Here is a 56,667-nt window from a genome sequence, read left to right on the forward strand (position 1 = left end):
CCTTCGACGGGGGCGCAACCTTCCCCTTCAGGGGCAAGGGGTACCGGATACCACTCCTCGCGGAGGTGCTGGACGCGTTCCCCGGCGTCAGGTTTTCCATCGACATCAAGGACCGCGACCTCGGCGCGGCGGAGCGGGTGGCGTCCATGATCGCGGATAAGGGGGCGGCGAAGCGCGTCATCGTCGGCTCCTTTCACGACCGGACCATGGCCTTCGTGAGAAAGAATTTTCCCGGCCTCATCACCAGCTTTTCGAGGAATGACACGCTGAGATTCATTGCCCTGAGGAAATTGCCGGGCGGTGGGCCGACGCCGCAGGGGGAGGCCATGCTCATTCCCGAGTTCATCGGGGGAGGGCAATACGAGTACCAGGGCAAAGGCGCCACCAGGGGCGTAAGGATCATCACCCGGGGCCTCATCGAAGACGCGCACCGGCGCGGCATACCGGTTCTGGCGTGGACCATCAACAGGCCCGAAAACATGGAGCGCCTCATCCGGTGGGGCATTGACGGCATCGTCACCGACCGCATTGATATATTGAAAGATGTCCTGGCCGGCCACGTCCCGGGCCGGTGATTGCGTATCCGCAGAAAAAAGCGAGGTGATAATGATGGGAAGGAGCATGTCGATAGCAAGGCGCACCATATATCTTCTCCTCATGGCCGCCCTGGTCCCATTGAAGGCCCCGGCCATGACCGAGCAGGAGAAGATTCGGGCCCTCCTCGACAGGGTGGAAGCATCGGGCCTGGTCTTCATACGAAACGGCACCGAGTACTCTTCCCGGGAGGCGCGGAAGCACCTGGAGTTGAAGCTCTCCAAGGCCGGGAGCGCCATCAGGACGGCGGAGCAGTTCATAACCCACATTGCCTCCGGATCGACCTGGTCCGGCGCCCCCTATTACATCAAGCTCCGCGACGGCTCCGTCGTGAAATCCGCCGACTGGCTCAGGAAAAACCTCGCCGGCCTGGAGAGGAAGAGGCGTTGAAATATTTCATTGACAGATTCTGAAAATCCGAGGAGCATTGTTGTCAGTTGATACTTTGAAGCTTCGAGGTGCCCCATGTTCTGGAAAAAAGAGTTGGAAACCATTGACCGGAAATCGCTTGAGGAGCTTCAGTATAAAAAGCTGTCCGCCGCGCTGAGGAGCGCCGCTTCAACACCCTTCTATAAAAAGGTGTTCACCGAGAACAACGTCGATATCGACAGGATAACGTCCCTCGATCATCTCAAGGACCTTCCCTTCACCACCAAGGCCGATCTTCGCCTGAGCTATCCCGACGGCATGGTGGCGGTGCCCCGGAGCGACATTGTCCGTCTTCACGCCTCGTCCGGCACCACGGGTAAGTCGACGGTCATCTTCTACACGGCCAGGGACATCGCGGACTGGGCCGACCTGATCGCGCGCTCCATGATGGCCACGGGAACCACCCGTGACGACGTGTTCCAGAACATGATGGGATACGGCCTCTTCACCGGCGGCCTGGGGCTGCACTACGGGGCCGAGCGCCTCGGGTGCATGGTAATCCCGGCGTCGTCCGGGAACAGCCTGAAGCAGATCCAGCTCATGCAGGATTTCCGCACCACGGTGATCCATATCACCCCGAGCTACGCCCTCCACCTGGGCGACGTGGTGGCGGAGCAGGGGGTGCGCACGCCGGACCTGGGCGTGCGGCGGGCGTACCTGGGAGCCGAGCCCTATTCCGAGGAAACGCGGAACAAGATACAGGAACAGTGGGGGCTGGCGGCGTACAACTCCTACGGCCTGTCGGAGATGAACGGCCCCGGCGTCGCCTTCGAGTGCGAGCACCGTGACGGCATGCACCTGTGGGAGGACTTCTACATCATGGAGATCATCGATCCAGATAGCGGCGAGAGGCTGCCGGACGGCGATGCCGGCGAGCTGGTCATCACCCACATCAACCGGGAGGCGATGCCCATCATCCGCTACCGGACGCGGGACCTCACCCGGATCATACCCGAGCAGTGCCGCTGCGGGAGAACGCACCGCCGCATCGAGCGCATCAAGGGCCGCACCGACGACATGCTCATCGTGGGCGGCGTGAACGTTTTTCCGTCGCAGATCGAGTCGGTCCTGATGAAGATACCGGAGGTGGGGAACAACTACCAGATCGTCCTGGACCGCCACGAGAACCTCGACCGGCTCCACATCCGGGTCGAGCTCTATTCGAAAATGTTCCAGGGCGACCTGGGCGGCCTGAACAGGCTCAAGAAAAAGCTCGTGGAGGAGCTGAAGGCGCTCATTACCGTGAATCCGCGCATCGAGCTCCTGGAGCCCGGCTCGCTGCCGCCCAGCACCGGCAAGGCGGTGCGGGTCATCGACAACAGGAAGATATAGCCCCGATAACATCGGGACGGGCGATACAAGGAAGTATCGCCATTTTTCGAGGCTGAAAGCCGAGAAGAATGTAAGGCTTTGCGAATTCAGTTCGCAAAGCCGACCCTGAAAAACTCCAGGACGGGGTTTTACAGGAATAACTGAGGAGGATGCCATGCCGCAACAGATTTCAATCTTCGCAGAAAACAAGCCGGGGAAGATCGAGCGCATCTCCGGCATCCTGGGAAAGAACAACATCAACATGCGGGCCATCACCATTGCCGATTCCGGCGACTACGGCATCATCAAGATTCTCGCTGACCGTCCCGTGGACGGCTGCAAGGCGTTGAAAGACGAGGGGATCGCTGCGACCCTGAAGGACATCGTGGCGGTCCGGATCGACGACAGCCCCGGCGGCCTTCACAAGGCGTCGGCCGTGCTCGCCAGGAACGACATCAACGTGGAGGATGCCTACGGCTTCACGATACGCGGAAGCAACGAGGCCGTGTTCGTGTTCCAGGTGAAGGATATCAAAAAGACCGAGAAGGTACTGGAGGAGGCGGGCTTTTCCCTTCTCCGGGAAAACGAGCTCTATTTTCTCTGACAGGTTAATGACAGGGGGTTACCTGGTCCGCGAATCGCCGCCGCTTTCACGCTCCTCCCGGAGCGGTTTTATCACCTTTATCATGGCGCGCGGTATATCAACAATGCCGTCGCCGGTTTTCACACGGTACCGGGCCCCGCGGGATATGATCGTCCCTTCGATGATCCTCCCGTTGTACAGGGTGATCTCATCGAGGCACATCCCTTTCCCGCCGCTCTTTTCCCCCTGGCCGGGTTTCACCCCGGTAAGAAGATCCTCGGCGCCACGCGTCGTCAGCGCGTAATATCCGCCATAGGTGACGGCGGCGAGCGTTACGGCCGTTATGAGGAATTTCGCGATGGGAATGCCGATGCCCAGTTTTTTGATCCAGAAATAGACGGAGAGGAAAACTCCCTGGAGGGCGCTGAAGGCCCCGACGGTTTTCAGGACGCGCACCAGGTTTTTCTTTTTTGAAGCGAGGATCTCATCCTGGATGTCCTCCGGAACCGGCCGGGCGAACTTGTATTTATCCAGAAGCCGTTCCAGTAACAGTGTATCCTGATCGCGCTTGTTCATAGCAGGTCCTCTATTCGTGAAATGCCGCGTTCTTTCAGGTGATCCAGGATCCGCCGGGTTACCTGGCCGTACTTGTACACGGCCTGCCGCGTGGTCAATCCCAGGTGCCGGGCCGCCTGTTCATAGGTGTAACGGTTTATCGCAATAAGATCGAAGAGAATACGCTCCTTTTCGTCCCTGTAGTTCCCGCTGTCCTCAATGGCGTCATGGATGATGATGCGGATGTCCCTGAAGCCGTTTTCGAAGGCGAGATGGACATCATCTTCCATGTCTTGAATATCAACACCCTCCGCATCGGCGCCGCTTCGCTTCCGGTAATAGTTCGAGATGCAGAATTTCATGGCGCCGATGAGCCATTTTTTCGGCTCCTTCACCTCGTCAAACTTGCGGTAAAAGCTCACGAATATCTCGTGACAGATGTCCTCGGCGTCCTCCCTGTTGCCGACGCGATAGTACAGGGCATTCAGGATCATCGGATAATAATCGCTGTAGGATTTCCTGAATTCCCTTTCTTTTTTTGAGAGCAGCATTCCCCCTGATGCCCCTATACAGAGTATTGGATTACGAGCGAATTTTACAAAAAAAATGTAAAAGGCTGAATTTTTTCTTAAAAACCGAGAATGGACATGAAATACAGGCTGAATGTCGTGTTGTCTACAATAAATTTAATCCTGGCACTTGACGAAAAGAGAATATTTTATTATTTTAGATATTATTAAAATTCTTGGTTATAGGGATCCTGGCCTGGAAAAACGCAAATCAATGAACGCTGCCGGGATCGATCAGAAATCTGGAATTAATAATTTACGTACCTGGGCAAAAGTCTTGATTTGCATACGGTATTATTTAACAAAACGAGCGAGGTTAATCAATGGAACAGCTGACAAAAGAGACGTTCAAGGAAAAGATATTCGATTACGAGAAGAACACTGACTGGAATTACAAAGGGACCCTTCCGGCGATCATTGATTTTTACGCGGACTGGTGCGGCCCCTGCAAGATGGTGGCCCCGGTTCTCAGCGAGCTGTCCGGTGAATATGAGGGAAGGATCAACATCTACAAGGTCAATACCGACCAGGAGCCTGAGCTGTCCGGCGCTTTCGGCATCCAGAGCATCCCGAGCATCCTGTTCATCCCGATGGGAGAAAGCCCGCGCATGGCGGCGGGAGCTCTTCCGAAACAGGCGTTCCAGGAGATCATCAAGGATGTGCTGAAGGTCAATTGACCCGCATGGGACGGCCGGTTTCAGGTCATTTTCATTACCAAGGAACAAAAAAGGGGCTCGTGAGACAGCCCCTTTTATTATAGTGCATTATTTAGCAATCTGAAGCAAGGATGAAGAACGGGCCGCCGAAGGCGGCATCGGCCTGTTTATGCGCCGAACTCTTCGTCAAATCTGCTCTTGGTCATGATGGTGAAGAACTTGTTCAGGGTCATGAGCTCGAAGGTGTGGTAGATATTGGGGCTCAGGTCAAAGAATATCAGCTTGATGTTCATCTCCTTCGTTTTTCTCAGTATTTTGACCAGCGATGCGATGGCGGTCGAGTCCACGCCGTTAAGGTTCTTGCAATTTATGGCAATCATTCCCGGCTTTTTCGCCAGGATTTCGGTGAAGACGACCTCCATCTCTTTAATATTGCCCAGGTTCCATTCACCGCTGGCATGGACGATAATATTATTTTTCTTTGCCTCAAAGCTGATATTATCCATGGTCTAACATTATGCATATAATCGCAAAATGTCAAACAATTATTTCCCAAATTGTCTGCCGGTTGTCGGTAGAATGATGCAAGGCAATGTTGTTATCCGATTATATTATTCTACAATGACCGGGTGAGCCGCCAATAGGGTCATGTTATGTCCTCGTGTTGCAGTTTCACTATTAATGCGCCGGAAAAAAGAGCCGAAAGGCCGAGGACTGTCTGAGTCGTCATTTTGTTGTCCGAGTTCCGCAGGCCTGGAGGCTTTTTTCCGGCACATAATAACAGTGGCCAACAACGTGATGCGGGATAGCCCGACCCTCTCCAATATTAATATATTATTTCACTTGATCTCGATAACCGAGCAGACCTCGCCCGTGTCATCGGAGGCGGATCGCGAGTTGTACATATCGGGCAGCCATTCGCCGTCGACGATGAACTTGTACCGGTACACGCCCCGGAACAGCTTTTTCCTCAGGCGCCAGATGCCATTGCTTCCCCTGCTGAGAAGATCATCCTCGGGGTTCCAGTTGTTGAAATCGCCGACCAGTGAAACAAAGCCCGCTTCCGGGCGGTAGAGCCTGAATTCCACGGTGTTATTTCCGATCTTCCGCCAGGTGACATGCTTTCCCTCGGTTTTCACCGCGGGATCGGCCACGGAGAGATACGAACCCATGCGGTCATCCACCCTGTCGGGATTCAGGGGGTCCCGTATCAGGATGCCGTCGACAATGTACTTGTAGGTTATTCCCCTGCCGCTTTCGTCCGCAGGGAGAAAATAATACCAGATGCCGCTGTCGCTCCGGGTCATCGGTACCGGCTTCCATCGGCTGAAGCTGCCCGTTATCTGGACCCCACGGGCCCCCCTGTTCTTGTAGGTGAACAGTGTCCCGAAGGAGTCGAGGGTGCTCTGTCCCGGCCGCTTTCCCGAATAAATCAAATTCACCTTCTGCGGGCCGTCGGCATGGCTCAGGAATTTCAGCGAGTTATAATATATGGACCTTCCGGCTCCCTCATCGTTGTTAAAGGCAAGCAGGAGGATCGATGCCAGGACCGCGATGGCTTTATAATTCATAGAATGAAACCTCTGAAATCGTGTCGAGATGTTATCGGGCAACGCGTCTATAGTGGAAATCGACGCATTATCGCCAATACATTAAAATTATTTCCAATTTGTGGAAACCGGCCCCTGAAGGGAGGCTTGTTTTAATAATAACTGGTTTATTCTTCCGTTAAATTTGTCGATAATCTAATAGATACTGTTTATATTGGAATTGCCGCAAAACTTGATAACCAATGAAATGCGCCCCGCCGCCGAAGGCGGCGGGGGCGCACCATATAAATTTTAATCGGTTATGCGGCACGTCTATTATTCATTATTGATTGATGACGGGATCAACAGCTGTTTTAAAGACGTCACGGGAGCCGCAGCGGGTAAAAATTGATTGATTTTTATCAAGCGGAACATAGTATCTGATTATGTCTCTACATGGGCCATGTTCATGGTCGCGGTAAAGGAATGGCTGAAGCGGAAGAAATAACATACACCCCTGAAGAGCTCGCAGAGATCGAGCGCATCGTTACCCTCATCGAACGGAGCGGCCACGGGATTCGCGGCGAGAAGGAAGCGGAAGCGCCGGCCGCGGCCGAGAAGGAAGAGGCTCCCGCCGTCGAAGAGGAATATCACCCCGCTCCCGATCAATTCGAGGAGCCGGCCGATCTTTCCCTCCCCTCCGTCGATCTGGATAGCCTCACCGGCGAACCGAAGCGGCCGGAGAAGCCGCGCGTCGAAGAGGAAGCCGCGCCTATCGAGGACATTACCGGCTTGATCCATGAGGTCGAGGAAGAGGCGCCTCCGGTCGCCGCGGAGGAATATGCCGCACCCCCGGAAGAGAAGGCGAAGCCCGGGGGCCTGAGCCCCGTCGATGAGCTGGATTTTCTCACGGCCGAAGAACCGGAGTCGCTGGATCGCCACGAGCGGGCCCCGGCCGATGCCTTTGTCGAGGAGACGCCCGCGCCGAAGAAAGCCGAATCGCCTGTCTTCGAGGACATTGACCTTGCCGACCTCGGCGCCCCGAAGGACACGGAAGTGAAGGACCTGGGCTTCCTGGAGGAAACGGGCGAGGCCCCTGCCGGGAAGCCTTCGCCGGGCGTCACCCTTGAAAAAGAACAACCCGGGGAAATCCCCGATCTTTCAGATATATCCTTCGATGAAGGAAAGGTGGAAATGGCGGAAGCCCGGGAAGCGGACATCCCGGAACTGGATATTCCCGAAGCCGGCTCCGCGAAGGAGGCCCCGTCAGAGGCCGAGTTTGCCGAGCCCGAACCGACCATGGAAGAGCTTACGGACGATGACCTGGCTTCCATCAAGAGCGTTGAGGAATTGGGCGATGTTCCCCAGGTCAAGTCCTCGAAGGACATCATAAGCCAGGTTCAGCAAAAGAAAGAAGTACGGGAAGCAATGCCGGACCTGGAAGCGGATATTCCCGAATTGCCCGCCGTCGGGGAAGACCAATTCGAAGTTGAGATGCTGGAAGAAGAGCCGAAGCCCGCGAAAAAGGAGAAACCCTCCAGGCCCGCAGCGGAATCTCCCGCCGCGGAAAAGGGCGAAAAGGGCATCGATCTGTCCGATCACGATATCATGCGGCTCAAAAAGGCCATCCTCCTTTTCAACCCGGCCATACGCGAGGCGGTGAAGGATGTCGTGATCAACGACCTCCTGCCGACGAAGGACACCCGCCAGCTCATCAACATGATCCTGGGCGGAAGACCCGAAGGCTCCATACAGAAGTACCTCGAGGAAAAGCTCGATAAGACCATCCCCCTCGTCGAGGAAAAGATCGGTCCGGCCCGCAGGGTCATTACCGCCCGGCCGGAGTACGCGGCCGGGGGGCGTGAGCGGCAGAAGAAGCTCCTTGCCATCACGGGGATCGCCGGGGCCGCCGCCATAGTCACCTGCGCGCTGGTGGTCCTCGGATACCAGTTCTTATACAAGCCGATGGCGGCCAAGCGCATGATCAAGCAGGGCGCGGCCTACATCCGCGAGAGCGGCGATTATCTCAAGAAGCCGAAGGATTATGCCAGGGCGGAGAAGCTCTTTCGCGAGGTTGACGAGGACTATGTCAGGGACTACTCGTTCGGATACACGGAGTATGCCCAGGCATATTTCGATAAAAGGGAATACGCCTTTTCCATTGAAAAGCTGAACAAGCTCTATGATATACAGAGGAAGAAAGGCCAGGCCAATGACATCGACCTGCTGAACAAGCTGGGCTATTTCTATTCGAAGGTGCCGAAGGAATACTACAATACCATGCGGCTCAATATCAACCGCTGGTATTATCCCGAAAGCGACAAGAAGCGCGAGGAATGGTCCCAGCTTGACGTGGCCATTGAAATGTACCGGCGCGTCCTCGTCAGGGACAGGAAGAACATCACGGCCCTCTTCGGCATCGGCAACGCCTATTTTTACCAGGGCCAGTACTTCAAGGCCAAGAAATATTACGAGGATATCGTCGATCTGGAGCCCGATTCCGAGATCGGGTACTCCGGCCTGCTGAACCTCTACATCGATCGGGACGTGTTCGAGAGGGTCATCGATATGCATGCCGTGCTGTCCGAGAAGAAAATGATGTCCAATGTCCAGTCGTCCCTCCTGGCGAAGCTGGCGGCGTACTACCTGGACAAGCAGAAGTCGAAGACGTCTAACGTGAGGATCGATTACGGGGTCCAGTCGCCCCGCTTCAAGGACAGTGATGACAATATATTCCCGGCGGTCATCGGCGTGCTGAGCGCCCTGAACAAGCGTGACAGCGATTATCCGCCCCTGCACCTGCAATACGCGAGGCTCAACAAGGCCCAGGACAATTTGAAGCTTATGAAGATCCACCTTGAAAAAGCGATCGACCTCTCACGGAAGAATTACGACGCGGACTATTTCGGCGCGCTCCATCTTCTGGGAGAATACTATTACCTGAGCAAGGAGCCGGTGAAGGCCTATGAGACCCTGAACCGGGCCATCAAGGCAGCGGAGGCCCCCCCTGAATTCACCCGGGAGGACTTCTACAAGGAGACGGAGAGCACGGGCAAGTCCTACGCGCTCCTCGGAAACATCTTCTACTATTATTTCGACAAGGTCCGGATGCGCTACGGAGACCTCGAAGACGAGTCGATCGACCAGGACGATGAGCGGATGGGGAACTACCAGATAGCGCGCGAAAAGTATGAAAAGGCCATCGATGAGGGATACGAGTCGTCCGAGGTGCATTACAACCTGGGCAGGATCTACTACCTGAACAGGCTCTACCAGAAGGCCCTTGACCAGTGGCTGAACCTCTACGAAGACTTTGCCGAGAACCCGGAGATCATGTTCGCCCTGGGCAACGCCTTCTACCACATGGGCAGCTATGACGCGGCCAAGGGCGAATATCTGAAGCTCATATCGGCCTACGAATACGAGCTTGATAAAATGAAGATAGCCCGGCGCGACCTTCCCGGCCACGTGAAGCTCGTCCAGTTTCTGTCATCGACCTATAATAACCTGGGCGCCGTGTACCAGGGGAAGAACAACGAGTCGAAGAGCGAGATCAGCTTCTGGAAATCGATCGATTACGCCCAGCTCATCAATTCCGACAACGAGTTCGCCCGCGTGAACCTGGCGCGCTCCTTCAGGAAAGAGGGCGGCGCAGGCGAGCCTATCCTGGACGAATCGATCCCCTACAGCATGGAATACTACCGGCCGGAAATGCGTAAATAGCGAACGTCTACTTCTTCCTCTTCGTGGCGTTTTTCAGCAGGGCGTACTCGAATCCGTCAATCAGCACATTGAATGAAGCGGCATTGATGTTTTCCGACAGCGAGTGGACCTTCCACAGGTCCGTGCCGTCCGTGAAAATGATCGTCACCTGGACATCGGTGCTGGTGCCGCGCTTGGCGTCGAGGATGTCGGCGTGGAAATCTATGAGCTTGACCCGGGAGATGTCGGGGAATAGCGGCGTGAGCCCCTTCTTGAGCACGTTGGCCAGGGCGTCCACGGGGCCGGCGCCGTTTGACGCCTCGTGGATGACCTTGCCCCGCGCCTCGATCTGGACGGTCGCTTCCGGATCGATGCCGTTGTCGATCAGGCGGTATCCGCCCAGTATCCTGAAGGGAGGTTTGTATTTTTTCAGGGACCTGATGATGGCCAGCGCTTTTGACGCGTCTTCAATGTCGTAATTCAGCATGGCGGCGCTCCTGGTTAATGTATGACGGTCCCGGTGCGGGCGGACAGCGTCTCCCGCTTCCCCGATTCGTATGCCAGGGTGATCCGGTCCCCGGTAAAGCTGTATTCGCACAGGTCCTTTTCCACCCGGCGGTGCCAGATCTTGCTCCCCTTCCGGCAATCGACCCTGATCAGGTAATAATCGTTCTTCTCATCGGTGAATATGATGAACAGGCCGCTGTCATAGACAATGTGGAAATAGGCCTTCCCGGGAATGAACCACTCGGTCGCCCCGGTTTCCTTGTCGATGGCCAGATAGCGGCCCTTGATGTCGTCGGTTTCACAGGCAATATAATACCGTGATGTATCCTCAATCACGGTATCAATGTGGTCTATATCTGATATTTTTTTTATCCAGAGGTTCCCGCCGCTCTGTGAGTCCCTGCATAGCAGCGTGGACCTGCCGCAATCGTAATGGAGGACGCGGGCTCCTAACTCAAAGTTTTGAGAATAGGACTGTTCCATTTAATCGGTTCAATGGGAACTTTTTAGCTTCATCCCTTCGATTATGAGCCTCGCGATGTTCTTTTCGTCGGCGTCCGCGAGATTGATGACCAGGTCATAGTTGTGGGGATCGGTCACGTTGAATTTCACGTATTCCTTGATGTAGTTCTCGCGGCGCTCGGTGTTTTCGATCACCAGTTTCTCCGCCTCTTTTTTCGTGACATTTTTGAATTTCATCACGTTCGCGATCTTGTAATCCATGGGGGCGACCATCATGACGTGGTAGCCGCCCGCCATTCCCCGGGTGATCACGTTCGAGGCACGGCCGACGAGGATCACGTTGCCGTGGCTGGCGAGGATCCTGACGGTCTGGGCCAGCTTCTGGTACACGGCGACCTGGGGCGGAAGGTCGCTGAATATGCTTTTCAGGATATCGGTGAGGTCCCTCATGGCGTCGTCGGTAAGGGTTTTCACCAGGTTCGATGAGAGCTCCATTTCTTCCATGACCCGGTCCAGGACCTGGCGCTCATAGGCGGCCCAGAGCGGTTCCGGGGTCGTGCCGGAATTGTTCAGCAACATGACCGCTTCCTGCGCTATGCTGTAGCCCGAGCATCCGTATTCACGGTTTATGGTGATGAACTGCCGGAGGTTCTTTTTCTCCGGATGCGAAGTCAGCGAATTCTTCTGCTGCTGCCAGTACTTTACCTGGGCGGTTATATATTTATCGAGGGCCGGTGTTTTCATGTAGCAATCTCCTTGTCGCGGTGAAAATGAATTGGTTACTGTTGTTTATAGAATATCTCTGCAAGCATCTTCAGTGATACACTCCTGGACATATCATCCGTCGTCGTATGGCAGGTTGCTTTTTTTCAGCAAAGTGCCAATTAAAATATATCGTTTTTTAAATACTGATTCAAGTTATGGGCTTGTTTGATCCTATTAAAATTTATACACTGGCTCTATGTATGAAATTTATATGGGGGGGTAAAATATCAAGAACTTTTCGCTGATTTTTAGACAAATAAGAATGGTTTTTTCAGAAATGGAGAGTCCCTATCCTGTTGCCCATTCTTATCCTGTCGCCGGCCTTGAAATCATCGAAGGTGATGGCGCTTTTTTGAAAAAGAAGAATGATCGTCGATCCCAGGTGGAATGCGCCCAGCTCGTCGCCCGCTCGTACCGGGACCTGATCCGCCGGAGCGAAGAACACTTCCTCTCGTTTGCGAAACGTCCGGTTGGTCTGTGTTTTGCAATAGGACAGGGTTATGCGGCCCACGTTCATGGCGCCGATTTTGCATACTCCCACGGTGCCGGCCGCCGATTGAACGTATGAGATGATGCGCTCGTTTTTCACGAAAAGATCCGGAAGGCGGTTCACCATCCACTCCTGCACGGTGAAGAGGGTTCCGGGGAGGTTGTAATAGCCGATGACCGTGCCGTCGACCGGCGCGTGTATCCGGTGGTAGTCGCCCGGCGACAGGTAGAGGGTCATGAACGATCCCCAGAGAAATTTACGGTAGGTGTCGGAAGGGACCAGATTCTGGAGGGAGTACCCGATGCCCTTTGCCTGGATCACGGTGGTGTCCCTGATGTCGCCGAACTGGTCGATGCGCGCGTCAACGGGGGACACGGCCCAGTTGCCGGCCTGGTCGATGGGATGAGACCCCTCCTTCATTTTACGGGTGAAGAAATGATCCATGGTCCTGAACCCATTTTTAGGGACAATGTATTCATCCTTTACGCCGAATTTCGCGCTGTACCACCTGATAAAGGCGTTCATTAGCGACGGGGTGAGGGGTATCCGGGCGATGTATCCGAAGATGCGGGATAGAAGGCTTTTGGGTAGTATCCTGAAAAAGAACAGGGCCAGGGTTGTGGTGATGGTCATGACTGCTCCTTGTGGATGCGTCCGGTTTTCGGGTAGACTTGATTGTGGGTAACCGGCCTGTAGCGCCGTGTCAAGTATTAAAAGGGAGACGGATATTCTCCCGGAGGGCCGTCCGAAGAGTTTCCCGGTTATATATAACTTGACATTCATCGGGGAGTGCCTCAGGGTTTGATGGATACCGGGGGAGGCCCAGAGTACACGGAAAACTATTCCATGGGAACCATCTGCATAATCATGGCAATGTGCCTGCTGGCGGCACCGCCCGTCATTGCGAAAGATTCCTTCGCCCCCTGGGACGCGGACGTGGCAGTGGGGGATGAGGCCGTGGAGGGCCCGCCCGTCGCCGGCCATGGCCGGTGCGGCGCCGCCGCCGGGCCGGCCGCGGAGCGGGGCGTCTATGACGCCTATACCGGTGGCGCCGTGCTCCTGATCAGGGCGTTCCAGATCTGGATCTCGCCCCTGGACGGCCCCAGCTGCAGGTTCAGGCCCGTGTGCAGCGCCTACGGCAGGGAGGCGGTGCGGAGATACGGCGCCTTCCTCGGCGGCATACTGGCCGGGGACAGGATACTGCGCTGCAATATTTTCTCAACACCCGGCGATGACCCTGTCCCTGACCTGATGCCGGTGAAATAGGGATGCCGGTGTTAAACAATGGGCGGCGTCGTCCGGCTATGGTGCATATCGGGATGAAATACCACCTTCTTGCGATTCTTCTATTCGTCATATTCCCGGCGCCACGGGGCGCCTCCGCCGCTGAAAGCGACCTTGTCACAAGGCAAAAAATCTTCATCAGGGACCTTTTCGCCCAGAAGAGATATTTCGATGTTATAACCGAAACGAGAAGGCTCATGGTCTTCGATCGGGGTGACGGGAATCGCCGGGATTACAACTTTTTCATTAATATTAATTATTTCCTCGGCGGACAGTACCGCTCCGTGGTGGCTGCCATGGCCTCCCGGTCCGGACCCCGCGACAGCCGGGAGAGCATCCTGTTGTCGCAGGCATACCTGAAGCTGGGCCTGTGCGGCCCGGCCCTGGAAACGGCGGCGCCGGTCTCCTACGGAGCGGTGGAGGCGCCGCGGCGATACCCCCTGCTGGCGCGGAAGGCCGAAGCCTATATCCAGTGCGGCCTCTACCGGGAGCTGGTAGAGGAAGTGCGTGCCGCGGAGCGGCATGTGCCTGACGGGGACCGGCTCCGCCTCCTCAGCGAAGAGGCCGAGGGGTACAGGCGAATACCATTCAAATCGGTCCCTCTGGCCGTGGCCCTTTCTGTGTTTATCCCCGGCGCGGGGCAGATGTACGCGGGCAAGTGGCTCCAGGGAGCGGTGAGCTTCGTGGGGGTGGCGGCCCTGGCCGGAGGGGCTTTCCTGCTCCACCGCCAGGGGCATAGGAATCTCGCGTACACCTTTATCGCCTTTTCATCGGTCTTTTATCTCGGCACCATTTACGGCGCCTTTAACGCGGCGCGCTCGGTAAACGAGGACCTTGAGGGCGCCTATAGGGAAAAAGTGAAAAAGCGGTGCGAGCCGGCCTATGACCCGGTTGAAGAGGTCAGGGACAACAGGGTATTCCGATGACGGCGTCACCGGGTTCAACGGGGAGGTCACGTTGAGAAAGATTCTTGTCGCGGCATTCCTGGTCCTGGCCGCGTGGCGCGGCGCCCTGGCCGGGGGAGAGGATGTCATGGCGATGGCCCTCCGCTTCTACTCAGCCGGCGATTATTACGCCGCCATTACCGAGGCCATGCGCTACCAGTGCCTCTATCCCGGGGGCCCCCTGTCGGGGAAAAGCATGCTCCTCCTGGGAAAGGCCTATTATAAAGGGGGGAACTATCGGGCCGCCCTGAACGTCTTCACCTCCATCCACCGTTCCCATGACGGGAAGGATGACGGGGATGAGGCGCTCTACCTGGCGGGGTTCGTCCATCTCATGAAGGGCTTGCCCGCGGAGGCGGACAGGCTCCGGGACCTGTACCGGGCGGCATACCGGAAGGGCCGTTTCATGGAGGAAACTGACCGCGACGCCTGCTTTGCGGCGGTCCTTGAATCGAACGTTCCAGGGTCCCTGCGGGTCATCGCCTCGTACCGGGAGCGGTACCCGCGGGGCAAGTACGGGGGGGACCTGGACCGGCTGGAAAAAACCATTGCAGAAGAATCGGGAAGGCCGCGGCGGCACCTGTGGCTCGGGGTCCTGGGGTCGGCTTTTTTCCCGGGGTTCGGTCAATTCTACACCGGGAACTATGCGGTGGGGTTCCTCACCCTGTTCACGAATGCCCTGTGCGCCTTCATGATGTACGACGGGCACCGGCGCCATGACACCTGCCAGATGGTCTTTTTCGGCATAGCCGGCGGCATCGTGTACGGATACAACCTCTTTGGCGCCGTGCGTACGGTGAATGAATTCAACGAGAAGCGGGACAGGGAGCTGTTCCGGCGGGTGCGGCTCGGAATTACCGCGTCATTCTAGCCGAATAAATTTTTATTGCCTTACCGGGCAGGCCGCGGTATAATTCCCATGGAGGGATGGTATGGATGATTTCCTGGGCGGCGGCAGGGTCGAGGACCTGTACAAGAGCCAGATCTTTAATTTCGACGATTTTTTAAAAAACGACAATCTCGCGGAAGTGGCGGAGCGCATGACCGAGGGCGCCCTGGACATGGCGGATTTCATGCGCAAGGATATCATCGACCGGTTCCTTGATTTCGTTTTCTTCAAGGTGCAGACCGGCAATGTCGACCTGCCCAGCCTGGCCTATCCGACCAAGCGGATGCTTGATGGCGTACTAGAGAAAAAGGTTATCGAGCTGATCAACGAGCACCTGTACCCGGAGATCATTTTCAGGCTCCTCAAGTTCTTCACCCGGAACATCCATGACGCGGACACGAACCTCTACGTAGCCAACCTGATTTATTCGGAGGACATCATAAGGTCCATCTATGACACCTACAAGCTCTTTAAGAAGGACATCTTCGACGGCGACCGTGACCGGAGGACCCTCAACGTGAAGAGGATGCAGCAGTATTCGCCCCGATCGGACAACCGGATGTCCTCGCCCCTGGACGCGGCGGCGCGGCTGAAGTACATCCTGGAGTTTTTCCTTGTAAAGTACCCGTCATTGCGTATCTATTCCCGTGAAGACCTGCTCATATCGCGGGAGGGCGAGGGCGGCGCTTAGCTCCCCCGGTGGCCGATGATTTTTTCCACGACATCGTCCTCGCTTCGCTGCACCTCGTTGATGTAGATGTTCTCGAAGCGCTGCGAGTCCTTGAACATCGCTTCGTTGAAGCGCGGGCGGTAGGTTCGTATCAGCCAGTACATGATGTCCTGCATGTCCATCATGTTCCCTTCGTCTATGACCGTGAACTTGTAGTAGAGCCGGGTCAGGTCAAGCTCCCTGATGATCTCCGGGTGCCGGGTCGCGTAGGGGTCCATGAATTTCTTGAATCCCACCCTGCAGCCGTCGCGGTGGCAGCTGTAGAAGATCAGGTGCTCATTGCGGGACTGGTTCCGGTACAGAAGGCTTATGATGCCGCCCAGCTCCGGCATTTTCCTCATCGCGTCGAAGCGGTCATAGGGATATAGGGGAGACCACGCCAGGGTGAAGTACACGTCCTTGCCAATCACTGTCTTTTTCATACGGGGCTCTTGTTCCTTTTTTTTGTTAACCTGCGTATCAGGTTCATCAGCTCGACCGTCAGCATCCTGCTCCGATTGACGACGTCGGTTTCCCGGTACAGCCGGTAGCGCGCGGGAAAATCCATCACGAAGTAATTCGCGATGAAATCGGTCATCTGGTTCAGGTCGACGATGTAATTCAGCAGCTTGATCAGCTTGTCCGATTCCTCGACATTGATGAGAAAAACCAGCTCCTGCGCTTTTTTCCGGAGCGTTTCGTTTGTCCCGTCATGGGGATCGGCCGTCCGGGGAGGCGGCGTCCGGAATTCTGCCGACCGGTAGTTGATGAACCTTGTCACGCTCACCCGGGACAGGCCCTTGAGCGTTATTTTTGTCGATCCGCCCTCCGGCTCTATCTCCACGACCTCCGACAGCGTCGCAAGCCTCTCTCTGCGCCATGCCATGTCAAGGGTGGAGCGAACGGTGACGGCGAGAATCCGGTCGCCCGCGCGAATATCTTTCGAGTCCTCGGTCGGCTTTATAAAAACGGCCATCGTGCAATAAGGGAATATGATTTTTCTTTTTAAAAAAAATGTTTTTAACGTAACCTGTTCCATAGCGTTGGTGGAAAGGGCGGAGCCGGATACGACGGTCTTCCCGCTTCCGTCCGCGTTGTTCCGGGGGAGTATACAAAAAAAGGCCCTATTTGTCAACAGGTATATACTCGTGGGCGCCTCCGGTCATTACTGGGATTTTATGCCGCCGACCTTCGCTATGACCCGTATGAAGAAGAAACCGAAATTGGTAAGGTTGTCTCCTTCCCTCAGGTAGACGCGCTTGATGATGTAGGCGCAGGCGAATTTTTTCATGTCCATGCTCTTGATGATCTTGAACAGGGTGCCGAAGCTTTCCTCGAAATAGATGGAGAATACCTGCGTGAGAAACTGATCGATCTGCTCCTGGTTCGGCCCCGAGTAAAATTTTGCAAAGGCCTCTTTCCGGTCATAGTAGAGAAATTTTTCCGCAAAGGTCTTGACGCCGTAGTCCTGGATCAGGAGATAGTCAACCGCGTGCTGCACCTCGCCGGCGAGCTTTGACATGTCGGACCGGAGTTTGTACGACTGGTAGAGCGTGGCGATCTTTTCCTTGACGGTCTCCTCCGGGATGGCGTTCAGATTGGCCCGCTTGGCCGGATCGAAGATGCCGGTTATGATCCTGTCGATGATGCCGCCGTACTGCCGGCCGAAGGGCGTCATGAGCATCCGGTCGGTGAACGATTCCGAACGGCTTGCGCGGGGGGAGAATTCCTGGGCCGTGATCGCTTCGGCCTGGGCCGCCGCCGCGGCGGCTTCCTTGGCCGTCTGCATGCGGCTGTACATGACGGCATGGAGCTGGTCCAGGGTCGCGCGGACCTTGTTGCCGATCTCACGGATCGAGAGGCGCCTCTCCCTCTTGAGGAGCAGCACTTTTTTCCGCGAGATGTCGTCCTCGTTGAAAAAGAACTTCATGTATGTCTTGTCGTTCCAGAATTCCTGCCGGCTGAGCAGGGTCGAGTAGGCGTCATGGAGGGAGGCCGCGATGATGCCGTGCTGGGCCTTCGTCGAAACCGCCAGCTCCATTTCGTTCAGGTCCAGGTATGTCTTGACGTGTCCGCGGAGCTCGTTGAGGGGGATCGCCAGGGTCGAGTTGTTCTTCCCCATGTTGACATTGTACTGCTGGACCTGATGGGTGAGCCGGTTTTCGATCACGTTTTTAAGGTTGACGTAGGATGAAATGCTTTCCGGGTTGTCATAGTCTGAAAAAATAAGGGATATGTACTCTATCTCCAGGTCTTTCGATCCCTTCAGGGCGAGGTTGTAGATGCGGGTGACGGCCTGGATGCTTTCAAGCAGCCTGATGACCTTGCCGGTCTGATTGCTGTTGAGGCGGAAGTTGTAGTTGATGATGCCGGAGATCTTGCCCTCGCTGATGATCTCGGCGTAATCGGTCAGCTTGTTGATGATCTTGTTAAAAGTGGTAAAATCGATAAATTCCGTTATTTCCTCCAGCAGGCTTTCAGCGCCGCCCTCGGAAATATCTTCACGTTTTTTTTCACCCGCCATATCTTACTCCATCTGACATCAAAGTACAGGGATTAATGCGGCATGTAAACAAAAAAATGGGACAATTTGTTATTGACTTTTCATATTTTAATAATATAAGGGCATATGAAATTAACAGGGAACTATCATTCCTCTGGTTTCGCAATACCCCCTGGTCCCGGAATGTAACTCTATGACCGATCCGAAAAAAATTCTCATTGTTGAGGACGACGCCCCATCGGCGCTTCTTCTCTCCCAGATACTGAGGAAATACGGGTACACCGTCTTTGACACCGTCGATTCGGGAGAGAAGGCCATCCAGACCGCCTACGACCTGAGGCCGGACCTGATCCTCATGGACATCACCCTCAAGGGCGACATCGACGGTATCACCGCCGCCCAGAGGATCCACGAACAATGCAGCATTCCAGTCATCTATACGACGGTCAGCACCGACGACAAGACGATCATGCGGGCCCGGGATTCGGTTCCCTACGGGTACATCCTGAAGCCCTATGATAAAAACATGATCTATGCCACGATCGAGATGGCGCTCTACAAGATCGACATGGAAAAGCGGCTCTATGAGGCGGAGGAGCGGAACCGCACGATCCTGTCATCGCTGCCGGATACGGTCTTTTACGTGACCCGGGAGGGGGAGTATCTCAATGATGTCGAGCGGCAGACGGCGGGGCATCTCTGGACCGCCAAGGTCGCGGACAAGGCCCGCTCCGTCATATCCTCCGCGCTGGACAGCCGCCAGATGGCGATATTCGATTATGCCCTGATGCGCCAGGGAATCAAGGTCTATTACGAGGCGCGGATCATCCCCACCGCGCCGGGCCAGGCGCTGGTCATCGTCAGGGATATGACGTACCAGAAAATGTTGAAGGACAAGCAGGCTTCCTACCAGAAGGACCTCGAGGAGCAGGTGGCAAACCGCACCCGCGAGCTCACCGCGGCCAACAAGAGCATGGAGCGGGAAGTGGGGCTCCGGAAGAATATCGAGCAGAGCCTGAAGATATTCGGACACGCCATCGAGCAGAACCCGAACATGGTGGTCATCATCGACAGGGAAGGGATCGTGGAGTACGTGAACTCGGCCTTCGCGGATATTTCCGGATACGGCAGGAACGAGGTCGTGGGAAAGAACGTGAATGATCCCGGTAACCCCATCCTGCACGAGAATGACGTGTGGAAAAGGATGACCTGCGATAAAACGTGGAAGGGCGAGCTCTACAGCCTCAAAAAGGACGGCGAGCTCTATTACGCGAAGGCAAACGTGTCCCCCATAACGGGCGAGGACGGCCAGTTCACCCATTATATCATCACCGCGGAGGACATCACCGAGCTCAAGCGGCAGAAAATGGCCCTGGACCAGGCCAAGCAGATACTGGACAGCAGCACCCAGGAGTTCATGAACCGCGAGCTCGACTGGAAGGAATGGAAGGAAAAGATGATGGAGCGGAACATATCCCGCACCGACAAGTCCCTCTTCAAGAATATCCATAACAGCTTCACCCAGGGAGCGGGGTTCGGCACCCTGGTGTCCCTCATCGACATGATGACCACCAGCGCCCAGAAGACGGAGAGCGGACACGTCGTGGACAGCCGGATCATCGAGATGATCCAGAACAACGTGAACCTCATCAAGGACGCCTTCAAGACCTTCACCAGCATCGACTGGATCATCTCCAATGAGTTTGACCTGAAGGAGACATCCCTTTTCGACCTGTATGAAACCGTGAAGGTGGTCATCAGCAAGGTTGAGGAATACGGCAAATACAACAGCAATCGCATCGTCATCAACGATTTCAATTACCGCTACAACGACCTGAGCGTAAACCTGAACAAGGACTATTTCTCCAAGGCCCTCTACGAGATCATCATCAACGCGATGAAGTTCTCCAGGCGCAATTCCTTCATCACCGTGTTCGTGAACGTCTCTGGGAAGGACGCCGTGGTATCCGTCATCAACGACCCGGAGAAGAGCGAGGAAGGGACCGTCGGCATCCCCATGGAGTACGAGAAGGTGGTCTTCGAGCCCTTCTACCGGCTCACCAAGTTCGTCCACGAGCAGTACAACACCCTTGAATTCGGCCTGGGACTCACCCTGGTCGAGAAGATCGTCACCAAGCACGGCGGCGAGGTGACGGCCCGGAACATCGTCGACCATTCCGACACCCGGCGCGAATCCCAGGTGAAGGTGAACGTATCCATCTCCATCCCCCTGGCGGGGAAGTAACCCGCCCCCCGATGCCCGGCCCGGCGGACAATTTTTTCTTGAATATGCCGCTCCCCTGTGTACAATGTCACCCGCGTGAAATACGGGGGGCGCTTTCATGATCCTTCGCGTAGAAAACATCCGGAAGCAATACCGCATAGCCGGCGTTAAGAAACAGATACTGGACGGCCTCGACCTGTCCCTGGAGGGGGGGCGGATATGCTCCATCACCGGCATGTCCGGCTGCGGCAAGACGACCCTCCTCAATGTCATCGCCGGCATCACGCGGCCCGGCGCCGGCGCTGTCTACATCAACGGCAGGAGGATGATCCACGGCCTGGATATTCTCGCGTCGCGCCGCCGCAACCGCGAGATCGGCTTTGTGTTCCAGACCTTCAGGCTCCTGAACGACGAGACGGTGCTCTCCAACGTCCTTCTCCCCGCCCGCATCAGGGGGCGCGTCGGCGCCGAGACCCGGGAGGCGGCCGACGAGATCCTGGAGCGGCTCAGGATCTACAAGTTCAGGAAGACGAAGGCCGCGGTCCTCTCCGGCGGCCAGAAGCAGCGGGTGGCCATCGCCCGGGCCCTGGTGAACAGGCCGAGCCTGATCCTCGCCGACGAGCCCACGGCGAACCTGGACCGGGAAACGGCCCAGGAGATCTTCGACATCCTCCTTGACCTGAAGGAGTCGGGCAAGGCGATCCTTATCGTGACCCATGACGAATACATGCACCGCCAGTCGGACCGGGTGTGCGTCATGGAGGACGGGACCCTGCGGGGTGCGGTATGATCCAGCGCCTCTACCTTGTGGTGAAGGAGATCGGGGGGAGCAGGTTCGTGAGCGTAATCGTGCTCCTGTCAGCGGTGCTCTCGGTCTTCGCCGTGGGCCTCTTCCGCATAGCCGGCGACAGCCTGGCCAACTACATCCACAACCGCTTCGCCTCCTCCATCCCGCCCAACACCATCAGGGTATCCACGCGGCAGCCCCGCACCCTCTTCCTCTTCGAGGTGGACCGGCCGAAGAACGTCGTCATATCCGACCGGACCCTGCAAAGGGTCCGCGCCATGGAAGGGGTCACCGAGGTCCTGCCGGTGTCGGCGCTCCGGATCCCGATACAGGCCCGGGTCAACTACCTCGGCTTCAGCTACCGCACCGACATCCTCGCCTTCGGGGTGCCCCGGCAGCTGGTGGGCACGGAGCTCGCCGGGGAGCGCTACAAAAAATTATGGAAGGATTCCTCCAAAGAACGGGTGATCCCGGTGCTCCTGCCACGGTCCATTCTGCAATCATACAACGACGGCATGGCCGCGGCCAACGGCCTCCCCCGCATATCGGAGCGCGGCGCCATCGGCTTCGGGTTCAAGCTCTACATGGGCAGGTCGAGCTTGAAGACCCTGGAAGGCTACGATGACATGGACGCGGTCGTGGCCGGGTTCACGGACCAGATCGATTCCTTTGCCCTGATCCTTCCCCTGGGGCTGGTGTCGGGATACAACAGGCGCTTCGTAGAGAAGTACCGGAACGATTACCAGTACGCCTACGTGAAGGTGAAGGACCACGCCGCCATGGTCCGGGTGGAGCCGCGCATCAGGGCCATGGGCCTGGTGGTTGAGGCCGAAAAGGGGGTGTCGCAGCAGATCCTGAAGCTCAAGGAGTCCATCACCCTGATAATCAGGCTCCTCCAGTCGATCATCGTCATCATCGCGGTCATCGCCATCTCCTTCGCCACCATGATCGCGGTGCTGAACCGGATCGAGTACTACCGGACCCTGCGCCTCATCGGCGCCTCCCGGCTCTTCCTCACGGCGACGATCCTGTTCAAGTACGCCCTGATCGGCTTTGCCGGCGCCTGGGGAGGGGCCTGGCTCCTCCGGTACGCCTCGGCCCGGGTGACCGAGTATTTCCACCTTACCGGGTTCATGGTCTCCCTGGCCATGCCGGAGGAGACCTTCCGGATGATCCTTATAAGCGGCACCCTGATCCCGGTGCTCTCCGCTGTGCCGGCCCTGGTGAGGCTCTATGCCAAGGGCCTGAGCAGGGACTGATCGATAGCTGTTCCGGCTGCCATGACGACGGCCGGGATTCAGGATAGAGTTCGATGGGTTCATACACCACGGGGGGGGACTGCGAGGATATGCCATGAAGACCACAATTACATCCATCATTGCGGCCATCCGCGCCAGGGGGGGCCTCACCCTCAGGCTGAGCCTGGCCTTCGCCATGAGCGCGGGCCTCATCTTCGGAGCCGCCTTTATCTACAATTATTACATGACCACCGAGCTTGCCATCGATGACGAGCGGGAAAAATCAAGGTTCCTGGCCCGCTCCATCGCCAACCGGTTCATGGACGAGACGGAGACCATCAGCGGCTTCATCCGCCACCGGGCGGCGCAGCTTGAGCAGGGCGCCGTGCCGGATATCGGCCGCTTCGTCAGGGAAAACATGGAGTTCAACAGGGCCATGTACGGCTCGGCCGCGGCCTTTGAGCCGGACTCTGTCATGGCCGGCCGGCGCTATTACGCGCCCTACTGGTTCCGCAACAACGGCGCCCTGGCGATGAAAATGCTGGGCGGACCATCGTACGATTATTTTTCCATGGACTGGTACCGTGTCCCCCGGGAGCTGCACAGGCCGGCCTGGAGCGAGCCCTATTACGATACCGGCGGCGGGGAGATTCCCATGGCCACCTATTCGGCGCCCATCCATCAGGGGAGCGGTGACAGCCGCCGCTTCAGGGGCGTTGTCACGGCCGACCTCTCGCTGCAGTGGCTCCGCGGCTATCTATCCACCGTGCGACTGTACCGGAGCGGCTACGCATTCATCATCTCGCGCGCGGGCCGCTTCATCTCCCACCCGGACGAGAAGCTTGTTCTTAAGGAGACCATCTTCTCGGTTGCGGAGCGGCGCCGCGACAATGAGCTGAAGTCCATCGGCACGGCCATGACCGGCGGCCGCTCGGGCTTCAGGGAGATCACGGATTTTCATTCGGGCCGCAATTCCTATGTGTACTTCACGCCCCTGCTGGATACGGGGTGGTCCCTGGGGATCATGATCCCGTCCGATGAGCTCTTCGAGGGGGAACGGACCCTCGCCATGGCCCTCATCGCCATCGGAGTGGGAGGCTTCATCCTGATGACCCTGGTGATCGTCCTCATTGCGCGTACCATCGCCCGGCCTGTTCGCACCCTGGCACTGGCGACCGAGCGGATAGCCCGGGGAGACCTTGACGAGCCTCTGCCCGCAATTGCCACGGGCGACGAGATCGGACAGCTGGCGGTCTCCTTCGACGGCATGCGCCTTTCCCTCAAGGAATATATCGCCAACCTGGCGGCGGCCACGGCCACCAGGGAGCGCATCGAGTTCGAGCTGAAGCTTGCCCACCAGATCCAGACCGATTTCCTCCCGCTCCCCATAGACCCGGCCCAGCGGAGCCGCTTCGACCTCTACGCAATCATGGAGCCGGCCCGGGAAGTGGGGGGCGACCTCTACGACCATGTCCTGGGCGCCGACGGCCGCCTCACCATACTGGTGGGGGACGTGTCCGGCAAGGGGGTGCCGGCCGCCCTCTTCATGGCCGTGACCATCACCCTGTTCAGGAATGTCATTGCCGATTCGCCCTCTCCGGCGGAGGCGATAAGCAGGCTCAACAGGACCCTCTGCGACAACAACAAGTCGAGGCTCTTCGTCACTGCCTTCTGCGCGGTCTTCGACCCGGCCACGGGGGAGCTCCGGTACGCCAACGCGGGCCACAACCCGCCGGTCCTCGCCGGCGGGTCCTCGGGCCCGCGCTTCCTGGACATCCCGGAGTGCCCGGCCATGGGAATCCTGCCGGAGGCTGTTTACGGGGAGATGTCGATTACCCTTGGTCCCGGTGAGGCGCTCCTCGTCTATTCCGACGGCGTCACCGAGGCGATGACCACAGCGCGGGAGCAGTTCTCGGAGGAGAACCTCCTGGCTACGGCGTCGAGAGCTGATTTTTCAGACGCCGGAGCAGCCGTGCGCCTGGTCCTGGACGACGTGAGACGCTTCACCGCCGGGGCGCCACAATCCGACGACATCACCATCATGGCCCTGGTACGCCGGGGGTAGATGGCAACATCCGGAAAAGGCGATGATGCGTGTCCACGCCTCCGATGATTAATGGCACCTTGCCAAAATTACAGCTGTACATTTGGTAATGCCGCATTTTCCACACCTGTAGTTTTGGCGGGCTTTCCCCTGAAAAAATCCCTATATTTTTCCCCGGCAGCAGGATAAGTCGTTTTCCTGCCGGATTAAAGGCCCCTCCGGGAACCGGAAATCCGAACATTATGAATCCGGGGAAATACCATGAACCATGTAACGATGCCTGATAACCTTGTGGAGATGATAGAGGGGAGCATTGCCCGGCACAGCGGAAGGAACTGGGCCGGCACGAAGAACAAAAAGACAAACCGGTACGAATGGATCACCTACGGAGAAGGGGGGCGGCGCATTGACAATGTCCGGGCCGGGTTGGCCGCCCTGGGAATCGGCCGGGGCGATTCCGTAGGCATCATTGGGAACAACTCCGCTGAATGGGCCATAGCCTATTACTCGACCCTGGGCCTCGGCGCCTCCTTCGTGCCCATGTACGAGGCGGAGCTCCGGGAGACCTGGAAATATATCATCAACGACAGCGGCGTGAAAGCGCTCTTTGTCGCCAATGGAAAAATCCATGACGCGATCATGGAATGGAAGCGGGAAACGCCGCGCCTCCAATCGATCATCATCATCGAAGGAGAAGGAAAGGATAGCCTGGCACGCCTTGAAGAGACGGGGAAAGCGAAGCCGGTTAAATCGGTCCATCCCGATCCGGACGAGGTGGCCAGCCTCATTTACACCTCCGGCACCACGGGTGAGCCCAAGGGAGTGCTCCTCACCCACCGCAACATAATGAGCAATGTCCACGCTATTTCAAAGGCCTTCCCGATGATCGACGAGACAGACCGGTCCCTGTCGATCCTTCCCTGGGCCCATTCCTATGGGCAGACCATCGAGCTCAACTTTGGCTCCTCCCTGGGAGGCTCCACCGGGTTCGCGGAAAAGGCCTCCACCATAATCGATGATATCCTGTTGGTGCGGCCCACAATACTGGTGGCTGTGCCCAAGGTGTTCACGACCATATATACCGGGATACAGAGGAAGATAAATCAAAGAGCCTATCCAATACGGGCCCTCTTCGAAAGGGGACTCTCCGTGGCGCGGAGGAAGCGCCTCGGCGATAAGCGCCGGGGCTTTGTCGACAGGATGATGTTCAAGCTTGCCGATTCCCTTGTTTTCAAAAAGCTACGGCGCGGTTTCGGGGGGAACCTCAGGTTCTTCATCTCCTCCGGCGCATCATTGTCTTCCGACATTACCGGGTTCTTCTTCGATATAGGTTTGCCCGTGTACGAGGGGTGGGGCATGACGGAGCTCTCGCCGGCGGCGGCGATGAATTCCCCCCTCGGGTACAGGATAGGAAGCGTGGGCAGGGTCATCGACGGCGTCACGATCGGGATCGACAGGGCAACGACCGGACCGGAGAGCAGGGAAGGGGAGATCATCATCCACGGGCCCAATGTCATGAAGGGTTACCACAACAAGGCTAAAGCCACGGCCGAGACCCTTACCGCCGACGGCGGCCTCAGGACCGGCGACATGGGCTACCTGGACGATGACGGCTTTGTGTATATTACCGGCAGGATAAAGGAGCAGTTCAAGCTTGAGAACGGCAAGTTTGTCTCCCCGGTGAAGATCGAGGAGGAGATAAAGCTGAACCCTATCATCGACCAGGTCTTCGTGTACGGGCTGAACATGGCCCATAACGTGTGCCTTATCTATCCCAATACGGAGGAGCTTCTGAAGCTCGCCCGCGGCAACGGCTTCGCCGGAGGCGCCGACGATGCCATGAAAAGCGACATGGTCAGGGGCCTTATTGTTAAAACTATTGAAGAAGAGCTGGCTGATAAGGTCGGGTCCTACGAGATACCGAGGAACTGCCTGCTCCTCAGCGAAGGATTCACCCTGGAGAACTGCATGCTGACACAGTCCTTAAAATTGAAAAGAAACGAGATTATTAAGCGATACAAAGAAGAGATCGATTCGCTCTATACCAGACCGGCTTCATGCCGGGCCAACGAATGGCCGGATATTAAACTTGACTCCGTTCCGGTAAAGGTGTAAATTGACCATAATTCAGACCAATTTAAAGGGCGGCCACCATGAAGGCGATACCGATAGCGGAAGCAAAGGCCAAATTAAGCCAGATTGTCGACCGGATAGAGAAGTACGAAGGCGAGATAATGATAACCAGGAACGGCCATGATGTGGCGGTTTTGATGAGCCCCGAGGAATATGAAGGCTTGAAAGAGACTCGGGCCATTAAAAACGACGCTGAATTTATTAAAGAAATAAAGGGTTCCCTGAAAAAATATAAAAAGGGCGCGTCCCTGTACAGCCTTGAGGACCTTTTCGGAAAATAGCCAAAGCCCGGTATGAAGAGATTACGATTAACTGACGATATGAGGCGTTTTATATCGAAACTGCATCCTTATATAAAGAAAAAGATAAAAAACGGCCTTGCAGCTGTTCTGGAAGACCCGGCAATCGGAAAAAATCTCAAGGAAGACCTGGCCGGCCTTAAGAGTCTCCGCGTGGAGAAATTCCGGATAATTTACAAACCGGAAAAATCCGGTACCATCTCTGTGATCGCCATCGGCCCGCGCAGAACAATCTACGAAGAAACGCTGAAACTATTGAGGAAAAATCGGGTATAACCCCGGCCCGCATGTCAAAATGAATCCATGACTGCTCTTTTAGCAAGGTTTGATAAAACGGGGGCCTGGTTGTGATCAAGTCTTGCCGGCCGGAAAATATTTTCTTGCAAAAAAATCTCCCTGGTGCTTAGTGTGAACCTCATGCCGTGTCCCGGCATGGCCAATCCGGCCTATATTCGATGAATACAGGAGAAATCCCGTATGTTTAACCGTATCATATCTATCGCGTTCCTGGCATTCGTGGCGATCACGTCCATACCTTTTTTCTTCGTCTCCCTCACTCTCAGGATAACTACCTATCTCTTTGACAGGCGTCTCAGGCTCCTCCATCTCTGGACTTGCTTCTGGGCGTCCCTCTACACCTGGATCATGCCCTCCTGGCGCATCAGGACCGAGGGGCGGGAGAAAGTGCGCAAAGGCGCCACGTACATGATCGTGTCGAACCACCAGTCGCAGCTGGACATCCTGGTGGCCTTCAGGCTCTTTTTCCATTACAAGTGGGTGTCGAAGATCGAGATCTTCAAGGTGCCCCTCATCGGGTGGAACATGTCCCTGAACCAGTACGTGAAGCTGAAGCGGGGCGACAAGGAGAGCATCGAGCAGATGATGAGGGACTGTGAGGCGCGCCTGGCCGAGGGGAGCTCCGTGTTCTTCTTCCCCGAGGGTACCCGCTCGCCCGACGGTAAGATCAAGTCCTTCAAGATGGGGGCGTTCCAGCTGGCCCACAAGATGAAGCTGCCCATCCTCCCCATCGTGGTCAGCGGCACCAACAAGGCCCTGCCCAAGTACAGCATGAACTTTCACGGCAAGCAGAAAATCATCATGAAGGTGTTCGACGAGATTCCCTATGACGCCTTCAAGGACAAGACCGTCGAGGAGACCGCGGCCATGGTGCGGGACTTCATGATCAAGAACCTGGCGGTCCTGGAGCGCTATACAGAGGGATAACCGTTATGAAGGAAAAAGCATTTTTCATTCCATCGGCCGAAACCGCTGACGACAGGGCGATGTGCGCCTCCCTGGAGAAGCTCATCGCAGCGGAAAACCTTCTCGGCTTCATAGCCGAAAGGGACATGGTGGCGATCAAGACCCATTTCGGCGAGGGGAAAAAGACCGGCCATGTGCCGCCCCTCTACCTGAAGATGCTGGGCGCCCTCGCCAGGGAGAGGAAGGGGAGCCCTTTTCTCACCGAGACGCAGACCCTCTACAAGGGAAACCGCACCGACGCGGTGTCCCACCTGAACCACGCCCAGAACCAGGGCTACGGGTATAATCACACCGGGATGCCCATCATCATGGCTGACGGCCTGTACGGCGACGAGGAGACGGAGGTGCCGGTCCCGGGCAAGCTTTACTCTTCAGTGAAGATCGCCTCCGCCGTTGTCAAGGCCCCCTCCCTGATAATGGTGTCCCATTTCACGGGACACCTGGGAACCGGCTTCGGCTGCGCTCTCAAGAACATGGGCATGGGGTGTTCCAGCAGGAAGGGGAAGATGGTACAGCACTCCACGGCCAGGCCGCGCATCAAGGCCAAGGCCTGCACGAAATGCGGCCTCTGCGTTCACTGGTGCCCCGTTTCCGCCGTGGCCATGACGGAACAGTGCGCCGTCATCGACAGCGCCAAATGCATCGGCTGCGGCCAGTGCCTGGCGGTGTGCCGCTTCGACGCCGTGGCCTATAATTGGGGCGCCACTTACGAAGACCTCCAGAAGAAGGTGGTGGAGCACGCCTGGGGCGTGGCCCGGGGCAAGGAGAACAAGATCCTCTGCGTCAATGTCCTCACCCGCATATCCAAGGATTGCGACTGCATGACCGATTATGAACCGATCGTGGCGGACATCGGCATCGTGGTGTCCCGCGACCCCGTCGCCGCCGACGCGGCGTCCCTCGACCTGGTTGAGCGGAAAGCGGGGAAAAAGCTTTCGGATATGGCCTATGACATACCGTACCGGTTCCAGATCGATTACGCCCGGGAGATCGGTTTCGGCAGCCCCGATTATGAGCTGATAACCGCGGGCTGATAGGGAAACGAGGCGCGGCGGCGGCCTGGCCGATCTTCCGCGCATGGGTCCCCGGTGAGCAGTGTCCCGGCGCGTATGAACATCCATTAATTTCTTGACATTATTGGGGCCATGGGAGATTTAACCATACAGTTAAATATTTTAATCACATGGTTAAACCCTGGGACATAGGCCCGCTTGATATGACGAAAAAAAAGGAAACGATCCAGCCGAAGCAGAGGATTCTTCGGGCAGCCAAAAAGGAGTTCTCGGAGCAGGGATTCAGCGGCGCCCGCATGTCCGGCATAGCAAGGCGGGCCTCGGTGAACAAGGCCCTTATCCACTACTATTTCACGGACAAGGAGACCCTGTACATGGAGGTGCTGAGACAGATATTCAGGGGCGACGACTCCCCGGGATCCATCCCTGAATACCTTGGCAAATGGGACCTGACCGCATCCCAAAAACTCTATCTTATCATTTATTTTATCGTGAACATCTACCTGAGGGCGATGGACCCCGAGGCGATGCGCATCATCTTCTGGGAGCTCGCGGAAGGGAAGCGCTACCTCGAGTCACTGATCATGGAGTACGACATACCCCGCAAGAAGGTTCTCACTGCCGTGATGGAAGAAGGCTTTGCCACGGGCGAGTTCGAATCGGACTACCCGACCCTGGCGGCCATGAACATAACGACATTTATTTCTTTTTACGTGATAAACAGGGAGTTTTACAAGGGGAAGCCTTTATTCAAGGAGATGTACGGGGACATCGACGAAAAGGACGTGTTCGGCTACGTACTCGAGTACGTGTTCAAGTCCCTTACGCCGCGGGGAAAGCACTACAAGGTCCCGGACCTGCCCGAGGAGCTGAAAGTCATTCTGGAAGACCTGCTCAAATACCTTATTGAAAAAAAGAATGAACGGATCAACGAGGAAGTCTTCCGTCGCATAGAATCTTATCTTAAGAAATGAGCGCATGAAACCGTTTCAGGAGAAGAAGATGAAAAGAGTAGTGAAACATACGGCGATCATCTGCATGGTGGCTGGCCTGGCCTTTACGGCCGGGGCCCAGGAAGTGAAGGTCAATAAGGATGGCGCCGCTACAAAAGATGAAATTCCCGGCGTTGTCATCGACGCCAAGGCCCGGGCGGCCCGGGAGGCGCGGCCGATCAAGGTGGAAATGGCGGAGGAGCCGGCCCTGGTGCTGGGCGCCATGAAGATAACCCTGAGCCAGGCCATCGTATGGGCCGTGAAGCAGAACTATGACGTGCTGGCCGTGAGCTACGAGGTGGCAATGCTCGATACGCAGTATAACCAGTTCATGAAGAGGTTCGCGACCTACCTGTCCGCCGAGGGCGGGGTCGCCTATTCGAGGAACGTCCCTTCCCAGAAGACCTTTGCCGGTACTGACGTGACCCAGGCCAAGGTGAACGCCACCGTTGCGCATAAGTTCATGTCCGGGACCACGGTGGCCGGCGGCGTGGAATACGAGTATGACGCGATGAACCGCTCCAGTAGCCTTACCAGCTCCCTTTTTTCCAGCATGTACGGTCCGTCGCACCCGCACAAGCCGGGCATATTCATCTCGGTCCAGCAGGAGCTCCTGAAGAACGCCTTCGGCATCAACGACCGGATGACCCGGGACATCCTCAAGAACGAATCGAAGAAGCAGAAGGACCGGATCGTCTTCCAGCTCTCCCTTATCATCGTGCAGGTCATCGGCGAGTATTGGACCACGGTGATGAACAAGGTCTCCCTGGAGAACGCCGAGATGCTGGTCCGGGAGACGAAGAAGGTCCGGGACATGACGGCACGCAACGCCGCCTACGGCCTTGCCGACGACTATACCCTGGGCATGTACAACTCGATGCTCGCCGGGGCGGAGGCGAAGCTGGCCATGGCGCGGCAGAGATACCGGGAATCCCTGCGGGCCTTCCTCTCCACCATCAACATGGACGAGAACATTGACGTGACCGGAACCGCGGTCTTCACGAATAAGTACCCGGCCATCAATATCGAAGAGGCCCTGAAGACGGCATACCAGAAGCGGGCCGATTACATTAACGCGGTACGGGACCTGGAAAGCGCCAAGGCAGGGCTCAGGATCGCGGAGAACAATTCCCTGCCGTCGCTGGTCGCTTCCATCAACGGAAGGCTCACGTCGGAGAACAACAGCTTTTCCGACGCCTTCACGAAGGACCTCGGCCAGTTCAAGTATCCCCAGGTGCAGGGAAAGCTCATGCTGACCCATCCCCTGGGCGACAATGACCTCTACATCCAGGAGCGTAACGCGCGCTTCAGGATCAAGCAGGCCCAGATCCAGCTGGACAAGTATAAGCGCACCGTCAAGGACGACATCCTGAACGCGGCCGACAATATAGAAACCAGCTACCGGCTCTACCAGAAGGCGTCGGAGGCGCGCAAGCAGTCCGAGATATTCTACCGCGGCATGCTCCGCGACCTCGGCCTCGGCCGGCTTAATTCCGCCGTGGTGAAAAACGCCGTGGACGCCCTGATTCAAAGCCGCGAAGGGGAGCTGCAGGCCCTGGTGGGATACAATATCTCGCTCCTGATGTTCGATGTGTCCCGGAACATCCTGTTTGAAAAATACGGCATCGACGTCGAGCAGTATATTCCCAAGGACATAAAGAAGTAAGCTTTCCCCGCTGTCCCGGCGCGCCGGGACAGCGCCGTCCCCGGCGCGATCAATAAAAATAATTTGACGTGAACGCTCCGGTGGTGATAGTATTGCCCCCGTAGCATTCAATCCGGCGATGAGATGTCACGATGCCCTATGTTGCCAACTTCGGAGTGCTCCCGGCCTGGATCATTCTGTGGGACATCATCAACGCCATGTTCCTGAGCCACCATCCTCCCCTCTGCCACATCTACGCCCTTCCCGCGGTCATAGCCCTCTTCGTGACGCTCCACATAAGGGAAACCATGAAGAAGCGGATAGGGATGGAATTGCTTTACGGCAGGCTCAAAGACCGGATCGTGGACATGGGCCTGCCGCCGGGGGCGAGAGTTAATTATTTGACTCGATGCCGGATATCTGCTACAGTGACGCAACGGCGCACGTAAATTAATGTGAATATCATCGCATACCCATGAAGATCCACAAGAATCTGAAGGGCCTCATACAAAAGCAGTTCGGAGGCATAAAGGATATCCCCGTCGGGCTCCGTGATTTCGTGAAAGCCGTCAATGAAAAGTACACCCGCCACAGCGAGATACTGGACCAGTACCGCTCTATGATCGAGTCTATCGAGGAGGGTTACTATGAGGTCGATCTGGACGGGCGATTCATCTTTGTCAATTCGGCCTTTTGCGCGCTGTTGGGGTATTCCATTGACGAGATCATCGGCAAGAGCTTCAGGGAGCTTGTTCTGCCTGAAATGCACAACAGGATGTTCATGCTTTTCCACAAGGTCTTTGCCACGGGCGTTTCAGAGAAGATCGTGCAGGGCAGCTTTGTCCGCAAAGACGGCATCATCCGCCATGCCGAAGGTTCCGTGGCATTGCGCCTGGACCCGGAGGGGAGAACGATCGGCTTCGGCGGGATCATCCGCGACGTGACCGAGAAGAGGGCCATGGAAGAGGCCCTGCGCCAGAGCGAACAGAAGTGGCGCGTCCTGTACAACAACATCCCCGGAGGGAGCATCCTCCTCGACGCGGACCGGACCATTTCCGACGTGAACCGCATCACCTGCGGCATCACCGGGTACGGCTACGATGAGCTGATCGGGGAGGAGTGCGGCATTATCTGCCCCGAGAACCCGGAGACCTGCACCTGCCCTGTCATCAAGGGGAACCTGGAAAAGATCGATAACGCGGAGACCATGCTGAAAACCAAGGACGGCAGGCTGATCCCCATAATAAAGAGCGCCCAGCGCATCAGGGGGAACGAGGGCGAGGCGGTCCTGGTGAACTTTCACGACATATCCCGGATGAAGGAAGTGGAGGAGGCGCTGCGCACCAGCGAGGAAAATTTACGGAAGCGCAACCAGGCGATAGAGGACGATATCAAGACGGCCCAGCGGATCCAGCGGGCCATCCTCTCCACGACGATCCCTTCCTTCGAATGGATACGGGCCGATTACCGGTACCTTCCCCTGGAGGCCGTGGGGGGCGATTACTTTTCCTTCATACAGCTCCGCGAGGGCGGCCTGGGGGTCTTCGTCGGCGACGTGTCGAGCCACGGCGTTTCCGCCGCGCTGCACCTGTCGCTGGTGAAGGCGACCTCGGAGCGCGTGTGCCGGGTTATGGCCCTGAAGCCGGCCGACTTCATCACCACTCTCAACGATGAGCTCTTCGGCAACATGCCCCTGAGCTTCCTCACCGCCGTCTATGGCGTGTTCACCACGAGCGGCCCGGGAGAGGCCCGCTTCACCTTCAGCTCGGCCGGTCATCCCCACCCGATCGTGGTCCGCGCCGGCGGCGGCGCCGGGTACCTGAACTGCAAGGGGACCATCATCGGCATGTTCGAGGAGCTGGAATTCCATGAAAAAAGCGTTTCCCTCGCAAAGGGAGACAGAATTTTCCTTTACACCGACGGCATTCCTGAGACCGTGAACGAGAACAAGGAGAGCGTCAGCTACGACCGGCTGCCGGAGCTGGTTCTTTCCTGCAACGCCGGGACTCTGGAGGCGACCCTCGATAACATCATCGGGGAGATCAACCGTTTCAGGGGGAAGGTTGATCTGAATGACGATATAGTTCTGCTGGGATTCGAGTATCTCGGCACGTGAAACGCGGCCGGCGTGACGCGCCGGGCCTGAAATTTTGGAGGACCATGATGAGACAATGCGCCTGTGCGATGATTATGATGGCGGCGGTGCTTTTCGGGAGCTGCGCAAAGGACGCCGAGCCCCTGAGGGGCGTCGTCGATTTTATCGCCGGGGACGTGGCGCTTCTCTCCGGCGAACGGAGCGCCCCGGCGCGGGCGGGAGACGTCCTGACCGAGGGCATGAAGCTCCGGACGGCGGCGAATTCCTATGCGCGGATAAGCATAGGCGGCGACACACTCCAGATATACGAAAAGACCCTGATAGATTTTACGGCTCTTACGCGCCTTGTGAAGCAAGAGCGCACCACCATGGAGATGACCGTGGAAAAAGGGACCGTTCTGTGCAGGGTCTTCCTGAAGGTCAACAAGGGCGATTCGTTCCGCGTGTCGTCGTCGACGATGGTCGCAGCGGTCCGGGGCACCGAGTTCCTGTACGGAGTTGAGAACGGCCGGGGCGTGGTGGCCTGTTCCCGGGGATCCGTAACGGTCCGCCGCGCCGGAAGCGACGGGGAGATCGTCATCGGGGAAAACCAGATGGTCACCATCGATAGCGGTGAAAAGATGGCTACGGAGCCGATCCCCCGCGGCTATGCCTACAGGGACTTTTCTTTCGGGAAAAATTCGTACGAGAAAGGGGAGGCCGCTCCCGGCAAGGACACTGCGATGCGGACCGGATCGAGGCGGGACCGGGCGCCCCGGGGGGCGGACAGCGCGGATGCAGCCGTGAAACAGGATAAAACCGCGTCCGAAGCGTCCGAAAAGAAAGGCGCGGCGGATGCCATGAAAAAGGAAGGAGCCGCGAAGAAAAAAGCCGCCGGTACCGACGCGGACAAGACCCCGCCACGAAAACAGGGGGATGCCGCCGCCAATGCAAAGAAAAACCCGGCCGGCTCAAAAGAGGGGAAGAGCGCCGCGGACACGACAAGGCCTGACGGAGCCAAAAAGGACGCAGGGAAATCCGGGACAGCTGTCGACAAAAAACAGGAGAGCGGCGTTAAGGATTCGGGGAAGACCGATGCCGCCGAATCGGAATCCGGTGCGAATAAAAAGACGACGCGGACCGTGACCGGGAAGGAACGGCGGCCGGGCAGCTTCCTGGAAAAGCCCCGGGTGGATGAGCCGGAGGCGAAATGAGAAAGGTCCGGTTATAACCGCACGGGCTGTCGCGCCGGGACCGTCACGGCGGTAAAGTCCGGCGAGAAGGGCTCACCGGCCGATTTCACGGAGCCTTGTATCGCAGTTTTTTTCTCCCAGGGAGGAACCCACCCTGGTGTACAGGGGCCGGGCTTTCTGATACCGGTCCCGGGCCGCGGCCGTATTTCGAGAATAAAAGCTCACATCACCCAGGCTGTATATACAGTTCGCTTCGCCGAGGAGGGAGCCTGAGGAGCGATAGAGTTCCAGGGCCTCCTCGTAGCGCTTCCCCGCCTGTTCATAGGACGGCTTTTTAAAGAATATATCTCCCTTCATGAAAACGCAGTTGGCCTCGCCCAGCGTCGATTTGCCCTTCCGGTAGAGGCCGAGGGCCTCGTCGAAGCGGCTCCCGGCGTCGCGGTAGCGCTTCTTGTTCATGAACAGCTCGCCGATGCGGTAAATGCAGTTGGCTTCGCCGATGACGGAGCCGCCGGCCCTGTACCGGCGGGCCGCCTCGCGATAGAGCCGCTCGGCCCGATCAAAGCTCCGGTTGTTGGCGTTGATGGAGCCAAGCCGGTAGAGGGCGTCGGCGTCCTTTTTCCCCGAAGACGGAATGGCGGGAGTATTGATGGCCGCGTCGGAAAGCTTCTCCGATGACCGCCTGTTTTTTTTCGCCGCCGCCAGCTCCGCGAGGCGCAGAATGCACTCGGTCTTTTCAGGATAGGGATCGCTTCTCTCGTAGAGGTCCAGGGCATGGAGGTAGTCTTTTTCCGCTCCGTCGAGATCGCCCCGCGCGAGGGAAAGGTCGCCCAGCCTCATCAGGCAAAAGGCCTCACCCTGGACCGATCGCACGGTCCGGTACAGCTCGAGGGCCCTGAGATATTCCTCCCGGGCCGCGGTAAAATCCTTGGCCGCAAAGGCGATCTCTCCGAGCATCTTGCGGCAGTTGGCCGTTCCCAGGGGGGAGCCGGCCTTCATGTACAGGGCCATGGCCTTCCCGTACTTAGCGCGGGCCTCGCCGGCTGCGCCGGCGCTGAAGGATACGTCCCCGAGGCGCTTCAGGCAGTTGGCTTCGCCCAAAATCGACCGGAGCCGCGTGTAGATGGGAAGGGCCTGGGAATAGAGTTTTTCCGCCTTGCCGTAGTCGGGCACCTGGAGCGAAAGATCGCCGAAGCGCTTGGTGCAGTTGGCCTCGCCGAAGGACGATCCCGCCTCTCGGTAGAGCCTGAGGGCCTCCTGGAACCTCAGGTCCGCGGCGCGGTAATCGAACCTGCGGAAAGCGGCGTCGCCGAGGCGATTGACGCAGCGCGCCTCCCCATCCTTATCCTTTCCTCCTTTAAAAATATTCCGAGCGTCGGTGAAAGCCTTTTCAGCGTCGCGGCCGCGGTACCGGTAATCGAGGAGGATGTCCCCCCTGGCATATAGGGCCGCGGCGATGACATGTTTCAGGTTTTTTTTACGGGCCATTTCCTCAATGACGCGGGTCATGCGAAGCCCCGTATCATCGATGTAGTTGCTCTCGAGGGTCGCGGCGTGGGTCGCCGCTGATTGGAGCCACCGCTCTGTTATGATCTCCCTGTTGGCGTCAGCCAGCTTAAGGCGCCGTTCCGGCTTTTTCTCCAGTGCGATTTTTCTCAGCAGCGCGGTGTCCCGCGGTCCCCAGGGCCGGGCCTCGCCGCCGAAGCTTTCCATCCAGCAGGCGCATATCATCATTATAGCAAGAATGGCCCCATGCTTCAAGAATGCGGCATTTCTGCCTGGATTTGTCTTTCCCATGGCAAGGCTCCTAGCGTAAATCGCTGAATTTCGTTAACTGTTATTCGATGTAGACGGTTGATGCCATTTTGTCGAGGCATTTTTATGACAGAGAGCGCGCAAAAGATTATACGACATAATGCCCCATAGCTTGCTGTGGGGTGTTTTTAGAGAGTGAGCGCTTGCATTAGAATTTGAAGAAAACTCTGTCATAATGATGTTTTTTTTGATAAGAGGTCCTTTTAAATGCGTCTTTTTGGGAAATTTCAGCAAAAAAAGTTGAAAATCCCCTTCCTTTATAGTAATTTAATGTATTATGTCTCATTAAGATGGATGCCGCGCCCCTTCAGGGGCGCCTGCAAAGGAGGTCCATGGATGAAGCTTGAAGATTGCAAGAATTGCAGGTACCATTATAATTCACAGCTTGACGGCATTCTCTGCGAATACAGCGGCAGTATTGATTACCGGGTCATTACCGTTGATAAAAAGGAAAGGCCCCTTGTGGTCATGTGCCCCCTTGATATGCCCCTTCCAAAAAATGAATCTTCCATTGTCGCGGACAAGATGAAATTCCTGGTGAACATATCATAGGGGAGCCTTGCTATACAGCCGGTCGCCCCTTTTCTTCGTGACTCATCACCTCATGGCAGAGAAACAGCGCCCATTTCATGGAGCCCATCCCTCGCGGGGCGGCTATTGTCGCGTTCCCTGAAGGGAGAATTGTTTTTTTCTTGATTTACTGGGCTCCTGTACTAGAAGAAGATCACTCCAGGTGAAAGGCGGGTGCACTATGAAATATATTGCGAGTGTTTGTATCGGGTTGATGGCGCTGTCCGGCTGCGGGAGACTGGTGAAGGTTCCCGAAAAGGAACGGATGGTGCGGCAGGTGATCGACGTCAAGCTCCCGAAGAGCGAGATTTACGACCGGGCCCTGGAGTGGTGCGCGAAAAAGCTCGTCAATGTCAATGATGATATAGTCGTGAAGGACAAGGAAAAGGGCAAGATCATCGCGAAGGGGACGGGCAAGTATTCGGAATACTTCGACTTCCTGGTGGACAGGCAGTTCAGCTATAATTTGACAATCGAGGCCCGGGAGAACCGCTACCGCGTGACCTTCGACAACTTTATCGTGTATTATGACGAGCGGCAGATTCGGTCAAGCCCGATGGAGTACAAGTTCGAGATTGACAAGATTCGAAAGAAGCTGGACAGCCTCACCGCCAGCCTCCGCGAGCATGTGTCCCGGGGCGTTGCTGAAAAAGAAGAGAAAAAGGAAGAGGAATGGTAGGACGGCGGCGCGGCCGCGGTTTTAAAGCGATAACACTTCCGGCATGTACGTCTCCACGAACTTCTGGTCCTCCATGCCGGTGAGATCGCGGTGCTTCTCGGAACCCATCTGTATGAGCTCGGCCCCGCACTGGCACGTAAAATTGTTATCCCTGGCGTGGATGTGGCAGAAATATTTTTTCTCGCTGTTGGGATATTTGAAATAATCCTTGAGACTGTCGTTGGTGAGGTCCCGCTTCCTGGCCTCTATGATGTCCCTGGTAAGGATGATCGATTCCATGTTCCCTTTTTTGCATGTCACCAAGCGGGAATACTCTTCGCGGTTGTCCGCCGCCAGGAGCGTGTGCATGTCCTCCTCGCATACTTTCCTCTGGCATTCGTCTTTGGTGTAGTACTTGCGGATGATCAGGGCCCCGTACCGTCCGCCAAGGTATTTCCCGTACACGAAGATCCTCTGCTTTATCGACTCAAAACAGAGATAGATCGCGTCATCGGCATTGCCCGAAACCTGCGACGTGAGGTAGTCAATTTCCTTGCCGCAGGCGGTGCAACGTACCGCACCCTGGGTTTCCAGCAGTTCTCTGTCCCTGGTGCAGGCGTGGGTGTCGTTCATCGTGATACTCCCTCAGGCATATTTGGGGCGGGAAAGATTAACCTGTCGTATTTAAACCGTCCGTTCGGTATATGTCAACAATAATTCTAAAATGGCGGTATTAACCGATGCGTGGCATCAGTGCCCAGATGATCACCCATGAGCCGTTTTCCTGGTCCCTGTCAAGGCACACAATGCCGCCGTTCTGGAATTTGAACACCGGCCGCAGGGATGATCCGGTGACAAGGTGCGCCGCCAGCTTTTCCATGAAGGGAAGGTGTCCCACCACCATGGCGTTGTCCGCGGCGTTGAGTTTCCCGGCAAAGGACGCCACATCGTCGTTGGGTTCAATTCCCGGAATGGCGGTTACGGCGATATCGGCGCCGAGTCGGGCGGCAAAGATCTCGGCGGTCTCGCGGGCGCGCTTTTTACCGCTGTGCAGTATCGAGCGGACCGCGACCCGGTAGCCCTTGGCGACATCGGCGATACGCTCCACTTCGGCCCGGCCTTCGGCGGTGAGACCCCGTTCCGGGTCGACATCGGCCGGGGCGGCCTTGCCATGCTGTACCAAGAAGAGCGCCATGGATGCCTCCTATAATTCAATCTTCACTATATGGCTGGAAGCGTCTCCACCCATGTGGATGTCGATATTTTTCATCAGGGCCTGCTCCAGCTCATATTCGAACCTGGTGGTCCATTTATCCAGATCCTTTCCCTGGAGGTATTCCTTTGGAAAGATCAGCTCCACGGAAAAATTCGTCAGGGAGAGGGTGAATTTTTTTTCCTGCGTCGCCTCTCCTCCCATAATTATATCGATCTTTTCGGTCGATTTGTCGTGAAACTTCATGTCGATGGTTTCAAGGCCCAGCGTCTTCGACAGCACGCCGATTATTTTCATGTAATCTATTCCGGGCATTATTTCCCTCCGACGGGGCGCCTTTTGTTGAATGCAAAAACCGATTTATTATAATCCTTCCGGTTTATCCGCAGCATCCGGTCGAATTGGAGGTACCGGATCTTTAGGTAGTCGGCTTTGAATTCTCCGGTGCTTTCCATGAGGATTTTCAGGAGGGCCCCGGGGCTCGTGGTTTCGGGGTCGCGCCGTTTCATGGAAGGATACGCGCCGAGCTTCAGGAGCCGCAACACCGCCTCCGAGCAGGTGAGCTTCCACGGGCTCTGGTTCAGGTTCAGGGTGAAGCGGTTCCGGGACCATGACAGGACCAGGCTCTTCAGCCCTATGATGAAGGCGCTCCGGTAATCGAACTTGGTGCCAAGCCATTTGGAGAGCTGCTGGAGGGCGCCTTCGAGGGGCGGGCCGACGGGGCGGAACTCCGCCACCAGGGTGTTGTGGCGTATCCACCGGTCCCAGGGCCTGAGCTCGAAGCCCCATGATTCGGCCTGCATCACCATCCGCATCTTCAGTGAGGAGTCGTCGAAGGCGATGAAGGCGTGGCTGCAGGATGAGCCCGTGGCCCAGCGAATGATCCGTGACGACAGGAGCCTGGTCGTGGAAAACCCGATGGTTATGTTACAATTAATTTTTTGCTGTGCCATGATTTCAGGATCACCGCAACGGGCTATCGCTTCCGGCAAGTGTACGGGATTTCCGCCGGGGATTGCAAGTAAAATAATTATTATCACCCGCTGTAACATTCCTTCCCGGCGGGTAACAATAACAAGTAATCAACGTTGTTGCGGACCATGTTGTCGGAAATCATGGTTCTCGCCGCATGCCAGGTTGGCGAGAGAGCGCGATAACGCGCAATACAACAGTACATCATAACGCGGAGGATATATATGCGTAACAAAAAAATCTTCATGGCGGCCATTCCCGCGCTGTCCATGGCGCTGCTCCTGTCGCTCTTCTGCATGGGCCGCGGCGGGAAGCTCTTCGGCGCGCCCGGGGAATCCCCCCTGAAAAGCGGGAACACCGTGGCGGACGCGGTAAAGGTGCAGGACGCCTTTCGGAAAATATTCGAGATAAACAAGCACCGGGTGGTCTACATCAGCACCGAGCAGACAGTGAAAATGCCGCAGAATCCCTTCATGAACGATCCCTTTTTCAGGGAGTTCTTCGGGGCACCCCGCTCCGCCCAGCCGCGCACGCAGAAACGCACCGGCCTGGGAACCGGATTCGTGCTTTCCGAGGACGGCTATATATGCACCAACTTCCACGTGGTTAACGGCGTTGACAGGGTCAAGGTGAAGGTTGACTCCATCGTCTATGACGCCACCGTGGTGGGGTCCGACGAGCGGACCGACCTGGCCCTGCTGAAGATCAGCCCGAAGGAAAAGCTGGACGCGGTGTACCTGGGCGATTCCAGCTCAGTGAAGGTGGGAGACTGGGCCATCGCCATCGGGAACCCCTTCGGCCTGGACAGGACCTTCACGGTGGGGGTGGTGAGCGCCGTGGGACGCCGTGACCTCGACCTGATGGGCGATTCCCAGACCCATATCCAGACGGATGCGTCCATCAACCCGGGCAACAGCGGCGGGCCGCTCCTCAACGTGTACGGCGAGGTGATCGGCATCAACCGGATGATCTATTCGCAGACCGGGGGCAACATCGGCATCGGCTTCGCTATACCCATCAACACCGCCAAGGCGGTGCTGGAGCAGCTCAAGACCCACAAGAAGATCAAGCGCGGCTACATCGGCGTGCAGATCGTTCCCCTCACGGAAGAGTATGCGAAGGAGCTGGGGCTTCCGAACAACGAAGGCGCCCTGGTGGGGCAGGTGGTGGGAGGCGGACCGGCGGACAAGGGCGGCCTGCAGGTGGGCGACGTGATCCTGAAGGCGGGGGATTCCGCGGTCAAGGATTTCGGCGACCTGGTCGGAACCGTGGAGAAGACGTCCATCGGGAAGACCATCCAGTTAGCGGTGTGGCGGAACAAGGCGAAGATAAATCTTTTCGTGACTGTTGGCGAGAGGCCGTAAAGGCCGTATATTGGTATTATGCCGGGCGAATGGAAGTGAAGGAGTCGGGGCAATGGCGTCGGGGCGATTGTTTATACGAAAGCTGATCAATGTTCTTCAGTCCCTCCTGATACTGGGTATGATGGTGGCCATTTTTGCCGTCATCGGCCTCATGGTGGCGGGGAAGCTGGGGCTCCTGGTGGCCATACTGGCTGGCGCCATGATATTTCTCATGAGCCCCCGCCTTTCCCCCGCCATGGTGCTCCGGTCCTATAACGCCCGGCAGCTCCTCCCGGAGGAGGTGCCGGGCCTGTATCATGTCCTGGGTATCCTCTCGGAGCGGGCGGGCCTGAATTCCGTTCCCACCGTATATTATGTGCCGAGCAGCATCATGAACGCCTTCACCGTGGGACGCCGGGACCGGGCCGCCATCGTGGTCACGGACGGCCTCCTGCGAAGCATGACCAGGGAGGAAATGACCGGCATCCTGGCCCACGAGGTGAGCCATGTGGAGCACAATGACCTCTGGGTCATGGGACTGGCAGACGCCATCAGCCGCTTCACCAATATTTTTTCCACCGTGGGCTTTATCATGGTGGCCCTCTATTTTCCCCTGATATTGCTCGGGGGAGCGGAAATACCTTTCTGGGCCATCGGGATCCTGGTTCTGGCTCCCTATGCGACGGTGCTTCTCCAGCTTGCCCTGTCCCGGACCAGGGAATATGACGCTGACCTGAACGCGGTTAAGCTGACCGGGGACCCCCGGGGCCTTGCTGTCGCCCTGGAAAAGCTGGAGCACTACCCCATGAGGATCCGGGACCTTATTTTCATGCCCGGCAGAAGGGTCCCGGGACCGTCGGTCCTACGGACCCATCCCCATACAAGAAAAAGAATTGTTAAATTGATGGAATTGGCGGGAAAAAACAATAACCATGGGGCCAGGGCGGATTTTGGGAATGCCATAGGTTTTTCCAATGGGGGGGCAGAGCAGATATTACCCGGTCATTATTCCACAGTAACCAGGAAACCCCGCTGGCGGTTAGGTGGGACCTGGCATTAAAAAAATCAAAAAAAATTATCCAGAATATTGACGATTGGCTCTGTCCTATGTATATTTACTATGAAATTTGTTAGCACTCAATAAAGATGAGTGCTAACAAAATGAGATAAAAGGAGGCAAACTATGAAATGGGGATTGGCTAGATTAAGCGATGCGGATATCGCCCTTTCAACGGTTTTTGATGATTTTTTCAGAATGGTACCGGTTGACTTGGTGGGAGGAGAAGTATTTCCGAAGCTTGATGTCCATGAAGACGACAAGGCGGTCCATGTAAAGGCTGAGATTCCCGGTCTGGATGAAAAGGACCTTGATGTTACCTTGAAGGAAAACACCCTGACGATTTCAGGCGAGAAAAAAGAAGAGAAGAAGGAAGAGGACAAGAATCGGAATTACCACTACTGCGAAAGGTCCTTCGGTTCCTTCTCGCGGACCATAGTCCTGCCCGAAGGCATCAAGGCCGACGGGGTAAAGGCGAATTACAGGAACGGCATCCTTGATATCGAACTCCCCAAGGGAGAAGCTGCACAGCCGAAAAAGATCAATGTGGAAGTGCATTGATGAGGCCGGGGGGCTTTCGGGGGCAGTTTGAAGGCCCCCCGTGAAATACGTGTACAGGATTAAAAAGCAATGGGAAGAGGCCCGGCCCCAGGAAAGAGGCCGGGCCTCCTGCTAGGAAAAAAGGAGGAAGCATATGAGCAAAATAATAGGAATAGATTTGGGAACCACCAACTCGTGCGTGGCCGTCATGTCCGGCGGCGACCCGGTGGTCATCCAGAACAGCGAGGGACAGCGCACCACGCCCTCCATCGTAGCGTTCAATGAAAAGGGTGAGCGCCTGGTGGGCCAGGTGGCCAAGAACCAGATCATCACCAACCCGGCCAACACGGTCCGGTCGATCAAGCGGTTCATGGGCCGCCGCTTCAACGAGCTGAAGGACGAGATTGCGATGGTACCCTACCGGGTGGTCGATGACCGGGGCACCGTCAAGGTCGGCACAGAAGCCGGCAATTTCACGCCCCAGGAGATATCGGCGCGCGTTTTGCAGAAGATGAAGCAGACCGCGGAGGATTACCTCGGCGAAAAGGTGACGAAGGCGGTCATTACCGTGCCGGCGTACTTCAACGACGAGCAGCGCCAGGCCACCAAGGATGCGGGACGCATCGCCGGCCTCGAGGTGGAGCGGATCATAAACGAGCCCACCGCGGCCGCACTGGCCTACGGCATTGACAAGAAGGGAAAGAAGAACGAGAAGGTCGCCGTCTACGACCTGGGCGGCGGCACCTTTGACATATCCATCCTGGAGCTGGGGGACGGCGTTTTCGAGGTGAAGTCCACCAACGGGAACACCCACCTGGGGGGCGACGATTTCGACCAGCGCGTCATCCAGTGGCTGATCCAGGAGTTCAGGAACCAGTCCGGCATCGATGTATCCGGCGACACCATGGCGCTCCAGCGCCTCAAGGAAGCGGCCGAGAAGGCGAAGATCGAGCTGTCGAGCAAATCCCAGACCGAGATCAACGTGCCGTTCCTCACGGCCGACAAGAGCGGCCCGAGGCACATGATCCTCACCCTGACCAGGGCGAAGCTCGAGCAGTTGATCGGCGACCTGATCGAGTCGACCAGGCAGCCCTGCGTGCAGGCCCTCGAGGACGCGGGCCTAACCGCCGGCGACATCGACGAGGTGCTCCTGGTGGGCGGCTCCACCCGGATACCGGCGGTGCAGGATCTGGTGAAGAAGATCTTCGGCCGCGAGCCGAACCGGAGCGTGAATCCTGACGAGGTCGTGGCGGTCGGCGCGGCGATCCAGGGAGGCGTCCTGGCCGGAGACGTCCATGACGTTCTCCTCCTTGACGTGACCCCGCTTTCCCTGGGGATCGAGACCCTGGGCGGCGTCATGACCAGGCTGATCGAGCGGAACACCACGATCCCGACGAGGAAGAGCCAGGTCTTCACCACGGCCGAGGACAGCCAGCCGGCGGTATCGGTCCACGTGCTTCAGGGCGAGCGGGAGCTGGCGGCCCACAACAGGACCCTGGGAAGGTTCGAGCTCGTGGGCATAGCCCCGGCGCCGCGCGGCGTACCCAAGATCGAGGTCGAGTTCGACATCGACGCCAACGGTATCGTCCACGTGTCCGCCAAGGACCTGGGGACCGGGAAGGAGCAGCGGATACGCATCGAGTCCTCCGGCGGCCTCAGCGACGCGGAGATTAAGAACATGGTTAAGGAAGCCGAATCCCACTCCGAGGAAGACCGTAAGGTCAAGGACCTCATCGACGCCCGGAACGAAGCGGATTCCGCTGTCTACGCGGCTGAGAAAATGCTGAAGGAAAACGGCGACAAGATCCAGCCGGACGAGCGCAGTAAGATTGAAGGCGAGATCGCCTCGGTCAAGAGAGCCATGGAGGGAGATGACGTTTCAGCGATACGGTCGGCAAAGGCCGGCCTTGAGCAGGCCGCGGCGGGGTTTGGCAGCAGGCTCTACCAGAATGCCGGCGGCCCGCAGCCCGGGGCACAGGAGCCTTATGGCGGCAGCCAGGAAGCGCGGCCTGACCATGGACCGGCGGACCGGCAGCAACACGGCAACGGCGAAAAAGTCTACGACGCTGAATACGAGGTCGTGGACGACGAACGGAAAGCCGGATAACATATAGGAGACCTTTGGTAGAAGCGGGTCCTTTGAAGGCGGGATCGCATGACCCCGCCTTCATGGGGGCCCGTTTTTTTTGGGGATATCCCAATTGAACATAATCGCTTTTTTGTTTGACTTAATATTTCATTGTGCTATGATGGAGCATTTGCGAGATAAGGCCATGATATCCATAGGGGGGCCGAGTGCTCATAGTTTTTCTTTTAACGATTCTGTGCTTATCCATTGCTTTACATCTGTATTACTTGATCAGGTATGTGAGGATCCGTACCGAGTCTTTGCTGCGCAAATACATCAATACCGCGGTCGTCAACCTGGTCACCGCCGGTATCTGCATCATCATTGCCATATTCTATCCTGAGCAGATCCGGAAAATCAGGGGGCCCCTCCTCATGTGGCTCATCTCCGGCGTCCTGATGATCCTGGCCTTCCTGCTGCAGGTTTCGATCTTAATCCGGATCTACAACAGGGCCAAGCTGCCTGAACACTACCATTATAATTTCTTCGGGAAAAAAGTGCTGCACTCGTCGGTGGCCAGGCCGATGGAGGTGGCCCTCTTCTTCGCTTCCATTCCGATGTTTCTCGCCGCCGGCGCCTATTTCGTGGCGCGGTTCATCAGGTTTTTCATCTAGCGGTTTCCTGAAAAAATCCATCAGCGAAAGAATCATCGGCATCAAAAAAATATTGATCGCCCGGGATCGTCATTATAGTGTGCCGCCATGTATGGCGATGAAACCTATGATGATGCGTCGATAGTCCGCGAGTTCCGTGAGACCTATGGCCCGGGGAAGGGGCGAAAAGTGGCGGCGAAGCCCGATGGGGCCATGATCAGGAAATTCCGCTCCGTCATTTACGGCTATTACCGGAAGCACCGTCGCGATTTTCCCTGGCGCCGCACCGATGATCCGTACCATATCCTGGTCTCCGAGATCATGCTCCAACAGACGCAGGTGGCGCGCGTGTCTGAGAAGTTCGTGGAGTTCGTCGGGTCATTCCCCACGGTGGAGGCCCTGGCCGCGGCGCCCCTCGCACGGGTCCTGGCGGCGTGGCAGGGGATGGGCTACAACCGCAGGGCCCGGTATCTCCACGAGCTGGCGTCGGCGATGGTGTCCGGGCACGGCGGTGCCGTTCCGGACGATCCTGCGGCCCTGGCGAAGCTTCCCGGCATCGGCAGGGCCACGGCGGCCTCCATCTGCGCCTTTGCCTTCAACAGGCCGACGGTCTTCATAGAAACGAATATCCGCGCCGTGTTCATTCATTTTTTCTTTCACGGAAAGAGGAAGGTGAGCGACGGCGATATCCTTCCCCTGGCTGAAGCGGCCCTGGACCGGAAGGATCCCCATCACTGGTATTCGGCCCTGATGGATTACGGCGCCATGCTCAAGCGACGGCATCCCAACCCGTCCCGGAAGAGCGCCCACCATCAGAGGCAGAAACCCTTCGAGGGATCCCGGCGCCAGCTCCGGGGAATGGTGCTCCGCGCTCTCCTGGAGCATCCCGGGATCACGGCCGGAAGGCTGTCGGCCATCATGGGGCGCCCGGAAGATGAAGTGGCGGACGTCGTGGACGGCCTTGTCAAGGAAAAGCTCGTTTCAGTGAAGGGAAGGGCGCTCTACCTGTAGCTGCAGGTGATGCCGACGGCGGGTTTCTGGTGTCGCGGGGCGGGCGGATCACTTCCCTTCGTCGAGGGTCACCCGCGTGCCGGACCAGCTTCCGCCGTCGGAATCGGAATCATTCATGCCCCAGGCGCCGTCGATGGAGTTCCCGTCGTCGGAAAGGATGAAGTAGCCTTTGCCATGCTCGCCGTTGGGCTGGGACCAGGTGAAGTCCAGCCTGTTCCCGGTCACGGCGCCGTCGATGATCCCCTTGAACTGCCCGGTATAATGGCCCATCACCTGCGATCCTTTCTGGGTCATCCTCATGGGGCCCCAGTTGGTGTTCCAGGCGCCGGTGAAGTTCAGGGTTTTTGACTGGCCCGCAGCGGCGCCAATGACGAGGGCCCAGGCGCAGAGAAGGGCGACGATTTTTTTCATAGCATCCACTCCTTGATGAATATGCGACGGCCCGAAGCGATAGAGCTGCGCGACCGTTCTTTACTTAAACGTCACGACCATCACTTCGTTGAAACCCTCGGATTTTTCCGGGAGCTCGATCCTGCTATTGAGCTTGTAGATGACCTCCTGCGGCACTGCAAGGGCGGACTTGCTGTTGCGATCCAGGCACTGTTCCAGGGTCCTGTTAAGAAATACGGCGCCGATGGTTTTTTTGGTCTGTCGCGCCAGGTCCAGGATGGCCTGGCGGGACCGCCTGGTGATAAAGGTATTGATGAGGAGGATCTTCTTTTTCTGGTGGGCCAGGTGCTCTACGATCTTCCGCTCAATATGCTTGACCAGGGCGTCGTTTTCCTCGGAAAACCGGTCGGGGGTCCACTGCTCCCCGAAATTGGTCATTTCATAGACGTTTCTGCGGATCTCGGAGCGGCTTATGCGGCTCCGGCCCATGCCCTGGAAATACTTTTGCGCGAACTCCATCTTTCCCGAACCGTAGAGGCCGCATAACAAAACTATATCGAGATTTTCCATTTTAGAAATATCCATGGCTGACTCCTTTTTTATAGTATAGGATAAGGAGTTGCCGTTGTCAATAAAAAACAGGGGGAGCCACAATGATTGCTCATTATGGATTTCAAAACCGGCGGGAATAACAGCCTCTGCTCAATGGCGGAACATGGCAGTTTATGATTGACTAATTTTTCGGGCCCCCTATCATTCAGCTTCAATAAAGGCTCAATCCGGCGCAGGGTCGCCGGCACCGTGTTTTACATTATGAACAGAAATGCACCACGCTATTTTATCGTCGCGGCACTGCTGATGGGCGCCGCGCTTATGCTCGGCGGCGCCTGTCGGCCCGGGCCGGATCGCTCCGACCCGGATACCGTCCGCCCGGGGCAGCGGCTTTCGGTCGAGGGGCCATGGAGGATCAGCCTCGGCGACACCATGGCCTTTGCGGCCCCTGAATACAACGATTCTTCATGGGACACGGTGCGCCTGCCGGGAAGCATGATGCGCTACGCCCTGGATAGGACCGGTTCCATTGAAGGGACCCTCTGGCTCAGGAAGACCATCGCCATAGACGCGAAGACCCCCCGGGATGACATGGGCCTGGTCCTCGGCAGGATCGGCAACGCCGACGAGGCCTATTTCAACGGGGAAAAGATCGGCTCCACGGGGAGGTTCCCGCCCCGGGAGCTTTCGATGTGGAACCACCCTCGCTTTTATACGGTGCCGAAATCCGCCATCCGCTTCGGCGCGGCCAATGTCATCGCGGTGAGGATCCGCTATTATCTGTTCAGCGAGGTCCTGGGCCTCCTGGCCCTCGACGGCATGGAAGAGTTCCAGGCCGGGCGGAATTACGGGAATTTTTTCCTGGTCACCATGAATTACATCATCATCGCCGCGGGTGTGCCCATATTCCTGGTCTTCTTTTTCTTTTTTATCAGGCGGCGGTCGTCGGAGGAATACCTCTACTACTGCCTCCAACTCCTGTGCGGCCTCGTCGTTATCCTGGAGCTGTGCAATTACTGGAACACCTACGGAACCGTGCTGCTGCGCTTTAAGATGCTCGGCATCGGGTGGGCGGCCCTCAACGTGGTGCATCCGATCTTCCTGCACCGCATTTACGATATGCGAAGGAAGAAAATAGAAAGGGCGCTCTGGCTCTACCTGGCCGTCGTGCTGGCCATGGCGGCCCTGTTTACGGACGCCGGCACCCTGCGAAGCAACGGCATCCTCATGATCTCCGTGACCGTCGGCATCGGTTTTTACAATTTTTCGTGCCATGTCTCCGCGCTTTACAAGAAGAGCCCCTACGCGAAGCTCTTCGGTTTTTTCGGGAGCGCCGTGGTCATCACCGCCATTCATGACGGGTTCATTTACCTCTTCAAGTTCACCGGCTATGAGGCTCACTGCGGCTTCCTCTTCCAGTACATGCTCTTCCCCTACGGAGCGGCGCTGCTGTACACCGGCACGACCCTGGTGCTGGTGTCGCGGCAGATAGGCCTGATGGATGAAATAGAGGACCTGAACACAAGCCTGGAGAGCTTTCTCATCGAGAAGGCCCTGCTCAATGACCGGCTGTCGCAAACGGAGGCCCAGAAGAAAACGCCCTCCCTGAGCATCACGTCGCGGACCGAGGAGAAGATAAAGAAGGTGAAGGAGTACATCGAGGATAATTACACCTCGGACCTGTCGCGGGAGGGCCTGGCCGCGTCGGTGGAGGTCCATCCGGACAACCTGGGCAAGCTCTTCAAGACTTACACGAACCAGAAGCTGGGCGATTACATTTATGAGCTGCGCGTCAGGGATGCCGCGAAAAAGCTCGTTGAAACCGATGATAATATCATCGACATCGCCTTTTCGGTCGGCTTTGAGAGCCTGCGCACCTTCAACAGGATATTCCCCAAGTTCATGGGCGCCACGCCCGAGAAATACCGCAGGCAGCACAGGCAGTGACCGGCCCTCATCCGTGTTTCTTCTTCATCTCGATGATCCTGTCACGCACCTCGCCGGTGGGCCGGCCCATGTAGATCCAGCTCAGGGTCAGGCAGTTGAAGACGTACAGGACGCCGATGGAGGTAGGTTTGCTCGAAGGGATGTCCGGTGAATTGGCAATGGCGATCTGCAGCCCCGCCATGATCTGCTTGTTGGCAATGAGCTTCGTCGGTTCAACGCCGAAGGAGACGCTATCAACGTATTTCCACGGTATCGTAAAGAGGGTGTAGCGGAAACCGGTGCCGAAGGAGATCCCGTCTGTGGAGACACGGAACATCACCGGCGGTTTCGCAAGGTAGAGGAGCATCTGCGCCACAATGGCGCCGCCGCAGCCGACGGCAAATAGCAAAAAGGCGTAGAAGATCAGCTTCTTTTCCGGGTCAATGGAGAAATAGGGAAAGATGACATGGAACAATCCCAGGTCAAGGCCGACCACCAGGAAAAGCAAGCCTATGAGGAACAGGAGGAAGAGGGGTATGCGCGAGAGGGGAACATCATACTGCTCTGACGTGTTTGCTTCCATGGGACACTCCTTGCTTGGATATCAGGTTCATCGAGCGGGGAAGCCCGCGGCGCCGCATCATTCGATTATGTCATAGACCAGATCGAAATTGATTAGACAGGCCAGTACGGCCTTGAAGGGCATTCCGCTGGTGACCTTGATCATATGATCGTTTGTTACGTCCCGGTATTGCCAGGATCCGTCCTTGACGTCGATGGAACCTGAATATTCCATCGTATCAACATGATACATTCGTATTTCCATATGGGCCATCCCCCGTCTGAGTTCATGCCGGGCCGCAGCGTCGCCCCTGTATCTGCCGGGAGCGGGATCAAGGGGAGTCCGGTCCGGCCCCATGGTTTCCCGGGAGGGAACCCGGAAACCGCTCATCCATTTTCAAACAGAGCCGTAGTGCGTCAATTAAAATATAGGCCTGTTATGCCCCATAATTCATCAGAGAGATCCATTTTTTTGTATACAAATCAGGGATTTGTAATTAATGGTATTTTACTTGACGCTACCAGTTTATAGTAATAATTTACTTTATCATTAGTTTCTGAGCCAGAGAGTCATAATCCAATAAAAAGGCCTTCCGGGCCATCCAGTGATAAAAATCTGCCGGGGACTAATTATTTTATTGCCGGAAGTCGAAATTATAATAACCGCAAAATATATTATGCAAGGTTCTTGGAATGAATAAGTGGGCAATTACTGGCGGTACGATAGTTACTCCTGATAAGACCATTAAAAAAGGCTCCATTGTCATCAACAACGGCAAGTTTGCCTCGGTTTCAACCGGCGGCAGCGCATCCATAACCCTGGACGCCTCCAAATGCGTCATCGTTCCGGGACTCATCAATGCCCACGACCACCTGCTGGGGACCTACTATCCTAAAATCGGCAACGGACCCTATATCAACTGGCTCCCCTGGGACAACGACCTTAAAAGCTCCCCGGTCTACGAGGAGCGGTGCCAGATCGAGAATCGCGACCTCTATCTCCTCGGCGCGTACCGGAACCTTGTTTCCGGCGTGACCCTGGTGTCCGACCACATGCCCCATTTCGTGGGAGACCAGTTCTACGACCTGCTGCCCACGCGGGCCGTCAAGAAATTCGCCCTTTCCCACTCGGTGGCTTCCTTCGCCCTCGCGTGGGGCGAAGGCATCGGCATCGAATACAAGAAGGCGGAAAAGGAGAATATTCCCTATGTGACGCACATCGCCGAGGGTTTTGACGATGAAACGAAGCAGGACCTGTCGGTCATCAACCGCCTGGGCGGCCTCGGGGAGCACTCGGTGTTCATCCACTGCATCGCCTTTTCCGACGCTGACCTTGACCTGGTCAAGGAGCGGGGCGCCTCCTGCGTCTGGTGCGGCGACTCCAACATGTTCATGTACAACAAGACAATGGACGCGAGGAAGTTCCTCAAGAAGGGGATCAACCTCTGCATCGGCACCGACTCCTCCGCCACGGGGGGCGAGACACTGCTCTATGAAATGAAATACGACAAGATGATATATCAGCGCTTTTATGACGAGGAGCTGCCCGACGAGACCATCCTCAAGATGGTCACGGTCAACCCCGCCAGGGCCTTCCACCGGAAGGACCTGGGGCGCATCGAGGAGGGCTATACCGCGGACCTGTGCCTCTTCAGGGACCGGGGGGGCTCGCCGGCCGGATCGGTGGTCCATAGCCACCTGCGCGACGTCATGCTGGTCGTTATCGACGGCACGCCCGTGTACGGCGACGCCGATCACGCCGGTGTCTTCGACAGCCTGGGAGTCAAATACCAGAGGGTCGTGCTGGACGGCGTTGATAAAATCATCACCGGCGATCCCGTCGGGCTGCTGCGGAGAATAAGCAGGGCCGTGGGATTCAGAAAGGAATTTCCGTTCCTGCCGATCGAATTTGATCTATAGTACGTTTACGGGGGTCTCGCATGTCTAACGGCGCCGGAGGGCCATCGGGAATCATAACACGGGCTTACAAGTCTGGCTCGATCATATATTTCGAGGGAGACAAGAGCGAATATATCTACATACTGAAGTCCGGCAAGGTGTTCCTCACGACGATCAAGCTTGATACCGGCGAGGAATACAAGGAGGAGGTCCGCCAGGGAGAGTTCTTCGGCGTCAAATCGGCGCTGGGCAAGTATCCCCGGGAGGACACGGCCCAGACCATGGGGAACACCACGGTGCTGGTCCTGACGCCGGCCGATTTCGAGCGCCTCGTCCTGAAAAACGCCAGCGTGGTGAAAAAGATGCTCAGGGTGTTCAGCAACCAGCTCCGGCGCATCGTCAAGATGGAGCGTTCTGTCCTGGGCGAGACCGAGATGGTTAACCCCGACGCGGAGCTCTTCAAGATAGGCGAATATTATTACAAGGCCGGCAGCGTCAAGCACGCCCAGTACGCGTACAAGCGGTACATGGAATACTATCCCGACGGAGAAAAGGCGGCCCTGGCCATGAAGCGGATCAGGGGCATCGACGCCGGCGAGCCGGCGCCGGCCGATATCGGCGGCCATGACATGGGACCGGCGCCCGCTGCTCCGAAACCGCCGCCGGCGGCCGGCGGCGCGGATGATTTCTCCTTCGACGAGCCTGACAAGTCGAAGGACATGGTCGATTTCGACGACGCGGGCCACGACGAGGAAGCGCCGGCGAAGGGATCACCGGGGGGCGGCACGGCGCTTTCCGACGAAATGGACGATTTTTTCTCGGATACCAAGTCGGCGGGCCTTGACGATCTCGGCCTTGATGATGCGGCGTCGAGCAATTCGCCCCGCGACCTGAACGATGCCGCGGACGCCTCCTTTGGAAAGGGAAACTTCACAACGGCCCTGGATCTGTACCAGAAAATCATCAGCCTGAACAGAACGGCAAGCCCCGATGAGAAGAAAATTTTCGAAAAGGCCCATTTCGATGCCGGTCGATGCTACATGGAAATGGGGAAGCCGAAGGAGGCGCTGGACCTCATGTCGAAGATACTGCGGAATTTCACCGGGTCGCCGTACCTGAAGCCGGCCATATTCCACATCGGCATGATCTTCGAATCGGTGAACCAGAAGGATAAGGCGATAGCCTATTACAACAAGGTGCTGAACATGTCGCCGAAGGACAAGCTCAACAGCGACGCGCTGACCAAGATAAAGGAATTGCAGGGGAAGTAGCGATATGGCGATGGCTCTGGACGAACGATTTTTCGAGAAATTCGGCGTCGAGTACGCTCCGAACGAGATCATATTCTGCGAATGGGAGCCTGGCAACGAGTTCTATTTCATCCAGTCCGGCAATGTCCGCATCGTGAAGTTCATCCAGAACCGGGAAAAGAACCTGAGCGTGCTCACCGACGGCGATGTCTTCGGCGAGATGGCGATCCTCGAGGAGCAGCCCCGGTCCGCGACGGCGATCGCCATAGACCATGTGAAGCTCCTCAAGTTCCACCGCGACAATTTCGACACCCTGATGGCGGGGAACCCCCAGCTGGCGTTCAAGCTCCTCGTGATTTTCTCCAAGAGGATCTACGACGCGAAGCGGCGACTCATGATCCTGCTGCTGGAGGAGCCGCAGCTCAAGATCATGGACGTTCTGGTGATGCTCGCCGAGCAGGACCCGCACCTGGACCTGCAGAACGAGATCACCCTGCAGGTGACGGCGCAGGACGTGGCGCGGTGGGCCGGCCTTACCGAGGACGACGCGCAAAAAGAATTGACACATTTAAGCCGCACTGACAAGATTGAATTGTTCGGTGACAAGATCGTTGTTCGGAAGATCAGGGAATTCCAGCGGCTTGTTGCTTCGCGACGCAAGAGCATGTACCAGTAAAGCCCCAACGTTTCGTTACCGATCCATACGAGTTTATGCCAAACTAGCACATCAACAGTGCTCCCGTAGCTCAGGAGGATAGAGCAGTGGTTTCCTAAACCATGTGCCGGAGGTTCGAGTCCTCCCGGGAGCGCACAATATACACGAGCGGTCGACACCGCCGTTTTTTTTCTGTGAGAGACACATGGATGACAAGTTGAACAGCATAGCCGGACGGTTCCGCGAGCTGGAGCTGGAGATGAGCAAGCCCGAGGTCATTGCGGACCAGGGCAGGTTCAAGGCCCTGACGCGCGAGCGCTCCCAGCTGGCCCCGATCGTCAACGCCTACGAGGATTACAAGAAGTTCAAGCAGGAACTCGCCGAATCGGAATCACTACTGTCCCAGGAGAAGGACCCCGATATGAAGGATATGCTTCAGGCGGAGGTCGCCGACCTGAAGGGGAAGATCGAGGAGCTGGACCAGAAGCTCCTGGTCATGCTCCTGCCGAAGGATCCCAATTCCGGCAAGGACGTCATCATGGAAATACGGGCGGGCACCGGCGGCGAGGAGGCGGCCCTTTTCGCCGCGGACCTCTTCCGCATGTACAGCCGCTACGCGGACATCAAGGGCTGGAAGATCGAATACCTGAGCGTGAGCGACACCGGACTGGGGGGATACAAGGAGATCATCTTCTCCGTCAGGAGCCCGGAGGCCTATGACCACCTGAAATTCGAATCGGGGGGGCACCGGGTCCAGCGCGTTCCCACCACCGAGGCGGGCGGCAGGATCCACACGTCCGCCGTGACCGTGGCGGTCATGGCCGAGGCGGAGGAGGATGAGATCGACATTAGCCCGGACGACCTGCGCATCGACGTGTACCGCTCGTCGGGGCACGGCGGCCAGTCCGTGAACACGACCGATTCCGCGGTCCGCATTACTCACCTGCCGACGGGAATGGTCGTGACCTGCCAGGACGAAAAGTCGCAGCTCAAGAACAAGACCAAGGCCCTCCGGGTCCTCCGCGCGCGGCTCCTTGAAAAGGCCAACCATGAGCGTGCTGAGCGCGAAGCTGCCCTGCGCAAGTCCCAGGTCGGTTCGGGGGACCGCAGCGAGCGGATCCGCACCTACAACTATCCCCAGTCGAGGCTGACCGATCACCGCATCGGCCTTACCCTCTATTCCCTGGAAAAGATCCTTGAGGGGGAGCTGGCCCCTGTAATCGAAGCCCTCAGAAAAAATGAAATAGAACAAGAGCTGAAAAAGGTCAATTTATAGCTGCGAGGTGGAGCCGTGCGCGTATCCGAGATGGTTGCGGCTGTCGCGGGACAGCTGAAGGAGGCCGGAATTCCCAGCCCCGTGCTGGACGCCGAGCTCCTGGTGGCCAGCATTCTCGGCACGGACCGGTACCGTCTCCGCGTCGGCGATGACCGCGAGCTGGAACGCGCCGAGGAGGCCAGGATCGGCCGCCTCGCGCGCCGGAGGCTCCTGTTCGAGCCGATGGCGTACATCCTGGGGGCCAAGGAATTCTATTCCCTGGAGTTTGCCGTGAACCGGGACGTCCTGATACCGCGGCCCGAAACGGAGCTCCTCGTGGACATGGTGATCTACTATGCCAACCGCAATGCGGCGGTCGTTGATATAGGCACCGGCTCCGGCGCCATCGCGGTGGCGGTGAAGCACAGCCGGGCGGACCTGACAGTGCACGCCACCGACCTGTCCGAAAAGGCCCTGGCCGTGGCTCGCAGGAACGCCGCGCGCATCCTCGGGAAAAACAGGATCGTCTTTCACCGGGGGGACCTCTTCGAGCCGCTGAAGGGCATGAGCTTCCAGGTGATAGCGGTGAACCCGCCCTATGTCGACCGGGCCGTCGCCGGCGCGCTGCAGAAAGACCTTTCCTTCGAGCCGGAGGCGGCGCTCTTTTCCGGCAGCGGCGGCAGGGAAACCGTCGGGCGCGTCATCAGCCAGTCGGGGGGCTTTCTCGACGATGACGGGGTCCTCATCATGGAGATCGGAGATGACATGAAGGAGTTCGTTAAAACAACCGGCACGGACAACGGCTACGCCGTATCCGTACTGAATGACTACTCCGGCCTTCCCCGGGTAGCGGTAATGAAAAAGCAATGACCAAGGAACACGGCGGGAGAGTA

At 57.1% G+C, this 56,667-nt stretch carries 59 protein-coding genes and 1 tRNA gene (1 of these 60 only partly in view); 40 read left to right on the forward strand and 20 right to left on the reverse strand.

Annotated elements, in window-relative coordinates:
* From KA369_18305 to KA369_18320, 4 genes are all read left to right on the forward strand, one after another.
* A partial coding sequence (locus KA369_18305) for a glycerophosphodiester phosphodiesterase (protein ID MBP7737936.1) occupies positions 1–575 on the forward strand: 575 nt, incomplete at its 5' end.
* Positions 576–606: 31 nt separating this feature from the next.
* Complete coding sequence (locus KA369_18310) at positions 607–984, forward strand: DUF5329 family protein (protein MBP7737937.1); 378 nt, start codon at positions 607–609, stop codon at positions 982–984.
* A 75-nt stretch (positions 985–1,059) separates the two neighbouring features.
* Complete coding sequence (locus KA369_18315) at positions 1,060–2,355, forward strand: phenylacetate--CoA ligase (protein MBP7737938.1); 1,296 nt, start codon at positions 1,060–1,062, stop codon at positions 2,353–2,355.
* A gap of 154 nt (positions 2,356–2,509) precedes the next feature.
* Entirely contained in the window at positions 2,510–2,938 is a 429-nt protein-coding gene (locus KA369_18320) for an ACT domain-containing protein (protein MBP7737939.1), read from the forward strand.
* 18 nt (positions 2,939–2,956) lie between these two features.
* Here KA369_18320 and KA369_18325 read toward each other — a convergent pair whose 3' ends face one another.
* Together KA369_18325 and KA369_18330 are read right to left on the reverse strand one after the other, a co-directional pair.
* Complete coding sequence (locus KA369_18325; protein MBP7737940.1) at positions 2,957–3,493, reverse strand: hypothetical protein; 537 nt, start codon at positions 3,491–3,493, stop codon at positions 2,957–2,959.
* Positions 3,490–4,023, reverse strand: a complete 534-nt coding sequence (locus KA369_18330) for a sigma-70 family RNA polymerase sigma factor (GenBank protein ID MBP7737941.1) — start codon at positions 4,021–4,023, stop codon at positions 3,490–3,492. Before KA369_18330 ends, KA369_18325 begins: the two co-directional genes overlap by 4 nt.
* Before the next feature lie 341 nt (positions 4,024–4,364).
* Here KA369_18330 and trxA point away from each other — a divergent pair, with 341 nt between their 5' ends.
* Positions 4,365–4,718, forward strand: a complete 354-nt coding sequence (gene trxA, locus KA369_18335; GenBank protein MBP7737942.1) for a thioredoxin — start codon at positions 4,365–4,367, stop codon at positions 4,716–4,718.
* Positions 4,719–4,864: 146 nt separating this feature from the next.
* On the opposite strand, the gene KA369_18340 is transcribed toward trxA, so the two are convergent.
* A complete protein-coding gene (locus KA369_18340; GenBank protein MBP7737943.1) occupies positions 4,865–5,203 on the reverse strand; it encodes an STAS domain-containing protein in 339 nt (112 codons plus the stop codon).
* Positions 5,204–5,536: 333 nt separating this feature from the next.
* Entirely contained in the window at positions 5,537–6,268 is a 732-nt protein-coding gene (locus KA369_18345) for a glycogen-binding domain-containing protein (protein ID MBP7737944.1), read from the reverse strand.
* A gap of 444 nt (positions 6,269–6,712) precedes the next feature.
* Between KA369_18345 and KA369_18350 the strand changes: the two genes are divergently transcribed.
* On the forward strand, positions 6,713–9,949 hold the full coding sequence (locus KA369_18350) for a tetratricopeptide repeat protein (protein ID MBP7737945.1): 3,237 nt from the start codon (positions 6,713–6,715) through the stop codon (positions 9,947–9,949).
* Positions 9,950–9,956: 7 nt separating this feature from the next.
* Here KA369_18350 and KA369_18355 read toward each other — a convergent pair whose 3' ends face one another.
* From KA369_18355 to psd, 4 genes are all read right to left on the reverse strand, one after another.
* A complete protein-coding gene (locus tag KA369_18355) occupies positions 9,957–10,415 on the reverse strand; it encodes a hypothetical protein (protein MBP7737946.1) in 459 nt (152 codons plus the stop codon).
* Between the two features lie 14 nt (positions 10,416–10,429).
* Positions 10,430–10,918, reverse strand: a complete 489-nt coding sequence (locus KA369_18360; GenBank protein MBP7737947.1) for a PQQ-binding-like beta-propeller repeat protein — start codon at positions 10,916–10,918, stop codon at positions 10,430–10,432.
* Positions 10,919–10,927: 9 nt separating this feature from the next.
* On the reverse strand, positions 10,928–11,641 hold the full coding sequence (locus KA369_18365) for a cytidylate kinase-like family protein (protein MBP7737948.1): 714 nt from the start codon (positions 11,639–11,641) through the stop codon (positions 10,928–10,930).
* A 292-nt stretch (positions 11,642–11,933) separates the two neighbouring features.
* Positions 11,934–12,785, reverse strand: coding sequence for a phosphatidylserine decarboxylase (gene psd, locus KA369_18370; protein MBP7737949.1), 852 nt, complete (start codon positions 12,783–12,785; stop codon positions 11,934–11,936).
* 240 nt (positions 12,786–13,025) lie between these two features.
* On the opposite strand from psd, the gene yidD reads away from it, so the two are divergent.
* The 4 genes from yidD (at position 13,026) to KA369_18390 (ending at position 15,960) form a co-directional block, all read left to right on the forward strand.
* Positions 13,026–13,418: a membrane protein insertion efficiency factor YidD gene (yidD, locus tag KA369_18375; GenBank protein ID MBP7737950.1), complete on the forward strand. Its 393-nt coding sequence runs from the start codon at positions 13,026–13,028 to the stop codon at positions 13,416–13,418.
* 53 nt (positions 13,419–13,471) lie between these two features.
* Positions 13,472–14,362, forward strand: a complete 891-nt coding sequence (locus KA369_18380) for a hypothetical protein (protein MBP7737951.1) — start codon at positions 13,472–13,474, stop codon at positions 14,360–14,362.
* Positions 14,319–15,251, forward strand: a complete 933-nt coding sequence (gene bamD, locus KA369_18385; GenBank protein MBP7737952.1) for an outer membrane protein assembly factor BamD — start codon at positions 14,319–14,321, stop codon at positions 15,249–15,251. Before KA369_18380 ends, bamD begins: the two co-directional genes overlap by 44 nt.
* 61 nt (positions 15,252–15,312) lie before the next feature.
* The gene (locus KA369_18390; protein MBP7737953.1) at positions 15,313–15,960 is read left to right on the forward strand and encodes a hypothetical protein; all 648 of its coding nucleotides are present in this window, start codon (positions 15,313–15,315) and stop codon (positions 15,958–15,960) included.
* On the opposite strand, the gene KA369_18395 is transcribed toward KA369_18390, so the two are convergent.
* Genes KA369_18395 through KA369_18405 form a run of 3 tightly spaced genes read right to left on the reverse strand, consistent with a single transcriptional unit; the run spans position 15,957 to position 18,502 of the window.
* A complete protein-coding gene (locus KA369_18395; protein MBP7737954.1) occupies positions 15,957–16,421 on the reverse strand; it encodes a hypothetical protein in 465 nt (154 codons plus the stop codon). The genes KA369_18390 and KA369_18395 overlap by 4 nt on opposite strands.
* Complete coding sequence (locus KA369_18400; protein MBP7737955.1) at positions 16,418–17,113, reverse strand: LON peptidase substrate-binding domain-containing protein; 696 nt, start codon at positions 17,111–17,113, stop codon at positions 16,418–16,420. The genes KA369_18395 and KA369_18400 overlap by 4 nt, the downstream gene beginning before the upstream one ends.
* 30 nt (positions 17,114–17,143) lie before the next feature.
* Complete coding sequence (locus tag KA369_18405; GenBank protein ID MBP7737956.1) at positions 17,144–18,502, reverse strand: hypothetical protein; 1,359 nt, start codon at positions 18,500–18,502, stop codon at positions 17,144–17,146.
* A gap of 172 nt (positions 18,503–18,674) precedes the next feature.
* Between KA369_18405 and KA369_18410 the strand changes: the two genes are divergently transcribed.
* The 14 genes from KA369_18410 (at position 18,675) to KA369_18475 (ending at position 35,407) form a co-directional block, all read left to right on the forward strand.
* Positions 18,675–20,726, forward strand: coding sequence for a PAS domain S-box protein (locus KA369_18410; GenBank protein MBP7737957.1), 2,052 nt, complete (start codon positions 18,675–18,677; stop codon positions 20,724–20,726).
* Positions 20,727–20,823: 97 nt separating this feature from the next.
* Entirely contained in the window at positions 20,824–21,495 is a 672-nt protein-coding gene (locus tag KA369_18415) for an ABC transporter ATP-binding protein (protein MBP7737958.1), read from the forward strand.
* A complete protein-coding gene (locus KA369_18420) occupies positions 21,492–22,751 on the forward strand; it encodes a hypothetical protein (GenBank protein ID MBP7737959.1) in 1,260 nt (419 codons plus the stop codon). The genes KA369_18415 and KA369_18420 overlap by 4 nt, the downstream gene beginning before the upstream one ends.
* A gap of 94 nt (positions 22,752–22,845) precedes the next feature.
* Positions 22,846–24,795, forward strand: a complete 1,950-nt coding sequence (locus tag KA369_18425; protein ID MBP7737960.1) for a SpoIIE family protein phosphatase — start codon at positions 22,846–22,848, stop codon at positions 24,793–24,795.
* A 240-nt stretch (positions 24,796–25,035) separates the two neighbouring features.
* A complete protein-coding gene (locus KA369_18430) occupies positions 25,036–26,889 on the forward strand; it encodes a long-chain fatty acid--CoA ligase (protein ID MBP7737961.1) in 1,854 nt (617 codons plus the stop codon).
* A gap of 38 nt (positions 26,890–26,927) precedes the next feature.
* Entirely contained in the window at positions 26,928–27,188 is a 261-nt protein-coding gene (locus KA369_18435) for a type II toxin-antitoxin system Phd/YefM family antitoxin (GenBank protein MBP7737962.1), read from the forward strand.
* Between the two features lie 12 nt (positions 27,189–27,200).
* Positions 27,201–27,482: a type II toxin-antitoxin system RelE/ParE family toxin gene (locus KA369_18440; GenBank protein MBP7737963.1), complete on the forward strand. Its 282-nt coding sequence runs from the start codon at positions 27,201–27,203 to the stop codon at positions 27,480–27,482.
* 201 nt (positions 27,483–27,683) lie between these two features.
* Entirely contained in the window at positions 27,684–28,430 is a 747-nt protein-coding gene (locus tag KA369_18445; protein MBP7737964.1) for a 1-acyl-sn-glycerol-3-phosphate acyltransferase, read from the forward strand.
* 5 nt (positions 28,431–28,435) lie between these two features.
* On the forward strand, positions 28,436–29,503 hold the full coding sequence (locus tag KA369_18450; GenBank protein ID MBP7737965.1) for a DUF362 domain-containing protein: 1,068 nt from the start codon (positions 28,436–28,438) through the stop codon (positions 29,501–29,503).
* Positions 29,504–29,685: 182 nt separating this feature from the next.
* Positions 29,686–30,456, forward strand: a complete 771-nt coding sequence (locus tag KA369_18455) for a TetR/AcrR family transcriptional regulator (GenBank protein MBP7737966.1) — start codon at positions 29,686–29,688, stop codon at positions 30,454–30,456.
* A gap of 28 nt (positions 30,457–30,484) precedes the next feature.
* Positions 30,485–32,140, forward strand: coding sequence for a TolC family protein (locus KA369_18460; GenBank protein ID MBP7737967.1), 1,656 nt, complete (start codon positions 30,485–30,487; stop codon positions 32,138–32,140).
* 131 nt (positions 32,141–32,271) lie between these two features.
* Complete coding sequence (locus tag KA369_18465; protein ID MBP7737968.1) at positions 32,272–32,568, forward strand: hypothetical protein; 297 nt, start codon at positions 32,272–32,274, stop codon at positions 32,566–32,568.
* A gap of 26 nt (positions 32,569–32,594) precedes the next feature.
* Entirely contained in the window at positions 32,595–34,235 is a 1,641-nt protein-coding gene (locus KA369_18470) for a PAS domain S-box protein (GenBank protein MBP7737969.1), read from the forward strand.
* 44 nt (positions 34,236–34,279) lie between these two features.
* A complete protein-coding gene (locus KA369_18475; GenBank protein MBP7737970.1) occupies positions 34,280–35,407 on the forward strand; it encodes a FecR domain-containing protein in 1,128 nt (375 codons plus the stop codon).
* Positions 35,408–35,479: 72 nt separating this feature from the next.
* On the opposite strand, the gene KA369_18480 is transcribed toward KA369_18475, so the two are convergent.
* Positions 35,480–37,183, reverse strand: a complete 1,704-nt coding sequence (locus KA369_18480; protein ID MBP7737971.1) for a tetratricopeptide repeat protein — start codon at positions 37,181–37,183, stop codon at positions 35,480–35,482.
* A 354-nt stretch (positions 37,184–37,537) separates the two neighbouring features.
* Here KA369_18480 and KA369_18485 point away from each other — a divergent pair, with 354 nt between their 5' ends.
* Positions 37,538–37,753, forward strand: a complete 216-nt coding sequence (locus tag KA369_18485) for a hypothetical protein (GenBank protein ID MBP7737972.1) — start codon at positions 37,538–37,540, stop codon at positions 37,751–37,753.
* Between the two features lie 199 nt (positions 37,754–37,952).
* A complete protein-coding gene (locus tag KA369_18490) occupies positions 37,953–38,450 on the forward strand; it encodes a DUF4468 domain-containing protein (protein MBP7737973.1) in 498 nt (165 codons plus the stop codon).
* A gap of 21 nt (positions 38,451–38,471) precedes the next feature.
* Here the strand turns inward: KA369_18490 and KA369_18495 are convergent, their stop codons facing one another.
* The 4 genes from KA369_18495 to KA369_18510 form a co-directional block, all read right to left on the reverse strand.
* The gene (locus KA369_18495) at positions 38,472–39,062 is read right to left on the reverse strand and encodes a hypothetical protein (protein ID MBP7737974.1); all 591 of its coding nucleotides are present in this window, start codon (positions 39,060–39,062) and stop codon (positions 38,472–38,474) included.
* Positions 39,063–39,162: 100 nt separating this feature from the next.
* Complete coding sequence (gene sixA, locus KA369_18500; protein MBP7737975.1) at positions 39,163–39,624, reverse strand: phosphohistidine phosphatase SixA; 462 nt, start codon at positions 39,622–39,624, stop codon at positions 39,163–39,165.
* A gap of 9 nt (positions 39,625–39,633) precedes the next feature.
* Positions 39,634–39,957 carry a hypothetical protein gene (locus KA369_18505; GenBank protein ID MBP7737976.1) on the reverse strand — a complete coding sequence of 108 codons (324 nt, stop codon included), beginning with the start codon at positions 39,955–39,957 and terminating at the stop codon, positions 39,634–39,636.
* A complete protein-coding gene (locus tag KA369_18510; protein ID MBP7737977.1) occupies positions 39,957–40,595 on the reverse strand; it encodes a hypothetical protein in 639 nt (212 codons plus the stop codon). The genes KA369_18505 and KA369_18510 overlap by 1 nt, the downstream gene beginning before the upstream one ends.
* Positions 40,596–40,838: 243 nt before the next feature.
* On the opposite strand from KA369_18510, the gene KA369_18515 reads away from it, so the two are divergent.
* The 6 genes from KA369_18515 to KA369_18540 all read left to right on the forward strand — a co-directional run bounded on the left by KA369_18515 (position 40,839) and on the right by KA369_18540 (position 47,286).
* Positions 40,839–41,978: a trypsin-like peptidase domain-containing protein gene (locus KA369_18515; protein ID MBP7737978.1), complete on the forward strand. Its 1,140-nt coding sequence runs from the start codon at positions 40,839–40,841 to the stop codon at positions 41,976–41,978.
* Positions 41,979–42,030: 52 nt separating this feature from the next.
* Complete coding sequence (locus KA369_18520) at positions 42,031–43,017, forward strand: M48 family metalloprotease (GenBank protein ID MBP7737979.1); 987 nt, start codon at positions 42,031–42,033, stop codon at positions 43,015–43,017.
* 123 nt (positions 43,018–43,140) lie between these two features.
* Entirely contained in the window at positions 43,141–43,575 is a 435-nt protein-coding gene (locus KA369_18525) for an Hsp20/alpha crystallin family protein (GenBank protein ID MBP7737980.1), read from the forward strand.
* Between the two features lie 133 nt (positions 43,576–43,708).
* On the forward strand, positions 43,709–45,661 hold the full coding sequence (gene dnaK, locus KA369_18530; protein ID MBP7737981.1) for a molecular chaperone DnaK: 1,953 nt from the start codon (positions 43,709–43,711) through the stop codon (positions 45,659–45,661).
* A gap of 281 nt (positions 45,662–45,942) precedes the next feature.
* Positions 45,943–46,296, forward strand: a complete 354-nt coding sequence (locus tag KA369_18535) for a hypothetical protein (GenBank protein ID MBP7737982.1) — start codon at positions 45,943–45,945, stop codon at positions 46,294–46,296.
* Positions 46,297–46,488: 192 nt separating this feature from the next.
* Positions 46,489–47,286 (forward strand): A/G-specific adenine glycosylase, encoded by a 798-nt coding sequence (locus tag KA369_18540; GenBank protein MBP7737983.1) that lies wholly within the window; start codon positions 46,489–46,491, stop codon positions 47,284–47,286.
* 48 nt (positions 47,287–47,334) lie between these two features.
* Here the strand turns inward: KA369_18540 and KA369_18545 are convergent, their stop codons facing one another.
* A complete protein-coding gene (locus KA369_18545) occupies positions 47,335–47,697 on the reverse strand; it encodes a hypothetical protein (protein ID MBP7737984.1) in 363 nt (120 codons plus the stop codon).
* Positions 47,698–47,757: 60 nt separating this feature from the next.
* Positions 47,758–48,261 carry an AAA family ATPase gene (locus tag KA369_18550; protein MBP7737985.1) on the reverse strand — a complete coding sequence of 168 codons (504 nt, stop codon included), beginning with the start codon at positions 48,259–48,261 and terminating at the stop codon, positions 47,758–47,760.
* A gap of 228 nt (positions 48,262–48,489) precedes the next feature.
* Between KA369_18550 and KA369_18555 the strand changes: the two genes are divergently transcribed.
* A complete protein-coding gene (locus KA369_18555; GenBank protein MBP7737986.1) occupies positions 48,490–50,175 on the forward strand; it encodes a helix-turn-helix transcriptional regulator in 1,686 nt (561 codons plus the stop codon).
* Positions 50,176–50,182: 7 nt separating this feature from the next.
* Here the strand turns inward: KA369_18555 and KA369_18560 are convergent, their stop codons facing one another.
* Positions 50,183–50,737, reverse strand: coding sequence for a hypothetical protein (locus tag KA369_18560; GenBank protein MBP7737987.1), 555 nt, complete (start codon positions 50,735–50,737; stop codon positions 50,183–50,185).
* A 57-nt stretch (positions 50,738–50,794) separates the two neighbouring features.
* Positions 50,795–50,980 (reverse strand): hypothetical protein, encoded by a 186-nt coding sequence (locus KA369_18565; protein MBP7737988.1) that lies wholly within the window; start codon positions 50,978–50,980, stop codon positions 50,795–50,797.
* 428 nt (positions 50,981–51,408) lie between these two features.
* Between KA369_18565 and KA369_18570 the strand changes: the two genes are divergently transcribed.
* The 7 genes from KA369_18570 to KA369_18600 all read left to right on the forward strand — a co-directional run.
* Entirely contained in the window at positions 51,409–52,635 is a 1,227-nt protein-coding gene (locus tag KA369_18570) for an amidohydrolase family protein (protein MBP7737989.1), read from the forward strand.
* A gap of 20 nt (positions 52,636–52,655) precedes the next feature.
* Positions 52,656–53,885, forward strand: a complete 1,230-nt coding sequence (locus KA369_18575; protein MBP7737990.1) for a cyclic nucleotide-binding domain-containing protein — start codon at positions 52,656–52,658, stop codon at positions 53,883–53,885.
* Between the two features lie 4 nt (positions 53,886–53,889).
* Positions 53,890–54,540 (forward strand): Crp/Fnr family transcriptional regulator, encoded by a 651-nt coding sequence (locus KA369_18580; GenBank protein MBP7737991.1) that lies wholly within the window; start codon positions 53,890–53,892, stop codon positions 54,538–54,540.
* A gap of 59 nt (positions 54,541–54,599) precedes the next feature.
* Positions 54,600–54,673 (forward strand) — tRNA-Arg (locus KA369_18585).
* Positions 54,674–54,724: 51 nt separating this feature from the next.
* Positions 54,725–55,795 carry a peptide chain release factor 1 gene (prfA, locus tag KA369_18590; protein MBP7737992.1) on the forward strand — a complete coding sequence of 357 codons (1,071 nt, stop codon included), beginning with the start codon at positions 54,725–54,727 and terminating at the stop codon, positions 55,793–55,795.
* 15 nt (positions 55,796–55,810) lie between these two features.
* Positions 55,811–56,644, forward strand: coding sequence for a peptide chain release factor N(5)-glutamine methyltransferase (gene prmC / locus KA369_18595; GenBank protein MBP7737993.1), 834 nt, complete (start codon positions 55,811–55,813; stop codon positions 56,642–56,644).
* Between the two features lie 22 nt (positions 56,645–56,666).
* Position 56,667, forward strand: a 1-nt sliver of a protein-coding gene (locus tag KA369_18600; GenBank protein ID MBP7737994.1) for a hypothetical protein. Its footprint extends 1,352 nt past the window's final position; only 1 of the gene's 1,353 nt is visible here; the start codon is cut by the window's right edge — 1 of its three bases falls inside, at position 56,667; its stop codon lies off the right edge, out of view.

This window comes from Spirochaetota bacterium, assembly GCA_017999915.1.
Taxonomy (GTDB): Bacteria; Spirochaetota; UBA4802; order UBA4802; family UBA5550; genus RBG-16-49-21.

What these genes read in the sequence shown, in the direction of transcription:
- KA369_18310 (MBP7737937.1), top strand. Translation starts at nt 607, where the DNA reads ATGATGGGAAGGAGCATGTCGATAGCAAGGCGCACCATATATCTTCTC.
- KA369_18315 (MBP7737938.1), top strand. Translation starts at nt 1,060, where the DNA reads ATGTTCTGGAAAAAAGAGTTGGAAACCATTGACCGGAAATCGCTTGAG.
- KA369_18320 (MBP7737939.1), top strand. Translation starts at nt 2,510, where the DNA reads ATGCCGCAACAGATTTCAATCTTCGCAGAAAACAAGCCGGGGAAGATC.
- KA369_18325 (MBP7737940.1), bottom strand. Translation starts at nt 3,493, where the DNA reads ATGAACAAGCGCGATCAGGATACACTGTTACTGGAACGGCTTCTGGAT.
- KA369_18330 (MBP7737941.1), bottom strand. Translation starts at nt 4,023, where the DNA reads ATGCTGCTCTCAAAAAAAGAAAGGGAATTCAGGAAATCCTACAGCGAT.
- trxA (MBP7737942.1), top strand. Translation starts at nt 4,365, where the DNA reads ATGGAACAGCTGACAAAAGAGACGTTCAAGGAAAAGATATTCGATTAC.
- KA369_18340 (MBP7737943.1), bottom strand. Translation starts at nt 5,203, where the DNA reads ATGGATAATATCAGCTTTGAGGCAAAGAAAAATAATATTATCGTCCAT.
- KA369_18345 (MBP7737944.1), bottom strand. Translation starts at nt 6,268, where the DNA reads ATGAATTATAAAGCCATCGCGGTCCTGGCATCGATCCTCCTGCTTGCC.
- KA369_18350 (MBP7737945.1), top strand. Translation starts at nt 6,713, where the DNA reads ATGGCTGAAGCGGAAGAAATAACATACACCCCTGAAGAGCTCGCAGAG.
- KA369_18355 (MBP7737946.1), bottom strand. Translation starts at nt 10,415, where the DNA reads ATGCTGAATTACGACATTGAAGACGCGTCAAAAGCGCTGGCCATCATC.
- KA369_18360 (MBP7737947.1), bottom strand. Translation starts at nt 10,918, where the DNA reads ATGGAACAGTCCTATTCTCAAAACTTTGAGTTAGGAGCCCGCGTCCTC.
- KA369_18365 (MBP7737948.1), bottom strand. Translation starts at nt 11,641, where the DNA reads ATGAAAACACCGGCCCTCGATAAATATATAACCGCCCAGGTAAAGTAC.
- psd (MBP7737949.1), bottom strand. Translation starts at nt 12,785, where the DNA reads ATGACCATCACCACAACCCTGGCCCTGTTCTTTTTCAGGATACTACCC.
- yidD (MBP7737950.1), top strand. Translation starts at nt 13,026, where the DNA reads ATGTGCCTGCTGGCGGCACCGCCCGTCATTGCGAAAGATTCCTTCGCC.
- KA369_18380 (MBP7737951.1), top strand. Translation starts at nt 13,472, where the DNA reads ATGAAATACCACCTTCTTGCGATTCTTCTATTCGTCATATTCCCGGCG.
- bamD (MBP7737952.1), top strand. Translation starts at nt 14,319, where the DNA reads ATGACCCGGTTGAAGAGGTCAGGGACAACAGGGTATTCCGATGACGGC.
- KA369_18390 (MBP7737953.1), top strand. Translation starts at nt 15,313, where the DNA reads ATGGATGATTTCCTGGGCGGCGGCAGGGTCGAGGACCTGTACAAGAGC.
- KA369_18395 (MBP7737954.1), bottom strand. Translation starts at nt 16,421, where the DNA reads ATGAAAAAGACAGTGATTGGCAAGGACGTGTACTTCACCCTGGCGTGG.
- KA369_18405 (MBP7737956.1), bottom strand. Translation starts at nt 18,502, where the DNA reads ATGGCGGGTGAAAAAAAACGTGAAGATATTTCCGAGGGCGGCGCTGAA.
- KA369_18410 (MBP7737957.1), top strand. Translation starts at nt 18,675, where the DNA reads ATGACCGATCCGAAAAAAATTCTCATTGTTGAGGACGACGCCCCATCG.
- KA369_18415 (MBP7737958.1), top strand. Translation starts at nt 20,824, where the DNA reads ATGATCCTTCGCGTAGAAAACATCCGGAAGCAATACCGCATAGCCGGC.
- KA369_18420 (MBP7737959.1), top strand. Translation starts at nt 21,492, where the DNA reads ATGATCCAGCGCCTCTACCTTGTGGTGAAGGAGATCGGGGGGAGCAGG.
- KA369_18425 (MBP7737960.1), top strand. Translation starts at nt 22,846, where the DNA reads ATGAAGACCACAATTACATCCATCATTGCGGCCATCCGCGCCAGGGGG.
- KA369_18430 (MBP7737961.1), top strand. Translation starts at nt 25,036, where the DNA reads ATGAACCATGTAACGATGCCTGATAACCTTGTGGAGATGATAGAGGGG.
- KA369_18435 (MBP7737962.1), top strand. Translation starts at nt 26,928, where the DNA reads ATGAAGGCGATACCGATAGCGGAAGCAAAGGCCAAATTAAGCCAGATT.
- KA369_18440 (MBP7737963.1), top strand. Translation starts at nt 27,201, where the DNA reads ATGAAGAGATTACGATTAACTGACGATATGAGGCGTTTTATATCGAAA.
- KA369_18445 (MBP7737964.1), top strand. Translation starts at nt 27,684, where the DNA reads ATGTTTAACCGTATCATATCTATCGCGTTCCTGGCATTCGTGGCGATC.
- KA369_18450 (MBP7737965.1), top strand. Translation starts at nt 28,436, where the DNA reads ATGAAGGAAAAAGCATTTTTCATTCCATCGGCCGAAACCGCTGACGAC.
- KA369_18455 (MBP7737966.1), top strand. Translation starts at nt 29,686, where the DNA reads ATGACGAAAAAAAAGGAAACGATCCAGCCGAAGCAGAGGATTCTTCGG.
- KA369_18460 (MBP7737967.1), top strand. Translation starts at nt 30,485, where the DNA reads ATGAAAAGAGTAGTGAAACATACGGCGATCATCTGCATGGTGGCTGGC.
- KA369_18465 (MBP7737968.1), top strand. Translation starts at nt 32,272, where the DNA reads ATGCCCTATGTTGCCAACTTCGGAGTGCTCCCGGCCTGGATCATTCTG.
- KA369_18470 (MBP7737969.1), top strand. Translation starts at nt 32,595, where the DNA reads ATGAAGATCCACAAGAATCTGAAGGGCCTCATACAAAAGCAGTTCGGA.
- KA369_18475 (MBP7737970.1), top strand. Translation starts at nt 34,280, where the DNA reads ATGATGAGACAATGCGCCTGTGCGATGATTATGATGGCGGCGGTGCTT.
- KA369_18480 (MBP7737971.1), bottom strand. Translation starts at nt 37,183, where the DNA reads ATGGGAAAGACAAATCCAGGCAGAAATGCCGCATTCTTGAAGCATGGG.
- KA369_18485 (MBP7737972.1), top strand. Translation starts at nt 37,538, where the DNA reads ATGAAGCTTGAAGATTGCAAGAATTGCAGGTACCATTATAATTCACAG.
- KA369_18490 (MBP7737973.1), top strand. Translation starts at nt 37,953, where the DNA reads ATGAAATATATTGCGAGTGTTTGTATCGGGTTGATGGCGCTGTCCGGC.
- KA369_18495 (MBP7737974.1), bottom strand. Translation starts at nt 39,062, where the DNA reads ATGAACGACACCCACGCCTGCACCAGGGACAGAGAACTGCTGGAAACC.
- sixA (MBP7737975.1), bottom strand. Translation starts at nt 39,624, where the DNA reads ATGGCGCTCTTCTTGGTACAGCATGGCAAGGCCGCCCCGGCCGATGTC.
- KA369_18505 (MBP7737976.1), bottom strand. Translation starts at nt 39,957, where the DNA reads ATGCCCGGAATAGATTACATGAAAATAATCGGCGTGCTGTCGAAGACG.
- KA369_18510 (MBP7737977.1), bottom strand. Translation starts at nt 40,595, where the DNA reads ATGGCACAGCAAAAAATTAATTGTAACATAACCATCGGGTTTTCCACG.
- KA369_18515 (MBP7737978.1), top strand. Translation starts at nt 40,839, where the DNA reads ATGCGTAACAAAAAAATCTTCATGGCGGCCATTCCCGCGCTGTCCATG.
- KA369_18520 (MBP7737979.1), top strand. Translation starts at nt 42,031, where the DNA reads ATGGCGTCGGGGCGATTGTTTATACGAAAGCTGATCAATGTTCTTCAG.
- KA369_18525 (MBP7737980.1), top strand. Translation starts at nt 43,141, where the DNA reads ATGAAATGGGGATTGGCTAGATTAAGCGATGCGGATATCGCCCTTTCA.
- dnaK (MBP7737981.1), top strand. Translation starts at nt 43,709, where the DNA reads ATGAGCAAAATAATAGGAATAGATTTGGGAACCACCAACTCGTGCGTG.
- KA369_18540 (MBP7737983.1), top strand. Translation starts at nt 46,489, where the DNA reads ATGATCAGGAAATTCCGCTCCGTCATTTACGGCTATTACCGGAAGCAC.
- KA369_18545 (MBP7737984.1), bottom strand. Translation starts at nt 47,697, where the DNA reads ATGAAAAAAATCGTCGCCCTTCTCTGCGCCTGGGCCCTCGTCATTGGC.
- KA369_18550 (MBP7737985.1), bottom strand. Translation starts at nt 48,261, where the DNA reads ATGGATATTTCTAAAATGGAAAATCTCGATATAGTTTTGTTATGCGGC.
- KA369_18555 (MBP7737986.1), top strand. Translation starts at nt 48,490, where the DNA reads ATGAACAGAAATGCACCACGCTATTTTATCGTCGCGGCACTGCTGATG.
- KA369_18560 (MBP7737987.1), bottom strand. Translation starts at nt 50,737, where the DNA reads ATGGAAGCAAACACGTCAGAGCAGTATGATGTTCCCCTCTCGCGCATA.
- KA369_18565 (MBP7737988.1), bottom strand. Translation starts at nt 50,980, where the DNA reads ATGGAAATACGAATGTATCATGTTGATACGATGGAATATTCAGGTTCC.
- KA369_18570 (MBP7737989.1), top strand. Translation starts at nt 51,409, where the DNA reads ATGAATAAGTGGGCAATTACTGGCGGTACGATAGTTACTCCTGATAAG.
- KA369_18575 (MBP7737990.1), top strand. Translation starts at nt 52,656, where the DNA reads ATGTCTAACGGCGCCGGAGGGCCATCGGGAATCATAACACGGGCTTAC.
- KA369_18580 (MBP7737991.1), top strand. Translation starts at nt 53,890, where the DNA reads ATGGCGATGGCTCTGGACGAACGATTTTTCGAGAAATTCGGCGTCGAG.
- prfA (MBP7737992.1), top strand. Translation starts at nt 54,725, where the DNA reads ATGGATGACAAGTTGAACAGCATAGCCGGACGGTTCCGCGAGCTGGAG.